The organism is Streptomyces sp. MS06, from assembly GCF_047200655.1.
Classification (GTDB): domain Bacteria; phylum Actinomycetota; class Actinomycetes; order Streptomycetales; family Streptomycetaceae; genus Streptomyces.
Window position 1 is genome coordinate 1 of record NZ_JBJZOJ010000058.1, and the last position, 48,631, is coordinate 48,631.

General features: G+C 74.5%; 45 protein-coding genes, 5 tRNA genes and 1 pseudogene. 31 read left to right on the plus strand and 20 right to left on the minus strand.

Annotated elements, in window-relative coordinates; all coding sequences use genetic code 11:
* The coding region (locus ACL02U_RS25865; RefSeq protein ID WP_412793344.1) for a 3-hydroxybutyryl-CoA dehydrogenase at window positions 1-862 on the minus strand (862 nt) is incomplete at its 3' end.
* A 189-nt stretch (window positions 863-1,051) separates the two neighbouring features.
* Between ACL02U_RS25865 and ACL02U_RS25870 the strand changes: the two genes are divergently transcribed.
* Window positions 1,052-2,350 carry a glycoside hydrolase family 10 protein gene (locus tag ACL02U_RS25870; protein ID WP_412793345.1) on the plus strand — a complete coding sequence of 433 codons (1,299 nt, stop codon included), beginning with the start codon at window positions 1,052-1,054 and terminating at the stop codon, window positions 2,348-2,350.
* Here ACL02U_RS25870 and ACL02U_RS25875 read toward each other — a convergent pair.
* The gene (locus ACL02U_RS25875; RefSeq protein ID WP_412793346.1) at window positions 2,316-2,519 is read right to left on the minus strand and encodes a DUF1918 domain-containing protein; all 204 of its coding nucleotides are present in this window, start codon (window positions 2,517-2,519) and stop codon (window positions 2,316-2,318) included. The two genes, ACL02U_RS25870 and ACL02U_RS25875, sit on opposite strands and share 35 nt — an antisense overlap.
* An 87-nt stretch (window positions 2,520-2,606) precedes the next feature.
* Window positions 2,607-3,524: a DMT family transporter gene (locus tag ACL02U_RS25880; RefSeq protein WP_412793347.1), complete on the minus strand. Its 918-nt coding sequence runs from the start codon at window positions 3,522-3,524 to the stop codon at window positions 2,607-2,609.
* Between ACL02U_RS25880 and ACL02U_RS25885 the strand changes: the two genes are divergently transcribed.
* From ACL02U_RS25885 to ACL02U_RS25895, 3 genes and pseudogenes are all read left to right on the plus strand, one after another.
* Window positions 3,523-4,953 (plus strand): PLP-dependent aminotransferase family protein, encoded by a 1,431-nt coding sequence (locus ACL02U_RS25885; RefSeq protein ID WP_412793348.1) that lies wholly within the window; start codon window positions 3,523-3,525, stop codon window positions 4,951-4,953. The genes ACL02U_RS25880 and ACL02U_RS25885 overlap by 2 nt on opposite strands.
* A 166-nt stretch (window positions 4,954-5,119) precedes the next feature.
* Window positions 5,120-5,251, plus strand: a pseudogene (locus ACL02U_RS25890) (GNAT family N-acetyltransferase); the annotation flags it as partial.
* Window positions 5,252-5,317: 66 nt separating this feature from the next.
* Window positions 5,318-5,911, plus strand: a complete 594-nt coding sequence (locus tag ACL02U_RS25895) for a histidine phosphatase family protein (protein WP_412793349.1) — start codon at window positions 5,318-5,320, stop codon at window positions 5,909-5,911.
* Here the strand turns inward: ACL02U_RS25895 and ACL02U_RS25900 are convergent.
* The gene (locus tag ACL02U_RS25900) at window positions 5,893-6,345 is read right to left on the minus strand and encodes a DUF6314 family protein (RefSeq protein ID WP_412793350.1); all 453 of its coding nucleotides are present in this window, start codon (window positions 6,343-6,345) and stop codon (window positions 5,893-5,895) included. The genes ACL02U_RS25895 and ACL02U_RS25900 overlap by 19 nt on opposite strands.
* A 293-nt stretch (window positions 6,346-6,638) precedes the next feature.
* Window positions 6,639-7,046, minus strand: a complete 408-nt coding sequence (locus ACL02U_RS25905) for a hypothetical protein (protein ID WP_412793351.1) — start codon at window positions 7,044-7,046, stop codon at window positions 6,639-6,641.
* A 167-nt stretch (window positions 7,047-7,213) separates the two neighbouring features.
* Here ACL02U_RS25905 and argC point away from each other — a divergent pair, with 167 nt between their 5' ends.
* The 5 genes from argC (at window position 7,214) to ACL02U_RS25930 (ending at window position 12,139) form a co-directional block, all read left to right on the plus strand.
* Entirely contained in the window at window positions 7,214-8,242 is a 1,029-nt protein-coding gene (gene argC, locus ACL02U_RS25910) for an N-acetyl-gamma-glutamyl-phosphate reductase (RefSeq protein ID WP_412793352.1), read from the plus strand.
* Between the two features lie 88 nt (window positions 8,243-8,330).
* The gene (gene argJ / locus ACL02U_RS25915) at window positions 8,331-9,482 is read left to right on the plus strand and encodes a bifunctional glutamate N-acetyltransferase/amino-acid acetyltransferase ArgJ (protein ID WP_412793353.1); all 1,152 of its coding nucleotides are present in this window, start codon (window positions 8,331-8,333) and stop codon (window positions 9,480-9,482) included.
* Window positions 9,479-10,384 (plus strand): acetylglutamate kinase, encoded by a 906-nt coding sequence (gene argB, locus ACL02U_RS25920; protein ID WP_412793354.1) that lies wholly within the window; start codon window positions 9,479-9,481, stop codon window positions 10,382-10,384. The genes argJ and argB overlap by 4 nt, the downstream gene beginning before the upstream one ends.
* Window positions 10,381-11,586, plus strand: coding sequence for an acetylornithine transaminase (locus tag ACL02U_RS25925; RefSeq protein WP_412793355.1), 1,206 nt, complete (start codon window positions 10,381-10,383; stop codon window positions 11,584-11,586). Before argB ends, ACL02U_RS25925 begins: the two co-directional genes overlap by 4 nt.
* Before the next feature lie 7 nt (window positions 11,587-11,593).
* A complete protein-coding gene (locus tag ACL02U_RS25930) occupies window positions 11,594-12,139 on the plus strand; it encodes an arginine repressor (RefSeq protein WP_412793356.1) in 546 nt (181 codons plus the stop codon).
* Window positions 12,140-12,274: 135 nt separating this feature from the next.
* On the opposite strand, the gene ACL02U_RS25935 is transcribed toward ACL02U_RS25930, so the two are convergent.
* The 5 genes from ACL02U_RS25935 to ACL02U_RS25955 are packed head-to-tail and all read right to left on the minus strand — an operon-like array spanning window position 12,275 to window position 16,964.
* Window positions 12,275-13,012, minus strand: a complete 738-nt coding sequence (locus ACL02U_RS25935; protein ID WP_412793386.1) for an FAD:protein FMN transferase — start codon at window positions 13,010-13,012, stop codon at window positions 12,275-12,277.
* Window positions 13,013-13,067: 55 nt separating this feature from the next.
* A complete protein-coding gene (locus ACL02U_RS25940; protein ID WP_412793357.1) occupies window positions 13,068-13,529 on the minus strand; it encodes an FMN-binding protein in 462 nt (153 codons plus the stop codon).
* Between the two features lie 36 nt (window positions 13,530-13,565).
* A complete protein-coding gene (locus tag ACL02U_RS25945; RefSeq protein ID WP_412793358.1) occupies window positions 13,566-14,948 on the minus strand; it encodes a ferric reductase-like transmembrane domain-containing protein in 1,383 nt (460 codons plus the stop codon).
* 59 nt (window positions 14,949-15,007) lie between these two features.
* Window positions 15,008-15,601: an FMN-binding protein gene (locus tag ACL02U_RS25950; protein WP_412793359.1), complete on the minus strand. Its 594-nt coding sequence runs from the start codon at window positions 15,599-15,601 to the stop codon at window positions 15,008-15,010.
* A 10-nt stretch (window positions 15,602-15,611) separates the two neighbouring features.
* Window positions 15,612-16,964 (minus strand): ferric reductase-like transmembrane domain-containing protein, encoded by a 1,353-nt coding sequence (locus ACL02U_RS25955; protein WP_412793360.1) that lies wholly within the window; start codon window positions 16,962-16,964, stop codon window positions 15,612-15,614.
* A 150-nt stretch (window positions 16,965-17,114) separates the two neighbouring features.
* On the opposite strand from ACL02U_RS25955, the gene ACL02U_RS25960 reads away from it, so the two are divergent.
* Complete coding sequence (locus ACL02U_RS25960; protein ID WP_412793361.1) at window positions 17,115-17,855, plus strand: response regulator transcription factor; 741 nt, start codon at window positions 17,115-17,117, stop codon at window positions 17,853-17,855.
* Entirely contained in the window at window positions 17,852-19,321 is a 1,470-nt protein-coding gene (locus ACL02U_RS25965) for a sensor histidine kinase (RefSeq protein WP_412793362.1), read from the plus strand. Before ACL02U_RS25960 ends, ACL02U_RS25965 begins: the two co-directional genes overlap by 4 nt.
* Before the next feature lie 126 nt (window positions 19,322-19,447).
* On the opposite strand, the gene ACL02U_RS25970 is transcribed toward ACL02U_RS25965, so the two are convergent.
* Window positions 19,448-20,041: a pyridoxamine 5'-phosphate oxidase family protein gene (locus ACL02U_RS25970; protein ID WP_412793363.1), complete on the minus strand. Its 594-nt coding sequence runs from the start codon at window positions 20,039-20,041 to the stop codon at window positions 19,448-19,450.
* Between the two features lie 136 nt (window positions 20,042-20,177).
* Here ACL02U_RS25970 and argH point away from each other — a divergent pair, with 136 nt between their 5' ends.
* The 4 genes from argH (at window position 20,178) to ACL02U_RS25990 (ending at window position 25,316) form a co-directional block, all read left to right on the plus strand.
* Window positions 20,178-21,608, plus strand: a complete 1,431-nt coding sequence (argH, locus tag ACL02U_RS25975; RefSeq protein WP_412793364.1) for an argininosuccinate lyase — start codon at window positions 20,178-20,180, stop codon at window positions 21,606-21,608.
* A 461-nt stretch (window positions 21,609-22,069) separates the two neighbouring features.
* Window positions 22,070-23,041, plus strand: a complete 972-nt coding sequence (locus ACL02U_RS25980; RefSeq protein WP_412793365.1) for an aldo/keto reductase — start codon at window positions 22,070-22,072, stop codon at window positions 23,039-23,041.
* A 188-nt stretch (window positions 23,042-23,229) separates the two neighbouring features.
* Window positions 23,230-23,796: a TetR/AcrR family transcriptional regulator gene (locus tag ACL02U_RS25985; protein WP_412793366.1), complete on the plus strand. Its 567-nt coding sequence runs from the start codon at window positions 23,230-23,232 to the stop codon at window positions 23,794-23,796.
* A complete protein-coding gene (locus ACL02U_RS25990) occupies window positions 23,793-25,316 on the plus strand; it encodes an MFS transporter (protein ID WP_412793367.1) in 1,524 nt (507 codons plus the stop codon). The genes ACL02U_RS25985 and ACL02U_RS25990 overlap by 4 nt, the downstream gene beginning before the upstream one ends.
* Window positions 25,317-25,429: 113 nt before the next feature.
* Here the strand turns inward: ACL02U_RS25990 and ACL02U_RS25995 are convergent, their stop codons facing one another.
* The gene (locus ACL02U_RS25995) at window positions 25,430-26,104 is read right to left on the minus strand and encodes a lysophospholipid acyltransferase family protein (protein ID WP_412793368.1); all 675 of its coding nucleotides are present in this window, start codon (window positions 26,102-26,104) and stop codon (window positions 25,430-25,432) included.
* A 366-nt stretch (window positions 26,105-26,470) separates the two neighbouring features.
* Between ACL02U_RS25995 and ACL02U_RS26000 the strand changes: the two genes are divergently transcribed.
* On the plus strand, window positions 26,471-26,977 hold the full coding sequence (locus ACL02U_RS26000; RefSeq protein WP_412793387.1) for a sigma-70 family RNA polymerase sigma factor: 507 nt from the start codon (window positions 26,471-26,473) through the stop codon (window positions 26,975-26,977).
* Window positions 26,978-27,022: 45 nt separating this feature from the next.
* On the plus strand, window positions 27,023-27,520 hold the full coding sequence (locus tag ACL02U_RS26005) for a GNAT family N-acetyltransferase (RefSeq protein ID WP_412793369.1): 498 nt from the start codon (window positions 27,023-27,025) through the stop codon (window positions 27,518-27,520).
* 32 nt (window positions 27,521-27,552) lie between these two features.
* Here ACL02U_RS26005 and ACL02U_RS26010 read toward each other — a convergent pair whose 3' ends face one another.
* Entirely contained in the window at window positions 27,553-27,996 is a 444-nt protein-coding gene (locus ACL02U_RS26010) for a hypothetical protein (RefSeq protein WP_412793370.1), read from the minus strand.
* Window positions 27,977-28,336, minus strand: a complete 360-nt coding sequence (locus ACL02U_RS26015; RefSeq protein ID WP_412793371.1) for a hypothetical protein — start codon at window positions 28,334-28,336, stop codon at window positions 27,977-27,979. The genes ACL02U_RS26010 and ACL02U_RS26015 overlap by 20 nt, the downstream gene beginning before the upstream one ends.
* 521 nt (window positions 28,337-28,857) lie before the next feature.
* Between ACL02U_RS26015 and ACL02U_RS26020 the strand changes: the two genes are divergently transcribed.
* The 8 genes from ACL02U_RS26020 to ACL02U_RS26055 all read left to right on the plus strand — a co-directional run bounded on the left by ACL02U_RS26020 (window position 28,858) and on the right by ACL02U_RS26055 (window position 41,002).
* Window positions 28,858-29,907, plus strand: coding sequence for a methionine ABC transporter ATP-binding protein (locus tag ACL02U_RS26020; protein ID WP_412793372.1), 1,050 nt, complete (start codon window positions 28,858-28,860; stop codon window positions 29,905-29,907).
* Window positions 29,904-30,629: a methionine ABC transporter permease gene (locus tag ACL02U_RS26025; protein WP_412793373.1), complete on the plus strand. Its 726-nt coding sequence runs from the start codon at window positions 29,904-29,906 to the stop codon at window positions 30,627-30,629. Before ACL02U_RS26020 ends, ACL02U_RS26025 begins: the two co-directional genes overlap by 4 nt.
* Window positions 30,630-30,827: 198 nt before the next feature.
* Entirely contained in the window at window positions 30,828-31,658 is an 831-nt protein-coding gene (locus ACL02U_RS26030) for a MetQ/NlpA family ABC transporter substrate-binding protein (RefSeq protein WP_412793374.1), read from the plus strand.
* A gap of 189 nt (window positions 31,659-31,847) precedes the next feature.
* Window positions 31,848-32,483 carry a GNAT family N-acetyltransferase gene (locus tag ACL02U_RS26035; RefSeq protein WP_412793375.1) on the plus strand — a complete coding sequence of 212 codons (636 nt, stop codon included), beginning with the start codon at window positions 31,848-31,850 and terminating at the stop codon, window positions 32,481-32,483.
* 127 nt (window positions 32,484-32,610) lie between these two features.
* Entirely contained in the window at window positions 32,611-33,837 is a 1,227-nt protein-coding gene (cbiE, locus tag ACL02U_RS26040; protein WP_412793376.1) for a precorrin-6y C5,15-methyltransferase (decarboxylating) subunit CbiE, read from the plus strand.
* Between the two features lie 397 nt (window positions 33,838-34,234).
* Window positions 34,235-38,707 carry a nicotinate-nucleotide--dimethylbenzimidazole phosphoribosyltransferase gene (cobT, locus tag ACL02U_RS26045; protein WP_412793377.1) on the plus strand — a complete coding sequence of 1,491 codons (4,473 nt, stop codon included), beginning with the start codon at window positions 34,235-34,237 and terminating at the stop codon, window positions 38,705-38,707.
* Window positions 38,708-38,859: 152 nt separating this feature from the next.
* Entirely contained in the window at window positions 38,860-40,092 is a 1,233-nt protein-coding gene (gene cobA / locus ACL02U_RS26050) for a uroporphyrinogen-III C-methyltransferase (protein WP_412793378.1), read from the plus strand.
* Between the two features lie 91 nt (window positions 40,093-40,183).
* Window positions 40,184-41,002 carry a TrmH family RNA methyltransferase gene (locus tag ACL02U_RS26055; protein ID WP_412793388.1) on the plus strand — a complete coding sequence of 273 codons (819 nt, stop codon included), beginning with the start codon at window positions 40,184-40,186 and terminating at the stop codon, window positions 41,000-41,002.
* Between the two features lie 311 nt (window positions 41,003-41,313).
* On the opposite strand, the gene ACL02U_RS26060 is transcribed toward ACL02U_RS26055, so the two are convergent.
* Entirely contained in the window at window positions 41,314-42,696 is a 1,383-nt protein-coding gene (locus tag ACL02U_RS26060) for a serine/threonine-protein kinase (protein ID WP_412793379.1), read from the minus strand.
* 599 nt (window positions 42,697-43,295) lie between these two features.
* Between ACL02U_RS26060 and ACL02U_RS26065 the strand changes: the two genes are divergently transcribed.
* The 3 genes from ACL02U_RS26065 to ACL02U_RS26075 all read left to right on the plus strand — a co-directional run bounded on the left by ACL02U_RS26065 (window position 43,296) and on the right by ACL02U_RS26075 (window position 45,107).
* A complete protein-coding gene (locus ACL02U_RS26065; RefSeq protein ID WP_412793380.1) occupies window positions 43,296-43,490 on the plus strand; it encodes a hypothetical protein in 195 nt (64 codons plus the stop codon).
* 300 nt (window positions 43,491-43,790) lie between these two features.
* The gene (locus ACL02U_RS26070; RefSeq protein ID WP_412793381.1) at window positions 43,791-44,732 is read left to right on the plus strand and encodes a phosphotransferase; all 942 of its coding nucleotides are present in this window, start codon (window positions 43,791-43,793) and stop codon (window positions 44,730-44,732) included.
* Window positions 44,733-44,813: 81 nt separating this feature from the next.
* Window positions 44,814-45,107: a zf-TFIIB domain-containing protein gene (locus tag ACL02U_RS26075; RefSeq protein WP_412793382.1), complete on the plus strand. Its 294-nt coding sequence runs from the start codon at window positions 44,814-44,816 to the stop codon at window positions 45,105-45,107.
* Between the two features lie 68 nt (window positions 45,108-45,175).
* Here the strand turns inward: ACL02U_RS26075 and ACL02U_RS26080 are convergent.
* From ACL02U_RS26080 to ACL02U_RS26100, 5 genes are all read right to left on the minus strand, one after another.
* Window positions 45,176-45,247 (minus strand) — tRNA-Val (locus ACL02U_RS26080).
* 43 nt (window positions 45,248-45,290) lie between these two features.
* Window positions 45,291-45,362: transfer RNA gene (locus tag ACL02U_RS26085), tRNA-Val, on the minus strand.
* Between the two features lie 24 nt (window positions 45,363-45,386).
* A tRNA-Val gene (locus tag ACL02U_RS26090) sits at window positions 45,387-45,458 on the minus strand.
* Between the two features lies 1 nt (window position 45,459).
* Window positions 45,460-45,533 (minus strand) — tRNA-Cys (locus ACL02U_RS26095).
* Window positions 45,534-45,572: 39 nt separating this feature from the next.
* Window positions 45,573-45,645, minus strand: a tRNA-Gly gene (locus ACL02U_RS26100).
* 199 nt (window positions 45,646-45,844) lie between these two features.
* Here ACL02U_RS26100 and ACL02U_RS26105 point away from each other — a divergent pair.
* From ACL02U_RS26105 to ACL02U_RS26115, 3 genes are all read left to right on the plus strand, one after another.
* Window positions 45,845-46,936, plus strand: coding sequence for a chorismate-binding protein (locus ACL02U_RS26105; RefSeq protein ID WP_412793383.1), 1,092 nt, complete (start codon window positions 45,845-45,847; stop codon window positions 46,934-46,936).
* Window positions 46,933-47,754, plus strand: a complete 822-nt coding sequence (locus ACL02U_RS26110; RefSeq protein WP_412793384.1) for an aminotransferase class IV — start codon at window positions 46,933-46,935, stop codon at window positions 47,752-47,754. Before ACL02U_RS26105 ends, ACL02U_RS26110 begins: the two co-directional genes overlap by 4 nt.
* 56 nt (window positions 47,755-47,810) lie before the next feature.
* Window positions 47,811-48,631 (plus strand): GNAT family N-acetyltransferase (locus tag ACL02U_RS26115; protein ID WP_412793385.1); only part of this gene is annotated, 821 nt, incomplete at its 3' end.

Below are 48,631 nucleotides of genomic sequence, written 5' to 3' on the forward strand. Positions count from 1 at the left end.
AGAACCCCGAGCCGGACTTCCGGCCCAGCCGGCCGGCGTCGACCATCCGCTGCAGCAGCGGGGGAGCGGCGTACAGCGGCTCCTTGTACTCCTCGTACATGCTCTGCGCGACCGACGCCACGGTGTCCAGGCCGATCAGGTCGGAGAGCTTCAGCGGACCCATCGGGTGCGCGCAGCCCATCTCCATGCCGTTGTCGATGTCCTCGCGGCTGGCGATGCCGGTCTCGAACATCCGGATGGCGGACAGCAGGTAGGGGATGAGCAGCGCGTTGACCACGAAGCCGGAGCGGTCCTGAGCCCGGATGGCGTGCTTGCCGAGCGCCTTCTCGGCGAACAGCTGGGCCCGGCTCAGCGTGCCCTCGGAAGTGGTCAGCGCCGGGATCAGCTCGACGAGCTGCTGCACCGGGGCGGGGTTGAAGAAGTGGATGCCCACGACCTGGTCCGGGCGGGAGGTGGCCACGGCCAGTTTCACCAGCGGGATGGACGAGGTGTTCGAGGCGAGGATCGCGTCGGGCCGGGTCACGACCTGGTCCAGGACCTGGAAGATCTCCGTCTTGACCTGCTCGTTCTCCACCACGGCCTCGATCACCAGATCGCGGTCCGCGAACTCGCCGAGGTCGGTCGTGAAGTGCAGGCGGCTCTGCGTCGCCTCCCGCTCCTCCTCGCTGATCTTGCCGCGGTCGGCGGCCTTGCCCAGGGAGTTGAACAGCCGGGTACGGCCGATCTCCAGGGCCTCGCCGGTGGTTTCGGCGACCTTGACGTCGAGCCCGGCGCGGGCGCAGACCTCGGCGATACCGGCGCCCATCTGGCCGCAGCCCACCACTCCGACGCGCGCGATGTCCACCGCTGGGAAGTCCGTCACATCGTCCCTTTCGGTTCCTGCGCGGTCCGCGCAGATCTTCGGCTGTCGCAGGGCTGCCGTGTTCCGGTGCCTGCTCCGATCGTGCACGTTACCGCGAAGTATCGATGATCGATCGTGCGGGTGCGGCATTCTTGGGCCCGAGGACGGTCCGTGACGGCACGGGCCCGCGGTGTGAAGGGAAGGCCGGGGATGGGGCGCTTGACGCGGCGGGCGTTCGCGGTGGCCGCGCTGTCGACGCTGTCGGCCGGTTCCTCCGCGGCCGTGCCGCGCACCGGTCGGCACCACCGGACGGACGGGGCCGGCGGCGGGGCCGCAGGCCCGTCCGGGGAGATGCGGGGGGTGTGGCTCGCCTGCGTGGAGAACCGGGACTGGCCCTCCCGCCCCGGGCTGACGGCGGGCGCCCAGCGCGCGGAGCTGACCGCCCACCTCGACGAGGCGGTACGGCGCCGGCTCAACACCGTGATCCTCCAGGTGCGGCCCACCGCCGACGCGCTGTGGCCCTCACCGTACGAGCCCTGGTCGCAGTACCTCACCGGCACCCAGGGCGGGGACCCCGGCTGGGATCCGCTGGGCACGGCGGTGGCGCAGGCGCACGCCCGCGGACTGCAACTGCACGCCTGGTTCAACCCCTACCGGATCGCGAACCACGCGGACCCCGCGAGGCTCGTCCCCTCCCATCCCGCCCGCCTCCACCCCGACTGGGTGGTGCCCTACGGCGGGCGGCTCTACTACAACCCCGGCCTGCCGCAGGTCCGCGCCTTCGTCCAGGAGGCGATCATGGACGCGGTGCGCCGCTACCCCGTGGACGCCGTCCACTTCGACGACTACTTCTACCCGTATCCGGTGGCCGGCCGGACCTTCGACGACACCGCGGCGTACGAACGCCACGGCGGCGCCTTCGCCGACCGGGCCGCCTGGCGCCGGGACAACGTGAACCGCCTGGTCCGCGAGACGGCGGCCCGGGTCGCGCAGGTCCGGCCAGGCACCCAGTTCGGGATCAGCCCCTTCGGGGTGTGGCGCAACGCGGACAGCGACCCCGGGGGTTCCCGCACGCAGGCGGGGGCGCAGTCCTACGACGACCTGCACGCCGACACCCGCACCTGGCTGCGCGAGGGGTGGATCGACTACCTCGCCCCCCAGGTCTACTGGAACATCGGCTTCACCGCCGCCGACTACGCCGTACTCGTGCCCTGGTGGGCCCGGGAGGCCCGGGGCAGCCGGACCCGGCTGTACATCGGCGAGGCGCTGTACAAGGCGGGCGATCCGGCGCAGCCCGCCGCCTGGCGGGACCCCGCCGAACTGTCCCGGCACCTTGCGCTCGCCGCGGACCACCCGGAGGTGCGCGGGCACGTGTACTTCGCCGCCCGTGAGGTGGCGGCGGACCGGGCCGGGGCGATGGCGCGAGTGGTCGCCGACCACTATCCGCGGTCGGCGACCGCCCCGCGCCGACCGGTCACTGCTGGGGCTGCCGGCCCGGCCGGTGCCTGATCTCGCAGTCCGGGCCCGGCGACATCACGGCCTCGTGGCCGTCCGGGAAGCGGACGCGGTAGGGCGGGTCGCCCTGCGCGCCCATCACCTCCACGACTTCGGAGATCTGGTCGTGCTGACCGACCACCCGTCCGTGCTGAACGAGCTGGTCGCCCACGGATGCATGCATCTGGGCCTCCTCACCAGGATGCGGAAGCGGTGGACCGCGGTGCCGCTCCCCGCCGCGACCGCGTACCCGTGCGAGCCGCCGCGCCGGTCAGCCACGCGCCCGCTGGGTGACGGCGATGCACACGAGCACGGCCGCGGCCGTCACGGGGGCGGCCACGGGCAGCCGCTCGCCGAGCAGCAGCACCGACCACACCAGTGTGAGCAGCGGCTGGGCCAACTGCAACTGGCTCGCCCGCGGGATGCCCACGGCCGCCATGCCCCGGTACCAGACGACCATGCCCCCGAACTGCGAGACGGCCGCGACCCACAGCAGCCCGGCCACACCGTGCACGGTGGGCCGTACCGGTTCGCAGGCCAGCGCGACGGCCGCCCCGGCCACCGCGAGCGGCAGGCACAGCACCAGCGCCCAGGCGATCACCTGCCAGCCCGGGATCACCCGCGCCAGCCGACCGCCCTCGGTGTAGCCGGCCGCGCACACCAGCAGGGCCGCGAACAGGTACAGGTCGGCACCGCTCAGCGCACCCCCGCTCTGCTGCACCGTGAACGCCGCCACCGCGACCGCGCCCGCCAGCGCCGCCAGCCAGAAGGTACGCGAGGGCCGGGCCCCGACGCGCAGCGCCGACAGCAGCGCGGTGGTCAGCGGCAGCAGCCCGACGACGACCGCGGCGTGCGCGGTGGTCGAGGTGCGCAGGGCGAGGGTGGTCAGCAGCGGGAAACCGATCACCACGCCACCCGCGACGACGGCGATACCCGGCCAGTGGCGGCGCGCGGGCGGCGGCACCCGCACCGCCAGCAGGCAGCCGCCCGCGATCAGCGCGGCCAGCAGGCTCCGCGCGGCCACCAGCGACCACGGACCGAAGCTCTGCAGGCCCCAGGCGGTGGCCGGGAAGGTCAGCGAGAAGGCGAGGACCCCGAGGGCGGCCTGGAGGAGCCCGGCCCAGGGCCGGACGGGAGCGGTGCCGACCGCTATCGGAACCGGGGCGATAGCGCTACTCTGTGTTCTCATGCATGAGCGTAGCAGTGTCGGAGAGCTGGCGAACCTGCTGAGAAATGAACTGAACCGCTACTCTCCAGGTGAGAAGCTCCCCTCCAGTCGGGCACTCGTGGACCGGTACCGGGTGAGCCCGGTCACCGTCTCCCGCGCCCTCGCCCGGCTCGCGGCCGACGGCCTGGTGGTGACCCGCCCCGGCGCCGGCGCTTTCCGGGCCCGGCCCCGCACACCCGCCGAACCGTCCGGCGACACCTCCTGGCAGGAGGTCGCCCTCAGCGCCGACGGCGCCGCCGTACCCCGCTCCGCGGACGCCTCCGGCGTGACCGCTTCGCTGGCCGCGCCGCCGCCCGGCGTGATCGAGTTCAACGGCGGCTATCTCCACCCCTCCCTCCAGCCGGAACGGGCGATGGCGGCGGCGCTGGCCCGGGCCGGCCGGCGCCCCGGCGCCTGGACGCGGCCGCCGCTGGACGGGCTGCCCGAGCTGCGGGACTGGTTCGCCCGAGGCATCGGCGGCGCGGTGACCGGCGCCGAGGTGCTCATCAGCGCCGGCGGCCAGGCGGCGCTCACCACCGCGCTGCGCGCCCTCGCCCCGCCGGGCGCGCCGGTGCTGGTCGAGTCGCCCACCTACCCCGGCATGCTTGCCGTCGCCCGCTCGGCCGGCCTCCGCCCGGTCCCCGTACCGGTCGACCCGGACGGCGTGCGCCCGGCCCTGCTCGCCGACGCGTTCCGCGCGACCGGCGCCCGCGTGTTCGTGTGCCAGCCGCTGTTCCAGAACCCGACCGGCGCCGTCCTCGCCCCCGAGCGGCGCGGGGAGGTGCTGCGCATCGCCCGCCGGGCCGGAGCCTTCGTCGTCGAGGACGACTTCGTCCGCCGGCTCGCGCACGAGGACGCCGGCCCGCTGCCCCGCCCGCTGGCCGCCGACGACCCCGACGGAGTCGTCGTCCACGTCGGCTCGCTGACCAAGGCCACCTCGCCGAGCCTGCGGGTCAGCGCGCTCGCCGCCCGAGGGCCGGTACTGGAACGGCTGCGGGCGATCCAGGTCGTCGACATGTTCTTCGTGCCGCGGCCGCTCCAGGAAGCCGCCCTGGAACTCGTCGGCTCGCCCGCCTGGCCCCGCCACCTGCGCACCCTCGCCGCCGAACTGAGGTCCCGGCGCGACGCCATGACCGCCGCGCTGCGGCTGAACCTGCCCGGGCTGTCGCTGCCGCACATCCCCTCCGGGGGCTACCACCTGTGGGTACGGCTGCCCGAGGGCGCCGACGAGACCGCCTGGACCGCCGCCGCGCTGCGCGCCGGGGTCGCCACGGCCCCGGGCCGCCCGTACTTCAGTGCCGAGCCCCCGGCAGCCCACACACGGCTCAGTTTCGCGGCGGTCGCGGGGGAGGGCGAGATCGCCGAGGGGGTGCGGCGGCTGCACCGGGCCTGCGAGGAGGTGCTCCGCTGACGGCGCGGCCCCCCGGCCCCGCCGGCCGTCGACCGCGATCCGGCCCGGCCGGGTCGCGGATATCGGTTCGACCGGGCCGCGGATATCGGTTCGACCGTGGCTCCCCGAGGCTGCGAGCATCCCGCCGTGATCGACACTCCGTTCCCCGTCGTCGGACACGAGATCTCAGCACCTGCGTCCGTTCGGGCTGCGGCGCGTCCTGCTCGCCACCACCCAGGACGCGCACGGCGTGTACGAGGAGGCCGGTTTCCGGCCGCTGGAGCACCCCGAGCGGTGGATGGCGCTGGGTTCCCGGTGAGCAACCCTCGGTAACTCCTGGTCGATACCTCTTGACCTGCACAGTGAGTCGGATCACCATCCACACATGTCTGTTCGGGTCACGTTCGTCGCGGCCGCGCGCAGCTCCGCGCCGTTCGCCGAGCGCTTCGAGGACGACCGGCCCCTGGATCAGGGCGGCTGGGAGGAAGTGCAGCGCGCGGTCGGCGGTCTGCTGCCGCTCGGCTCCGCGGAGCTGCGCTACTGCTCGCCCACGCCGTGCAGCCGTGCCACCGGCGACGCGCTCGGGTACGCCCCGCTGGTCCAGCTCGCCCTGCGGGACTGCGACATGGGCCGCTGGCGCGGGATGACACTCCGCGACGCGATGGCCCGCGAGCCGCAGGCGGTGAACGCCTGGCTCGCCGATCCGCGCTCCAGCCCGCACGGCGGGGAGTCGCTGCTCGCCTTCATCACCCGCGTCGGCGGCTGGCTCGACACCCGGCCGGTCGACGACGGCGGCCGGATCGTGGCGGTGGCCGAGCCGTCCGTGATCCGCGCCGCACTGGTCTACGCCCTCAAGGCGCCGCCCCCGGCGTACTGGAACATCGACGTGCGGCCGCTGTCGACGACCACGGTCACCGGCCACGGCGGCCGCTGGAACCTGCGCCTCGACGGCGCCTGGGCTCAGCCCACGCGGGCGTAGCCGGTCGTCAGTACGAGGTCCTTGGCGGGGCCCCGGACGCGCCACACCGCGCGCCAGTGATCCGCGTCCCGCACGGTGAACTCTCCCCGGTAGAGGTCCGCCGCGCAGGGGTGGTCGGCTACGTGGTGGCCGCGGGTCAGGTCCAGGTCGTGGAAGGGCCGTCCGTCCGCGAACCGCACCTCGGCGCGTCCGGGCGTGCCGCCCGGCAGGAAGTGCAGCGTGCGCCCGGCGGGCCGTGCGACGCCCCGCCAGCGGAAGGTGCCGGACTCCCGATGCACCAGCCCGCCTGCCGCCGTCCCGGTCCCCGGCTCGAAGTCGGCGGTGCCCGTGAACCGCCCCTCGTCCCCGGTCGCCAGGTCCAGCACCGTCCGCTCCACCCGCCACCGCCCGGCCAGATGTGCCAGCACGTCGGGCACCGGCCAGAAGTCGTCCACCGAGCCGCACTCCCTCGCCGTCGTCCGCCGCCCCCATTGTCGCCCGCCCCGCCGCCGACCCCGCAGGGGGCCGCGGGACGCCCCGCGGCGGTCGCGGACCAGGCGGGTCGGGTCCCGTCGCGGCCGGTGGTCTCCGGCGCTCGCGCGACGTCGCGTGAAACCCCGGGTCAGGCCCCGCCGGCGCTCCCCCGTCCTGCCGCTCAGTCCGGTGCCGAGCCGGCCGAGTCGGCGGTCCGCCGGTCTCCGTGAGGCGGCGGGCTGCCCGCGCTGGTCGTCGAGATGGCGGCGGGCGGTCAGGCGTCGGGGTCGACTTCGGGGTGCGTGAACCGCACGGGCCTGCCCAGCGAACGGGCGTAGGCGATTTCGGCCCGGGTGCTGTCTCCGACGTAGTCGCCGACTACGAGCACCTCGTCGGCGAGCCGGATCTTCGCCCGGTGCAGATCGCCGAGTCGCACCTTCAGCGCCTCGGCCTCGACGGGATCGGACCAGAGCTCGTGCGGGGACTTCATGTCACAGCCCGGTTTGACGACAATCTTTCCGGCTTCGGTCTCCCGCAGATCGGCCTCGTTCATCTCGGTCATGAAGCGGGTGGAGCCGCAGATCACGACGATACGAGGGAGGCCCAACAGCTTCTTCGCGTCGGCGAGCTTCTCCTCGGGGGTGAGCTTGTCCTCGGGGGTGAGCTGTTGCCGGTATGACACTGGTTCCTCCCGGTGGTGTGGTCCAAGGGGTGCCTGCGGAGGCTACTTCGGTGGCTGCTCGGACGCCCTCGTGGACCGGTCGCAGGTGGGCCGGCGCCCTCGGCTCGGGGAGATTGCATAAAAGTGCATGGAAACGTATAGTCATGCTGTCCCGGAGGAGGAGTGGCATGGCGGTACGTGCGGCAGTGGCCGGAGCGAGCGGATACGCGGGCGGGGAACTGCTGCGCCTGCTCCTCGCCCACCCCGAGGTCGAGATCGGAGCCCTGACCGGCAACTCCAACGCCGGACAGCGGCTCGGCGCGCTGCAGCCGCACCTGCTGCCGCTGGCCGACCGGGTCCTGGAGCCGACCACCGCGGACACCCTCGCCGGGCACGACGTCGTCTTCCTCGCGCTGCCGCACGGCCAGTCCGCCGCCGTCGCCGAACAGCTCGGCTCCGGCACCCTGGTCGTCGACATGGGCGCCGACTTCCGGCTGCGGGACGCGGCCGACTGGGAGGTCTTCTACGGCTCCCCGCACGCCGGTACCTGGCCCTACGGCCTCCCCGAACTTCCGGGCGCCCGCGCTGCGCTGGAGGGGTCCAAGCGCATCGCGGTGCCCGGTTGCTACCCGACCGCCGTCACGCTCGCGCTGTTCCCCGCGTACGCCGCCCAGCTCGCCGCACCGGAAGCCGTGATCGTCGCCTCCTCCGGCACCTCCGGCGCGGGCAAGGCCCCCAAGCCGCACCTGCTGGGCAGCGAGGTCATGGGCTCCATGACGCCCTACGGCGTGGGCGGCGGCCACCGGCACACCCCCGAGATGGTGCAGAACCTCAGCGCGGCGGCGGGCGAGCGGGTCTCCGTCTCCTTCACCCCGACCCTCGCGCCGATGCCCCGCGGCATCCTCGCCACCTGCAGCGCCGCGGCGAAGCCGGGTGTCACCGCGGACACCGTCCGCGCCGCCTACCGCAAGGCCTACGCCGACGAACCCTTCGTCCACCTGCTGCCCGAGGGGCAGTGGCCCGCCACCGCGTCGGTCCACGCCTCCAACGCCGCGCAGGTCCAGGTCGCCCACGACGAGGCCGCCGGCCGCATCATCGCCATCAGCGCCATCGACAACCTGACCAAGGGCACCGCGGGCGGCGCCGTGCAGAGCATGAACCTCGCCCTCGGCCTCGACGAGACCACCGGGCTCACGGCCGCCGGGATCGCGCCGTGAGCGGGACGCGCCCGGCCGCCGGGCCGCAGCGGACCAGGACGCCCGTACCGGTGCCGTGCCCGGGCGGAGCAGCGGACAAGGAGACACAGTGAGCGTGACGGCAGCACAGGGGTTCACGGCGGCGGGCATCGCCGCCGGGATCAAGGAGAGCGGTGATGCCGACCTGGCCCTCGTGGTCAACACCGGGCCGCGCCGCGCGGCCGCGGGCGTCTTCACCACCAACCGCGTGAAGGCCGCGCCGGTGCTGTGGTCCGAGCAGGTCCTCAGGAGCGGCGAACTGACCGCCGTCGTCCTCAACTCCGGCGGCGCCAACGCCTGCACCGGCCCCAAGGGCTTCCAGGACACCCACGCCACCGCGGAGAAGGCCGCCGACGTGCTCGGCATCGGTGCCGGGGAGGTGGCCGTCTGCTCCACCGGCCTCATCGGCGTCCTGCTGCCCATGGACAAGCTGCTGCCCGGGGTCGAGGAGGCCGCCGCGCGGCTGACCGAGCACGGCGGGGAGAAGGCCGCCCTCGCCATCAAGACCACCGACACCGTCCACAAGACCGCCGTCGTCACCGGCGACGGCTGGACCGTCGGCGGAATGGCGAAGGGCGCCGGCATGCTCGCCCCCGGCCTCGCCACCATGCTGGTCGTCCTCACCACCGACGCCGACCTCGGCAGTGCGGCCCTGGACCGGGCGCTGCGCGCCGCCACCCGGGCCACCTTCGAACGCGTCGACTCCGACGGCTGCATGTCCACCAACGACACCGTGCTGCTGCTCGCCTCCGGCGCCTCCGGCCGCACCCCGGGCGAGGACGAGTTCACCGAGGCCGTCCGCGCGGTCTGCGACGACCTCGCCCGGCAGCTCGTCGGGGACGCCGAGGGCGCCAGCAAGGACATCCGGATCGAGGTGGTGAACGCGGCCACCGAGGACGACGCCGTCGAGGTGGGCCGGTCGATCGCCCGCAACAACCTCCTCAAGTGCGCCCTGCACGGCGAGGACCCCAACTGGGGCCGCGTGCTGTCCGCGATCGGCACCACCTCCGCCGCCTTCGAACCGGACCGGCTGAACGTCGCCATCAACGGCGTGTGGGTGTGCAGGAACGGCTCCGTCGGCGAGGACCGGGACCGGGTCGACATGCGGTACCGCGAGATCCACATCGTCGCCGACCTCGCCGCCGGCCACGACACCGCCACCATCTGGACCAACGACCTGACCGCCGACTACGTCCACGAGAACAGCGCCTACGCCTCATGAGCACCCGCAAGCACACCGCCCTGCCCAAGGCCGAGACGCTCATCGAGGCGCTGCCCTGGCTGGTCCGCCACAACGGCAGGACCGTCGTCATCAAGTTCGGCGGCAACGCCATGGTCGACGAGGAGCTGAAGGCCGCGTTCGCACAGGACGTGGTCTTCCTCCACCACGCCGGCCTCAAGCCGGTCGTCGTGCACGGCGGCGGCCCCCAGATCAGCGCCGCCCTCGACCGGCACGGCATCGTCAGCGAGTTCCGGGCCGGACTGCGGGTCACCACCGAGGACGCCATGGACGTCGTGCGCATGGTGCTGGCCGGGCAGGTGCAGCGCGAGCTGGTCGGCCTGCTCAACCAGCACGGTCCGCTGGCCGTCGGCCTGACCGGCGAGGACGCGCACACCATCACCGCCACCCGGCACCGGCCCGAGATCGACGGCGAACCGGTCGACATCGGCCGGGTCGGCGAGATCACCCGCATCGACACCGGAGCGATCTCGGCGCTGCTGGCCGACGGACGCATCCCGGTCGTCTCCTCCGTCGCCCGCTCCCAGGACGACGGCCACGTCTACAACGTCAACGCCGACACGGCGGCGGCCGCCCTCGCGGCGGCGCTCGGCGCCGAGACCCTGATGGTCCTCACCGACGTCGAGGGCCTGTACGAGGACTGGCCGCACTCCGACGAGGTGATCAGCCGCCTCACCGCTTCCCAACTGGAGAAGCTGCTGCCGGACCTCAGCTCCGGCATGGTGCCGAAGATGCGGGGCTGCCTGCACGCCGTCCGCAACGGCGTGCGCACCGCCCGCGTCATCGACGGCCGGGTCCAGCACTCGATCCTGCTGGAGATCTTCACCGACGAGGGCATCGGCACCATGGTCGTGCCCGACGAGGACACCGAGGGGGAGTCGTGAGCGACGAGACCAACCAGGACCTGACGGAGCGGTGGCAGGCCGCCCTGATGAACAACTACGGCACTCCCCGGCTGCCCCTGGTGCGCGGCGAGGGCTCCCGGGTGTGGGACGCCGGCGGGCGGGCGTACCTCGACTACGTCGGCGGCATCGCGACCAACGCGCTCGGCCACGCCCACCCGGCGGTCGCCGAGGCCGTCAGCCGGCAGATCCGTTCCCTCGGCCACGTCTCCAACCTCTTCATGGCCGAACCGACCATCGCCCTCGCCGAACGGCTGCTGCAGCTGTTCGGCCGGGAGGGCCGCGTCTTCCTGTGCAACTCCGGTGCCGAAGCCAACGAAGCCGCCTTCAAGATCGGCCGGCTGACCGGGCGGACCCGCATGGTCGCCACCACGGGCGGCTTCCACGGCCGCACCATGGGCGCCCTCGCCCTCACCGGGCAGCCCGCCAAGCAGGCCCCCTTCCGGCCCCTGCCGGGCGACGTCACGCACGTGCCGTACGGTGACGCGCAGGCGCTGGCCGCCGCGGTGACGGACGAGACCGCCCTGGTGGTCATCGAACCGATCCAGGGCGAGAACGGGGTCGTGGTGCCCCCTCCCGGCTATCTGAAGGCGGCGCGTGCGATCACCGCGGCGACCGGGGCACTCCTCGTCCTCGACGAGGTGCAGACCGGTGTCGGCCGCACCGGCCACTGGTTCGCCTACCAGGCGCACGAAGGCGTCCTGCCGGACGTCGTCACCCTCGCCAAGCAGCTCGGCGGCGGACTGCCGCTCGGCGCGGCCGTCGCCTTCGGCCGGACCGCCGACCTGCTGCAGCCCGGCCAGCACGGCACCACCTTCGGCGGCAACCCGGTCGCCTGCGCAGCCGGCCTCGCCGTCCTCGACACCATCGCGGACGAGGGACTGCTGGAGAACACCAAGCGGCAGGGCGAGCGGATCCGGGAGGGAATCGCGTCGCTGGGCCACCCGTTGGTCGGGCACGTCCGGGGCGCCGGCCTGCTCCTCGGTATCGTGCTCACCGAGCCGCTCGCACCGCAGGTGCAGCAGGCGGCTCAGGAGGCCGGACTCCTGGTGAACGCGCCCGCCCCCGACGTCGTACGGCTGATGCCCGCGCTGAATCTCCGCGACGACGAGGTGGACGCCTTCCTCGGGTCACTGCCCGGCATCCTCGACGCATGTCACGGGGACGGACGATCCGGAGATTGAGACGACGATGAGCCAGTCGCAGGACCACGGGCAGCAGGAGGCCGCCGGGCCCGCCGTGCCGCAGACCCGCACCGCCCGCCACCGCCGGATCGTGGACATCCTCAACCGGCAACCCGTCCGCTCCCAGAGCCAGTTGGCGAAGCTGCTGGCCGACGACGGACTGAGCGTCACCCAGGCGACGCTCTCCCGGGACCTGGACGAGCTGAACGCGGTGAAGATCCGCAACACCGAGGGCGACCTCATCTACGCGGTGCCGAGCGAGGGCGGGTTCCGCACCCCGCGCGCGCCGCTGGGGGAGTCGGCCAAGGAGGAGCGGATGCGGCGCCTCTCGCAGGAGCTGCTGATCTCCGCGGAGGCGTCCGCGAACCTCGTGGTCCTGCGCACCCCGCCCGGGGCGGCGCAGTTCCTGGCGTCGGCGATCGACCAGGCCGAGCTGCACGACATCCTCGGCACCATCGCCGGCGACGACACCCTGCTGCTGATCAGCCGCAACCCCACCGGGGGCCAGGCGCTCGCCGACCACCTGCTGCGGCTGGCGCAGAACGGTCAGTGAGGAACCCGGGACCGGGCCGCGCGGGGAGCGGGTCCGGCCCGGACGCGCGGCCCGCCGTCCGGCCCGCCCCGCGGGCCCGCCGCGCGGGCGTCCGTCGCGCGGGCGTCCGTCGCGGTCCCCGCCGGGCCCGCCGCATCAGCCCAGCCGGGCGGCGAGACCGCCCGTGCACCGCACCTCGTCCCCCGCGGTGATCAGCAGCCCCTCCACCTCGGGCAGCGACTCCAACCAGGCCAGCCCGGCCCGCGACCCCATCGCGAACGCCGCCGTCGCCCAGCAGTCCACCCAGGTCAGCGACGGCCCCACCACGGTGACCGCCACCAGGTCCGTCACCGCGGAGCGGCCCGTGCGGGGGTCGACGATGTGCGCGCCGCGCTCCGCCGTACCGGAGGTGGCCACCGCCAGGCGGTCCACGCCCGCCGCCGAGATCACCGCGGCCAGTCCGCCCGGCCGCAGCGGGTCGGCGATCCCGACCCGCCAGGACCGCTGCGGGCCCGGTGCCCCGACCATCTGGACGTCCCCGCCCCCGTTGACGCTGACCCCGCGCACCCCGGCCTCCGCCAGCCGCCGGGCCGCCCGCTCGACCGCCCAGCCCTTGACCACCCCGGTGGGGTCCAGGCGACCGCGGTAGCGCGTGCTGAACCAGCCGTCGCTGACCCGTTCCGCCTCCGCGCCCAGCTCCAGCACCTCGGCGACCTCGGGGTCGCACGCCGCCAGGTCCAGTTCCCCGCCCGCAAGCCGGGAGACCTGGCTGTCCTGCCGGTAGGTGCTGAACACCTCGTCGACCCGGTGCAGTTCCGCCACCGCCTCGTCGAGCGCGGCACGCACCGCCTCGTGATCCCCGCCGCGGGCGTCGAAGGAGAAGACCGTCCCCATGACCTCCTCCGCCCGGCGCACCGCGGCGGGAGCCTCCGCGGATCCCGGCACCGGCTCAGCCACCGGCCCGGTCCAGCGCCGACTGCAGCGACCGCCGGTAGCCGTCGCTGGTGTACGTGGCCCCCGACACCGCGTCGATGCCGGCGCCCTGGGCGGCCACCACCTCCTGGTTGAGCCGCGGCACCGCCATGGCGGTGACCTCGTCGCTGTGCCCGCCGCTCGGCGCCCGCACCGCCTGCGCCCGGACGATCCGGTCGCCGCTCATCGTCAGCCGGACCTGCACGGCTCCGTACTGGGTCCGCACCGCGTCGCCGGTGACGGTGGTGCCGCCGGCCGCCTGAGCACCGCCGCCGGCCGGTGCGGAGGCCGCCGCGGTCGGCGGCGGTGCCGCGCCGCCGGCCGCCTGGGCGGCGGGCTGCGGCCCGGAGGTCGGTTTCAACGACAGCAGCAGTACGACCCCGGACACGGTGGCCGCGGTCGTCAGCACGATCCGCCGCAGGGGATGGTTGTTCCTCATCGCTGTGACAGCTCCCGTGATCCTCGTGTCCGTCGCTCACATCGCGAACGACTCGTGATGGATGCGGCGGGCGGGGACTCCCGCGCCGCGCAGTGCCTCGTACACGGACTGCGCGAAGCCGGGCGGCCCGCACAGGAAGACATCATGCTCGCCGATGTCCGGCACCTTGTCCCGCAGCCGTTCCGCGGAGATGTCCGGGCGCGCCCCGTCCGGGCCGTTGATCGCGTACATCAGCCGCGCCCCGCGCTCGTCGGCGATCCGGGCCAGCTCGTCCCAGAGCGCCAGGTCCTGAGTGGTGGTGGCCCGGTACAGCAGCGTCAGGTCCCCGGCGGCGGCCGGCAGCGTCTCGAACAGCGCCCGCATCGGGGTGATGCCGACCCCGCCGGCCACCAGCAGCACCTTGCCGCGGCTGCGGCGCTGCGCGGTCAGCGCACCGTAGGGGCCCTCCGCCCACACCTTCGTGCCGGGCTCCAGATCCCGCAGGCGGCCGCTGTGGTCGCCGATCGCCTTCACGGTGATCCGCAGCAGGTCCGGGCGGGGCGCCGCGGACAGCGAGTACGGGTGGGAGCTGAACCGCATCCCCGGCGCCAGGAAGCGCCAGCGGAAGAACTGTCCGGCCTGGGCGCCCATCCGGTGCAGCCGCCGCCCGCCGATCAGCACCGACACGATGCCGGGCGTCTCCTCCACGACCGCCTCCACCCGCATGCGGTGGCGCAGGTTCAGGCGGACCGGGGTCAGCACGCGGTACCAGAGCACCAGCGCGGTGACGGTTCCGTAGAGCGCGTACCAGAAGGTCCTCGCCACGGGCTCGACGGCGAAGTCGTTGCCGGTGCTGAGCTGGTGCCAGAAGGTCAGGAACACCGCCGCGTAGGTCAGCAGGTGCACGTGGTACCAGGCGTCGTAGGGGATCCGGCGGCGCACCGCGCCGACCGAGACCAGCCCGACGAGCAGCAGCAGCCCGGTGCCCGCGGCGGCCTTGCCCAGGTCCGGCAGTCCGTTCACGGAGTCGATCGTCTGCTGCACGATGCCGGCGAGGGACCGTCCGGACTGGCGCGCGTAGCCCCACATGGTGAGCACGACGTGGGCGAGTACCAGGCAGAGGGTGTAGCGGCCGCTCATCGCGTGCCAGCGGGCCACCCGGTCGGAGCCCACCCGGCGCTCCAGCGCGGGCACCCGGGCCATCTGGAGGACGACCAGCGCCATCAGGTAGCCGGCGAGCAGGCCGGTGATGCGCCCGGCGTTCAGGATCCGGCCGGTGTCGTCCGTGACGGTCGGAGTGTCGTGCCACCACAGCCAGAGCACCGCGGCCGCGCCCGCGAGGACGGCGGCCTGCAGCGGGACGGCGGGGGAGCGGCGCGGCCGGATGCGGCGCATCGTCTGGCGGCGGGCGGCACGGCCGCCGGCGAGCGTGGTGGTCACGGTTCCTCCGTGGGGACGGGACCCTTGGCCCCCTCATACGGCCGCCGCCGGCCGAGCGTTCAGAGCCCCGCCGAGTCCAGGGCCGACTGCAGTGACCGACGGTAACCGTCACTCGTGTAGCTCGCCCCCGACACGGTGTCGATGTCCGCGCTCTGCGCGGCCAGCGCCTCCCTGCGCAGCTGGGGGATCGCGTAGCTGCTGATCTCCTGGTCGCGCCGGTTCCCCGTCGGGTAGACGACCGCGCTGACGTCGGTCAGCTTGCCGTCCTGCACCGTGACGCGCACCTGCACGGGGCCCCACCGGGTGTCGGCGGTCTCGCCGGTCACGGTCTTCGTGCCGGTCGTCTTCCCGGAGCCCCCCGTGTCACCGGACATGCCGGAGTCTCCCGAGGTACCGGAACCTCCCGAGGTGCCGGAGTCTCCCGAGGTGCCGGAGTCTCCCGAGGTGCCGGAGTCTCCCGAGGTGCCGGTGGATCCGGTGCCGTCGGTGCCGGTTCCGGCGCTGCTGCTGGTGCTGGTCGGCGCGGGGGCCGCGACGGCCGGGCCGGGGGTGGTGTGCGGTTTCATCGACAGCAGCAGCACCACACCCGAGACGGTGGCGGCGCTCGCCAGCACGATGCGGCGCAGCGGACGGGTCTTCCTCAAAGCGTGCACGTCACAGGCCTCACAGCTCGAACGACTCGTGGTGGATGCGGCGGTCCGGCACCCCGGCGGCGCGCAGCTGCGCGTACACCTCCTGGGCGAAGCCGTGCGGACCGCACAGGTAGACGTCGTGCCCGGCGAGATCGGGCACCCGGGAGCGCAGGGCGGCGGCGCTCAGATCGGGGCGGGCGCCGTGCGGGCCGTTGAGCGCGTACAGCACCCGCGCGCCGCGCCAGCGCGCGACGGCCTCCAGCTCCCCGCCCAGTGCGAGGTCCTGCCTGTTCCGCGCCCGGTACAGCAGGGTCACCTCACCGGGCAGCGTCTCGAACAGCGCCCGCATCGGTGTGATGCCGACCCCGCCGGCGATCAGCAGGGCCTTGCGCGCGGTGCGCCGGTCGGCGGTGAGGGCACCGTAGGGGCCCTCCGCCCACACCGGGGTGCCCGGCCGCAGCCGCGCCACGGCCGCACTGTGGCCGCCGAGGGACTTGACGGTGATCCGCATCCGGTCGGGCCGCGGCGGCGCCGACAGGGAGTACGGCGTGGACGTCCAGCCCAACCCGGCACCGAGGAAGCGCCAGCGGAAGAACTGACCCGGCCGGGCGTCGAGCTCGTCGAGGCGCCGTCCCACCATGACGACCGAGTAGACGCCGGGCGCCTCCAGGTGCACGGACTCCACCCGCAGCCGGTGCCGCAGGTTCAGCCGCACCGGCACCAGGACGCGGAACCACACCGCCAGCGCCGCCACACCGAGGTACAGCGCGTACCAGGCGGCGGTGGCCGCCGCGTTGCCTACGAAGTCGTTGCCCAGCGCGAGCTGGTGGCCGAAGGCGAGGAAGACGGCGGCGTAGGTGAGGAGGTGGACGTAGTACCAGAACTCGTATCCGGTGCGGCGGCGCACGGCCCGCGCCGAGATGATGCCGACCGTGAGGAGGATCAGCGTGCCGGCGGTGGCCTTGAGCATCTCCGGGTAGTCCAGGACGACGGTGACCGTCTCGTGCCAGAGCGACTGCCGGTCCTGCGCCGCGTAGCCCGCCAGGATCAGCACCACGTGCGCCACCAGCAGGGAGATCGTGTAGCGGCCGGCCATGGCGTGCCAGCGGGCGACCCGGTCCGAGCCGATCCGCCGCTCCAGCAGCGGCACCCGGGCCATCAGGCCCACGAGCACCGCGCAGGAGTAGCCGCTGAGCAGTCCGGTGATCCGGCCCGCGCCCGTGAGCCAGCCCGCCGCGCCGACCACGGAGCCGGTGCCGGACCACCACAGGGCGATCACGGCCGCGGCGCCGGCCCACAGCAGGGCCAGCAGGGGGGCGGCGTGGGTGGGACGGGCGGCCGGGGCCGCCCGGGACGCCGTCCGCTGCTCGTACACGGTGGTCATCGCGTGTGTCCTTTCGCCGTCACGGACGCCACTGTGCGGGCCGAACCTCTCAGAGACCTCTGAGAAGGCGGCTCCGGCACGGACTCAGAGGAAACTCTGAGTGTTCTCAGAGTCGTTTCACCCTGCGGAGGGTGGATGCTGGGAACTGCCATGAACACCACTCGCTCCGGCCGCCCCGCCCTCACCCGGCCCGACGGCACCCCGCTGCGCGTCCTCGTCGTCGACGACGACCCCGATCTCGCCGAGGTGCTGTCCGGCGCGCTGCGCTACGAGGGCTGGGAGGTGCGCACGGCCGGCGACGGGGCCGAAGCCGTCGCCACGGCCGACGAACTCCGGCCGGACGCGGTCGTGCTGGACGTGATGCTCCCCGACACCGACGGCTTCGCCGTGCTGCGCGCCCTGCACGAGGTGACGCCGGACGTGTGCGTGCTGTTCCTCACCGCGCGCGACGCGGTCGAGGACCGCATCGCGGGTATCACCGCGGGCGGCGACGACTACGTCACCAAACCGTTCAGCCTGGAGGAGGTGGTGGCCCGGCTGCGCGGACTGCTGCGCCGCGCCGGCATGGCCCGCCAGCAGGAGGAGGGGCCCCGGCTCATCGTCGGCGACCTGGTCATGGACGAGGAGGCCCGGGAGGTGTCCCGGGGCGGCGAGCTGATCGAGCTGTCGCCCACCGAGTTCGAACTGCTCCGCTTCCTGATGCGCAACCCGCGCCGGGTGCTCAGCAAGGCGCAGATACTCGACCGGGTCTGGTCCTACGACTTCGGCGGCCGGGCCCACGTCGTCGAGCTGTACATCTCCTACCTGCGCAAGAAGGTCGACGCCGGCCGGGAGCCGATGATCCACACCGTGCGCGGCGCCGGGTACGTCCTCAAGCCGGTGGCCCGGTGAAGCGGTTCGCGGTGCGGCTGCCGCGGGTGCGCAGCCTGCGCGCCCGGCTCACCGCCGGCCTGGTGGTACTCCTGGCGGTGAGCTGCGCCGCCGTCGGCCTGGCCGCCGTGTTCGAGTTGAACGGCTTCCTCACCCGCCGCCTGGACGAGCAGCTCGCCCAGGTGGGGACCCGGTTCCCGGCGAGTCTGGAGCACCGCGGGTCGGTGCCCGACGACCACGACGGGGACGAGCACCTGGACACCCGGCGGCAGGCCACGGGCACCTTCGGCGCGCGGCTGGTCGGCGGCGCGGTCACCGACGCGGCGGTGGTGCGCTCCGGGGACGCGACCGCGGACCTCGTCGTCACGCTGACGCCCCGCGACCGGCGGCTGCTCGCCGCGGTCCCGGTCGACGGCCGGGGACACAGCGTGGAACTGTCCTCCCTGGACAGCTACCGGGTGCTGGCCAGCCGCGGGCTGGACGGCGACGTGCTGATCACCGGGCTGCCGCTGGAGCCCGTGGAGGCCGCGGTGCACCGGCTGGAGCTGGTGTCCGGGGTCGTCTTCGGGATCGCGCTCGTCGCGACCGGTGTGGCCGGGGCGTTGTGGGTGCGCTGGTCGCTGCGCCCGCTGAGCCGGGTCGCCGCGACCGCCACCCGGGTGAGCGAGCTGCCGCTGGCCAGCGGGGAGGTCGCGCTGCCGCCGCGGGCGCCGGAGGCCGATCCGCGCAGTGAGGTGGGCAGGGTGGCCGCCGCCTTCAACCGGATGCTCGGCCATGTCGAGAACGCGCTCACCAAGCGGCACGCCAGCGAGGAGCGGCTGCGCAGCTTCGCCGCCGACGCCAGCCACGAGCTGCGCACCCCGGTGGCCTCGGTGCGCGGGCACGCGGAGCTGGCGCTGCTGCACCCGGGGCCGGTGCCGCCGGAGGTCACCCGGGCGCTGGAGCGGATCGAGGCGGAGTCGTCCCGGATGGGCGAGATGGTCGACGAGATGCTGCTGCTGGCCCGGCTGGACGCGGGCCGGCCGCTGGAGCGCGGGCCGGTGGACCTGACCCGGCTGGTCCTGGACGCCGTCGCGGACGCGCGCGCGGCCGGCCCCGGGCACCGCTGGACGCTGGAGCTGCCGGAGGACCCGGTCATCGTGCCCGGCGACGCCCACCGGCTGACGCAGGTGCTGGCCAACCTGCTGGCCAACGCCCGGTTGCACACGCCCGCGGGCACCGAGGTGACGGTCGCCCTGGAGACCGGGGCCGGTGCGGCGGTGCTGCGCGTCCACGACGACGGCCCCGGCATCCCGGCCGATGTCCAGCCCGGCGTGTTCGAGCGCTTCACCCGGGCCGAGCACCGCCGTCGCAGCGAGGCCGGCGGCGGTGGCGCCGGGCTGGGCCTGGCCATCGTCGCGGCCGTGGCGGAGGCGCACGGCGGCACCGTGGCGCTGGACAGCCGTCCCGGGTCGACGACGTTCACCGTCCGGCTGAGCACCGGGTGAACGGTGCGGTGCCGCCGGGCCGCGGGCCCTCCTGCCCCGTGGTGCCCGTGGTCCCGTGCGGCGGCGTGCGGTGCCGAGCAGTTGCGTGCGGTTCCGGGGCGCCGTCCGGCGGCCGGCTGCGGCGCGCTACCCGGCCGGCGGGGTCGGGGGCAGCGGGAGGGGCAGTCCGGGCAGCCCGTCGATGCTCGTCGCGATGTGCTCCTTGCCCTCGAAGTAGCGGCTGAGCGAGGTGTCGTCCTCCCGGGCGAACCGCCTGGCGTGCAGATCGCGGTCCTCGTCGTAGGTCATGAAGGGCACGGCGTAGCCGCAGGTGTCGCGGATCAGCTCGGCGCGCACCACGATGACCGCGCGCAGGCCGTGCTGCGCCGGGTCGATGTCGGGGAAGCGGGCCAGCAGCCCGGGGAAGCGCGGGTCGTCCCGCAGGACCGGTTCCCCGCGGCCGTGCACGCGCACGATGTTCGGCGGACCCTGGAAGGCGCACCACATCAGGGTGATCCGGCCGTTCTCCCGCAGGTGGGAGATGGTCTCGGCGTTGGATCCGGCGAAGTCCAGGTAGGCCACCGTGAGGTCGTCGAGCACCGCCAGGCAGCCCTTGAGCCCCTTGGGCGAGAGGTTGACGGTGCCGTCGCCGGCGAGCGGCGCGGTCGCCGTGAAGAAGAGGGGCTGCTCCTCGATGAAGGTGCGGAGCCTGCCGTCTATGCGCGCGTGCGTTTTTCCCACGGAGGGGAGTATCCGGGAGAATGCTTCGCCTGTCTAACCAATTCGAGTGCCGGGCTCCGGAAGGTGAGATTGACGAATCATGCAAGCTTCCGCATACTCATGCAAGATAGTGGAGACGGCGTGAGGAGCGGCGCAAGTGAGCAGCAGCAGTGGTGACGTACGGCTCTGGGGCGGCCGGTTCGCCGACGGTCCCGCCGAGGCCCTGGCCAAGCTGTCCGCGTCCGTCCACTTCGACTGGCGCCTCGCCCCCTACGACATCGCGGGTTCCCGGGCCCACGCACGCGTGCTGCACCGGGCGGGCCTCCTCACCGAGGACGAGCTGCACCGCATGATCGCCGGACTGGACCGGCTGGAGGCGGACGTCGCCGACGGCTCCTTCACCGGCACGATCGCAGACGAGGACGTGCACACCGCACTGGAGCGCGGCCTGCTGGAGCGTCTCGGCCCCGACCTCGGCGGCAAGCTGCGCGCCGGGCGCTCCAGGAACGACCAGGTCGCCACGCTGTTCCGGATGTACCTGCGGGACCACGCGAGGATCATCGGCGGCCTGCTCACCGACCTGCAGGAGGCGCTGGTCGGTCTCGCCGAGGCGCACCCGGACGTGGCGATGCCCGGCCGCACGCACCTCCAGCACGCCCAGCCGGTGCTCTTCGCCCACCATGTCCTCGCGCACGTGCAGTCGCTGTCCCGGGACGCCGAACGCCTGCGCCAGTGGGACGCGCGCACGGCCGTCTCGCCGTACGGCTCCGGCGCGCTCGCCGGGTCCTCCCTCGGACTGGACCCCGAGGCGGTGGCACGGGACCTCGGCTTCGAGCACGGCAGCGCGGCCAACTCCATCGACGGCACGGCATCCCGTGACTTCGTCGCCGAGTTCGCCTTCGTCACCGCCATGATCGGCGTCAACCTCTCCCGGATCGCCGAGGAGGTCATCATCTGGAACACGAAGGAGTTCTCCTTCGTGACCCTGCACGACGCCTTCTCCACCGGTTCCTCGATCATGCCGCAGAAGAAGAACCCGGACATCGCGGAGCTGGCCCGCGGCAAGTCCGGCCGCCTGATCGGCAACCTCACCGGCCTGCTGGCCACCCTCAAGGCCCTGCCGCTCGCGTACAACCGCGACCTGCAGGAGGACAAGGAGCCGGTCTTCGACTCCTGCGACCAGCTGGAGGTCCTGCTCCCGGCCTTCACCGGCATGATGGCCACCCTCACCGTCCACCGCGAGCGCATGGCGGAGCTGGCCCCGGCGGGCTTCTCGCTCGCCACCGACATCGCCGAGTGGCTGGTGAGGCGCGGGGTGCCGTTCCGCGTCGCGCACGAGGTGGCCGGCGCATGCGTCAAGGAGGCCGAGGCCGAGGGCAAGGAGCTGGACGGCCTGACGGACGAGCAGTTCGCCGCGATCTCGCCGCACCTCACCCCCGAGGTGCGCTCGGTACTCAACGTCCCCGGCGCCCTGGCCTCCCGCGACGGCCGCGGCGGCACGGCGCCCGCCGCGGTCGCCGTCCAGCTCGCCGAGGTGAAGGAGGACCTCGCGGCGCAGCGCCGGTGGGCCTCCGCCGAACGGGGCTGAGCCGGTCCCGTCTCATGGGCCCGGGGGGCGCCCGACGGTCCCGTGGGTCCCGCGGTCCCCGCCCGCCGACGGCCCGTGTGCCGGCCCGCGTGTCGCCCCGCGTCCCGGCGCCCGTGTGCCGACGCGCGTCCGCGAGGAACCGGGGGCCGTTCCGCCCCCCGGGGTCCCCTCCTCGGGGTCCCGATCCTCGGGGTCCCCTCCCCGGGGTCCCCTCCCCGGGGTCCCCTCCCCGGGGTCCCGATCCTCGGGGTCCCCTCCCCGGGGTCCCGATCCTCCAGTCGGGCCCGCCGGGCTCCGCCACCCCCGGGCCGGGGTCCGCCGCCCCGCGGCCTCCGGGCTGCGCCACCCCCGGGTCGGGGTCGGCCACCCGGGGCCCGCCGGGCTGCGCCGCCCCGGGCCGGGCGGCCCGGCCGTCGGTAGATTGAGGCCGGTCCGATGCCCCGACCGTGCAGGGAGCCGCCATGCCGTTCAGTCGACTGGCCACCGCCACCACGCCCACCGCGCACCTCGGACTCGGTCTCGCCGCCGTCGGCCGCCCGGGCTACATCAACCTCGGCCGGCAGGCGGACCTCCCGGCCGAGCGCACCGTCGACGCCCTGCGGGCACGCACGCACGCACTGCTGGACGCCGCCTACGCGCAGGGCGTGCGCTACGTCGACACGGCCCGCTCCTACGGCCGTGCCGAGGAGTTCCTGGCCGACTGGCTGAACGCCCGCCCCGACGTCGACGACCTCGTCGTCGGCAGCAAATGGGGCTACACCTACACCGCGGACTGGTCGACCGACGCCGAGCAGCACGAGGTCAAGGACCACACGGCCGCCACCTACGAGCGGCAGCGCGCGGAGACCGCCGCCCTGCTCGGCGACCGGCTGGACCTCTACCAGATCCACTCGGTGACACCGGACAGCCCGGCCCTCACCGACAGGTCGCTCCACGCGAAGCTGGCCGAGGCGGCCGAACAGGGCCTCACCGTCGGCTTCTCCACCAGCGGTCCCGCCCAGGCCGACGCCATCCGTGCCGCGCTCGCCGTCACGGTCGGCGGTGAGCCGCTGTTCCGCACCGTCCAGTCCACCTACAACGCCCTGGAGACCTCGGCGGGCCCCGCCCTCGCCGAGGCGCACGAGGCCGGCCTCACCGTGATCGTCAAGGAGGGCATGGCGAACGGCCGACTGGCGGGCCCGCACGCGCCGGAGGCCCTGCGGGCCGTCGCCGCGGAGGTGTCCCTCGGCTGCGACGCGGTCGCCCTCGCCCTGATCCTGCGCCGGCCCTGGGCCGGGGTGGTGCTCTCCGGCGCGGCGACCACCTCCCAGCTGGCCTCCAACCTGCACGCCGCGGCCGTCGACCTGGACGACGGCCGGCTGGCCCGGCTGGAGAAGCTCGCCGAGGAACCGCAGGCCTACTGGAAGCAGCGCGCGCGGCTCCCCTGGCACTGACCCTCCCCCGCTCGCCTCCCTCCTCCCCCCGGCGCCGCTGCCTCCTCCCGGCAGCGGCGCCTCCGGCGTTCGGGCCCCTCGGTGGGCGCGGACGCAACCCCGCGCCGACGGCGGGCCGGCCGGTCGAGTCGTGAGAGCCTCACGTTCCATGTGAGACATTCATGTCTCATGTGGGCTATCCTTGTCTCATGGCTGTCGATCGTGATCACGTGCTGCGCACCGCCGCGACCCTGCTGACCCGCAAGTCCACCGCCACCATGGACGAGGTCGCCAGGGCCGCCGGCATCAGCCGGGCCACCCTCCACCGCCACTTCGCCGGACGCGACGCTCTGGTGCGCGCCCTGGAGGAGCTCGGCATCGCCGAGTGCGAGACCGCGCTGGACGCCGCCCGTCCGGAGGACGGCCCCGCCGGCGAGGCGGTGCGCCGCCTCGTGGCCGCCATCGAGCCCGCGGCCGGGCTCCTCGCCTTCCTCTACACCGAGAACCAGCTCTTCGAGGGCGAAGCGCAGAACGAGGGCTGGGCGCGCATCGACGACCGGGTGGCCGCGCTCTTCCGGCGCGGCCAGGCCGACGGCGAGTTCCGCATCGACCTCACTCCAGCCTGGCTGACGGAGGCCCTCTACGGACTGCTGGCCTCCGGAGCCTGGGTCGTGGCGGAAGGCCGGGTGGCCCCGAAGGACTTCACCCACATGATCGTCGAGCTGCTGCTCGGCGGCGCACGGCGCACCGACATACCCCGAAGAGAGGAATCATGACCAGCATCCTGCAGCCGGCGGCGACGGCGGAGGCGGTGCGGCGGCCCGGCCGCTGGCTCGCGCTCTGCGTGCTCGTGCTCGCCGTGCTGCTGGTGGCCGTGGACGCGACCGTCCTGGGCCTGGCCACCCCGTACATCAGCGAGGACCTGAAGCCGTCCGGCACCCAACTGCTCTGGATCGGAGACATCTACTCCTTCGTCATCGCCGGGCTGCTCGTCTCCATGGGCAGCCTCGGCGACCGCATCGGCCGCAAGCGCATCCTGCTCGTCGGCGCGACGGCGTTCGGCGCGATGTCCGTCCTCAACGCGTACGCCACCAGCCCCGAGATGATGATCACGGCCCGGGCGCTGCTCGGTGTCGCCGGCGCGACCCTGATGCCGGCCACGCTCGCGCTGATCCGCAACCTCTTCCACGACCCCCGCGAACGCAGTCTCGCCGTCGGGGTCTGGGGCGCCGCCGCCTCCGCCGGCACGGCCGTCGGGCCGATCGCGGGCGGGTTCCTGCTGGAGCACTTCTGGTGGGGCTCGGTCTTCCTGATCAACCTGCCCGTGATGGCGGTGCTCGTACTCGTCGGCATCCGGCTGCTGCCCGAGTCCCGCAACCCCGACCCCGGCCCCTGGGACACCGTCAGCGTCCTGGCGTCGCTGGTCGGCATGGTCGGCGTCGTGTACGCGGTGAAGGAGGCCGCGGCACACGGGTTCACCTGGCCCGTCGCCGCCACCGGCCTGCTCGGCGCGGCCGCACTGTACGGCTTCGTGCGCCGCCAGCTCACGATGCCCGCACCGCTGCTCGACATGCGGCTGTTCCGCGACCGCGGCTTCAGCGGCGCCGTCCTGGCCGACCTGCTGACCGTGCTCGGCCTCTCCGGTCTGGTGTTCTTCCTCTCCCAGTACCTGCAACTCGTGCAGGGGCGGAGCCCTTTCGAGGCGGGCCTGGCCGAACTGCCCGCCGCGGTGGGCGCGGTGGCGGCCGGTCTGGTCGCCGGCCGGGCGGCCCGGCGCTTCTCGGTGCGGGCGATGGTCGCCGGCGGTCTGGCGGCGGTGGGCCTGGCGCTGGCCGCCCTGGCCACGATCGACGCCACGACCGGCTACCCGCTCCTGGGCACCGCCCTGCTGGTGGTCGGCGCCGGCGCCGGTCTCTCCTTCACCGTCACCGCCGACGTCATCCTCTCCTCCGTGCCGAAGGAGCAGGCGGGTGCCGCCTCGGCGGTGTCGGAGACCGCCTACGAACTGGGCGCCGCCCTGGGCATCGCCCTGCTCGGCTCGATCGTCACCGGTGTCTACCGGGGCTTCGCCGCCCCGCCCGGCGTCCCGGCCGGGGCGCAGGAGTCGCTGGGCGGGGCCGTGGAGGCGGCGAGGACACTGCCCGCGGAGACCGCGCAGACGCTGCTGTCCGCGGCCCGCGGCGCCTTCGTGCACGGCCTGACCCTCGCCTCGGGTGTGGGCGCCGCGGTGCTGCTGGCGACGGCGGCCGCGGCCTGGCGCATGCTTGCCGGCCGCCGGCTGGACGAGGCCGGCTGAGGCGCCCGCGGCGCCGCCCGCGGCCGCCCGGTCCCTGGGCGCTGCGAGGGCGGCGCCCCGTCGTCTTCTTCACTCAAGCAGCTCGCGCCGTCCGGTGGAGCCGCTGCCTCCAGCTAGGCGGCTTCCTTCGCCTTGCTCGCGTAGACGTCCACGTACTCCTGACCGGACAGCCGCATCACCTCTGTCATCACCGAGTCGGTGACGGCGCGCAGCACGTACCGGTCGCGGTCCATTCCGTCGTACCGGGAGAACTCCATCGCCTCGCCGAAGCGGACCCTGACCCGGTGCGGCCGGGGCATTCCCGAGCCGCCCGGCTGGATCCGGTCGGTGCCGATCATGGCGAACGGCACCACCGGCGCGCCCGTCATCAGCGTGAGCCGGGCGATGCCGGTGCGTCCCCGGTACAGCCGGCCGTCGGGGGAGCGGGTGCCCTCCGGGTAGATGCCGAAGACCCTGCCCTCGTCCAGTACCCGGCGTCCGGTCATCAAGGCCGCCACACCGCCGCGGCCGCCGTCGCGGTCCACCGGGATCATGCCGACGCCGGTGAAGAACCAGGCCATGAGCCTGCCCTTGAGGCCCTTGCCGGTGACGTACTCGTCCTTGCCGATGAAGAAGACCTGACGGTCGCAGACCAGGGGAAGGATCATCGAGTCGATGAAGGTGACGTGGTTGCCGGCCAGGATGACCGGACCGTCCCCCGGGATGTGCTCCGCGCCCTCCACCTGGGGGCGGAACATCAGGCGCATGACCGGGCCGAGCACTGCCTTGATGATCGCGAAGCGGGACAACGGGCCCTCCGGTGTCAAGGGAAGCGGTATGACTCTGTGCAGGTGAGGACGATACTCGCGGTCGCCCTCGCCACGCACATCGGGTGCGTCCCGCAACCCGTCGAGTCGAGCGGCATTCAGCGCCCCGACCTGGTCCTCGACGGTCCGCCGGCCGTGCCGCATCCGAGCGCCGGCAGCCGCCCCCGGGGCGTTTGCCGCACGTAGTTCGCGACCGGCGTCGACGGCGTCCTCACCGGCGAACGCGGATGCCCCGCTCCCCGTTCGCCGGTGAGGACCCCGTCAACGGGTGTACGCACTCGCCCCTTGATGGAGTGACAGCCGTCCGCCCGGGCAACCGGCCGCCCGGGCGGACGCGTCGTGGCGCACATGAACCACGACCTGGTCGCCGCCCTGCGGCCGCTCCTGACCGCCGAGGCGTCGGCGGAGGCCCACGCCCTCGGCGCCGACCCCGGAGATCTGGAGCAGGCCGTCTGGCTACGTCTCCTGGAGCGCCTCGCCGCCGGCGCCCCGCCGCCCGACCCGCACGGCTGGCTCCGCCGAGCGGTGCGCTGCGAGGTCCGCCGTGCCCGCCGCGCCGCGAGCCGCGAACACGCCTACGGGACCGAGCCGGCCGACGGCGAGGCGCGCGGCCCCGAGCACCTCGTCCTGGCCGCCGCCCGGCGGCACGCCCTGCGGGAAGCGGTGCGCCGCCTGCCCGGTCGCTGCCCCCGGCTGCTGGAGGCGCTGCTCTCCCCGCGGGACCTCACCTACCGGGAGATCGCGGGCGAGTTGGGTATCTCACAGGGCTCACTCGGGCCGGAACGTTCCAGATGTCTGGCATGTCTGCGTCGTTTGCTCGCACCGGAGGTTGCGGTCGGTGGACTGCGGGGATAGGAGTGAGGGACGTCAGGCGATCAAGTGAGCGGGAGGCGTGCACACATGGGCATGAGTGTGACCATTTCGGCGGCGACCGAGCGGGACGTCGAACAGATCTTCCGTCTGCAGTACCTCTGCTTCCAGAGCGAGGCCGCGCTGTACGGCAACTACCGCATCGACCCGCTCGTGCAGACCCTCGACTCGGTCCGCGAGGAGGTCGCCGCCGACTGCGTCTTCGTGGCCCGGCTGGGGGAGGAGGTCGTCGGCTCGGTCCGCGGCCGGCTCACCGAGGACGGTGCCGCCGCCATCGGCAAGCTGTGCGTGCACCCCCGCCTGCAGGGCCACGGCATCGGGGCCCGGCTGCTGAGCGCGGCCGAGTCCGCCCTCGTCAGGGAGCGCGGCGCCACCCGCTTCCGCCTGCACACCGGCCACCGCAGCGAGAGCGGCCTGCGCCTCTACCGCCGTGTGGGCTACGAGACGGTCGGCACCGAGCAGGGCGCCGACGGAGTCCCGATGATCGTCCTGGAGAAGCCCGCCGGAACGTACGCGGCCACGGCCTGAGGCCGGACCGCGGACACCGCGCGGCCCCTGCCTCAGCCGGCGTCCTGCTGCCGGGCGCTCTTCCGCAGCCAGTACAGCGCGGAGACCGGCAGCAGCACCGGGATGAACAGGTAGCCCATGCCGTAGTCCGACCACACCGTCGCGTCCGGGAAGGCCGACGGCTCGACCAGGGTCCAGGTGCCCACGGCCAGCACCCCCGCCAACTCGGCGGCACAGCACACCCGCGCCGCCCTGCGCGCCGTCTCGCCGCCGCGGACCAGCGAGTACGTGATGAAGCCGTAGACCACGCCGGCCACCGCCGACAGCGAGTAGGCCAGCGGTGCCCGGTCGAAGTCGGTCGCGATCTGGTACACCGACCGCGACACCGCGCCGACCACCATCACGCCGTACAGCCAGACCAGCAGCAGGCCCGGCCCGCTGATCAGCCGGGCCGGCTTCGGCTGCGCGCCCGTCACCTCAGCCTCCCCAGATGTCATAGAGCCGCACCTCCAGCACGGCCAGCACCACACCGCCGGCGGCGACCGTCACCGAGCCCCAGCGGGTGCGCTCGGCCAGCGACATGAAAGCCGTCGCCGGGACGCACGCGAAGGCGCCCAGCAGATACGCCACGAAGATCGCCGTGCCCTGCTCCGGCTTCTCGCCGCGCGCGAGCTGCACGACTCCGACCACCAACTGGGCCAGGGCGAGCAGCGTGACGACGGCCATCCCGACGAAGTGCCGGTCCTTCGTCGGCTGGTCGCGGTAGGCCGCCCACCCGGTCCAGGCGGCGAGCAGCAACGCGGCGACGCCGGTCGCCAGCGTCAGGGCATCAAGCATGCCGAGACCCTATTACGGCGGTCCGGCACCTCCGCACGGCGCCCCCGCCCGCCGCACCGGACCCCCGCGCCACGCTCCGTGCATCCACGCCCCCGCATCGCCCGCGGTTACGGTCGCGGTGTCGCCGCGGACCGCCGACGGTGTCCACTATCCGGACAGCGGTGACCGGTCAGCACCATACGTCTGCTTTACTCGTCGCATGAGCACGACGAGCACCCGCACCCTTGCGACCGAGGCGATCAGGACGCCCGGTGCTCGCTGCATGTGTTCTCGCATGTGCCGAATGCGCGCCTGCTAGAGGGCCCCTGCACCCACCGCCTCGCGCCCCGAAGCGAGAGCCCGCTCACGTCCGCCGCCGCGCCCCCGCGCGCGCCGGACCGACCCGCCCCGCGCACACGCCCCGACGACGCCGTTTCCACGGCACCCGTCGGCCCCGTGGCGCGCCCGGCGGCCCCCACCACGAAGTGCCCCGTGCCCGGCGCCCGTTGCGCGCCGCGCACTCGACAGTGACGGAAACCCACGTGATCACCACCTCGGGCCTGACGAAGATCTATCGTTCCCCCCGCTCACCCGGCCGTGCGGTCACCGCCCTCGACGGCGTCGACCTGCACGTCCGCGAAGGCGAGGTGTACGGCGTCATCGGCCAGTCCGGCGCCGGCAAGTCCTCGCTGATCCGCTGCGTCAACCTCCTCGAACGCCCCACCTCCGGAACGGTCACCGTCGCCGGGCGGGACCTCACCGCTCTCGCCGGCCGCGGCCCGCGCGCCGGCCGGGAACTGCGGCGGGCGCGCAGCCGCATCGGCATGGTCTTCCAGCACTTCAACCTGCTGTCCTCCCGCACAGTGCAGGAGAACGTCGAGCTCCCACTTGAGATACTCGGCCGGTCCGGCCGGGACCGCTCCCGCAGAGCGCTCGAACTGCTCGACCTGGTGGGCATCGCCGACAAGGCCGGGTCCTACCCCGGCCGGCTGTCCGGTGGCCAGAAGCAGCGCGTCGGCATCGCCCGCGCCCTGGCCGGCGACCCCGATGTGCTCCTCTCCGACGAGGCCACCAGCGCGCTCGACCCGGAGACCACCCGGTCCGTCCTCGCGCTGCTCCGCGACCTGAACCGGCAGCTCGGCCTGACCGTTCTGCTCATCACGCACGAGATGGACGTGGTCAAGAGCGTCTGCGACTCGGCCGCGCTGATGGAGAGGGGACGCATCGTCGAGTCCGGCACGCTGGGCGAGCTGCTGGCCGCCCCCGGCTCCCGGCTGGCCGCCGCGCTGTTCCCGGTGAGCGGCGACACCGCGGACCCCGACCGCACCGTCGTCGACGTCACCTTCCGCGGCGACTCCACCGCCCGGCCCGTCGTCTCGCAGCTCTCACGCACCTACAACATCGACATATCGATCCTCGGTGCCGCCGTCGACACCGTCGGCGGGCTCCAGGTCGGACGCATGCGCATCGCACTGCCCGGCAGCTACGAGGACAACGTCGTCCCCATCGGCCTCCTGCGCGAGCAGGGCCTGCAGATCGACGTCCAGGGCCGGGAACCCGCGCCCGCACCGGTGCAGGGGGGTGCGAAGTGACCTGGACCGAGATGCGGCCGCTGCTCTCCCAGGCCTGCTGGGACACCCTCTGGATGGTCGGTTGGTCCACCCTGCTCGCCGTCGCCGGCGGGCTCCCGCTCGGCCTCCTGCTCGTGCTCACCGACCGGGACGGGCTGCTGCGCAACACCGTCGCCAACAAGGTCGTCGGGCAACTGGTGAACGTCGCCCGGTCGATGCCGTTCATCATCCTCATGGTGGCGCTGATGTCCTTCACGCGCCTGGTCACCGGCACCACCATCGGGCGGGAGGCCGCCATCGTGCCGCTGGCCGTCGGGGCGATCCCGTTCTTCGCCCGGCTCGTCGAGACCGCGGTCCGCGAGGTGGACGGCGGACTCGTCGAGGCCGTGCAGGCGATGGGCGGCACCAGCTGGACCGTCGTCCGCAAGGTCCTCGTCCCCGAGTCGCTGCCCTCGCTCGTCTCGTCCACCACCACCACGATCGTCGCCCTCATCGGCTACTCCGCCATGGCCGGCACGGTCGGCGCCGGCGGCCTCGGGGACATCGCCATCCGCTACGGCTACCAGCGGTTCGAGACCCAGCTGATGTGGATCACCGTGGCGGTCCTCGCCGCGGCCATCTCCCTCATCCAGCTCGCGGGCGACTCGGCCGCGCGTGCCCTGCACCGGCGCGGCGGTCGGTCCGGGCCGGTGCCCCGGCTCCGGCTGCTGAAGGCCTCCGCCACGACTCGCCGGACCGTCTGAGTCGGCGCCCTCCCCCAGGACCGGAACCCGTACCCCGCGCTCCCCGCTGCTCGCCGGCGCCCCGGGGCACCCCCGGAACACCGCTGCCCTGCTCCACGCGCCCACCGGCGCGCCCTCCGACCACCACCCCGAACGGCGCCCCCTGCCGACACCTCTCGACCCGAGGGGCGCACCATCCCTGAAGGAAAGGCACTTTTCGTGCGCAACACCGCCAAGATCACCACGGCCGTCCTCGCCGCCGGAGCCCTCACCCTCGGGCTCACCGCCTGCGGCACGGACCGGGCCCCGGACGCCGCCGACCCGGACGCCCCGCTCGTCGTCGCCGCCAGCCCCGTGCCGCACGCCGAGATCCTCGACTACGTCAAGGACCACCTGGCGAAGAAGGCGGGTCTCGACCTGGAGGTCAGGGAGTTCACCGACTACGTCACCCCGAACACGGCCACGGAGGACGGCTCCGTGGACGCCAACTACTTCCAGAACCAGCCGTACCTCGACGACTTCAACAAGAAGAACGGCACCCACATCGTGCCCGTCGTCACGGTGCACCTGGAACCGCTCGGCCTGTACTCGCACCGGGTGGGGAAGATCGACGAACTCGGCAGCGGAGCCACCGTCGCCGTCCCCAACGACACCGTCAACGAGGCCCGCGCCCTCGAACTCCTCGCCGCGCACGGGCTCATCACACTCGAGGACGGCGCCGGAACCGGCGCGACCCCCTCGGACATCACCCGCAACCCCAGGCACCTGAAGTTCAGGGAACTGGAGGCGGCGCAGACACCGCGCTCCCTCGACGACGTCGACGCCGCGGTCGTCAACGGCAACTACGCCATCGCGTCCGGCCTGAAGCCCGCCGAGGACGCCCTCCTGCTGGAGTCGCCGAAGAACAACCCGTACGGCAACTTCCTCGCCGTGAAGAAGGGCCGCGAGAACGACCCCCGGGTCAGGACCCTCGCCGAACTGCTCACCTCCCCCGAGGTGAAGTCCTTCATCGAGGACAGGTACGCCGGTTCGGTCCTCGCCTCCTTCTGACCCGCCGCATCCGCCGCGGGGGTTCCGCACCGTACCGTGCGGAACCCCCGTTCCGTCCGGCGCGCGGGGCGACCCCGTGGTGCGGTTCGGTGCTTTCATGCTGCATGCTGGGCAGTTCAGCGGACCCCGGACACCGGGCCGCTGACGCCTGACGGCTGTAGAGGTTTCCCGAAGTTAACGGAGTGGCGCATGACCGGCACCTTCCCCAACGTCTCCATCAGCACGGAGCGGTTGGTCCTGCGCCCCCTCGAGGACTCCGACGCCCAGGCCTTCGCCGAGATGATGAACGACGAACTCGTCACCGCCTGGACCACCGTCCCGCAGCCCTACGGCGAGGCCGACGCCCTCGCCTGGATCACCGAACTCGCCCCGGCCGAACGGACCGAGGGCCGGGGCATCGTGTTCGCCCTCACCGAGTTCCTCACCCAGCGCCTGGTCGGCACCGTCCGGCTGCGGCGCACCGACTGGCGGGTCCGCTCCACCGAGATCGCCTACGTCGTCGCGCCCTGGGCCCGCGGTGAGGGCTACGCCAGCGAGGCCGCCCTCGCCACCGCCCACTGGCTCTTCCACGACCAGGGGTTCGAACGTCTGGAGCTGCGCACCGCGGCCGACAACACCGCCTCCCAGCAGGTCGCCCAGAAGATCGGCTGCGTCAGCGAGGGCGTGCTGCGCGGCGCCTGGATAGCGCGCAGCAGGAGCGAGGACGGCGCCTGGACGAGCGTGCGCACCGACCTCATCGTGTGGAGCCTGCTGCCCGAGGACCTGGAGGGCCTCGGCGAGCAACTGGCCGACACCGGTTTCACCTCGTACGGAGACTGGAACTGAAACCCCCGGGGAGACGACCCGCAGGCGCCACCCCCTCCACCGCACCGGGTACGCTCACGGAACCCGCCCACGGGCTGTCCCACCCCACGACCGACGCACCCGCGCACACCTCTGGAGACTGACGACGATGGCCGACCGGGTCACGGTGATCGGCTGGGACGGTTCGCCGCTGACCGCCGCGGCGCGCTCCGCCCTGGGCGCCGCAACGCTGGTGGCGGGCGCCGCACACCACCTGGAACTGCCCGAACTGCCGGCCGGCGCCGAGCGCATCCGGCTGGGCAGCCTCGCCCTCGCGGCCCGGCGGATCGCCGCCCACCGCGGTACCGCCGTCGTGCTGGCCGACGGCGACCCCGGCTTCTTCGGTGTGGTCCGGACCCTGCGCGCGCCCGAGTTCGGTCTGGAGGTCGAGGTGGTCCCCGCGGTCTCCGCCGTCGCCGCCGCCTTCGCCCGCGCCGGCATGCCCTGGGACGACGCACAGGTGGTCGCCGCCCACCCGCGCACCCTGCGCCGCGCGGTGAACGTGTGCCGAGCCCACACCAAGGTCGCGGTGCTCACCGCACCCGGAGCCGGACCCGCCGAACTCGGCCTCCTCCTCGACGGCGTCCACCGCACCTTCGTCATCTGCGAGGAACTGGGCACCGGGCACGAGCAGGTCACCGTCGTCACCTCCGACAAGGCCGCCGACCACACCTGGCGCGACCCGAACGTGGTCATCGTCGTCGGCGGCACCACCGGCCTGGGTGCGGCGCCCGACCGGCCCGGCTGGATCGCCGGCCGCGACCCCGCGGCCGGGCCGCGCGGCTGGACCCTGCCCTCCGACGCCTACGACGGCGAACTCGGCGAGGGCGAGGCGCAGCCGCTGCGCGCCGCGCAACTGGCCCGGCTCGGCCCCCGGGTCGGCGATCTGGTGTGGGACATCGGCTGCGGTGCCGGAGCCTTCGCCACGGAGGCCGCCCGGGCCGGTGCCGCCGTCATCGCCCTCGACCGGGACCCGGACGCCTGCGCCCGCACGGAGGCCGCCGCCCGCCGCGGCGGTATCCAGCTCCAGGTGGTCCAGGGCACCGCCCCGCACGCCCTGGAGACCCTTCCCGAGCCCGACGTGGTCCGGGTCGGCGGCGGGGGAGCGGCCGTCGTCTCCGCGGTCGCCGACCGCCGCCCCCAGCGCATCGTCAGCCACGCGGCCACTCGCGACGAGGCCGAACTCGTCGGCCGCGACCTGAGCGAGCACGGCTACCGGGTGACGTGCGCCCTGCTTCAGTCCGTCGAACTCGACACTCGGGTCTGGACCGAGACGGAGCGCAGCGTGGTGTTCCTGCTCACCGGGGAACTGCCCGCGCGCACGGACCCCCGCTGAGCGGCCCGGCGGCGCCCGCCGGGCGGTGGCCGGCGGACAGCGCCCCGTGATCCTCCGAACGCGTAGCGCGGGGTAGGCTGGCCGATCGTCGTACCGCATCCGGTCGTCCGGCACTTCGTCGGCCAATGTCGGGAAAACGCGCCTCTTTTGGGGAGCGTGCGGTACTTCGAAAACCGTGGGCGCGCAACGTGGCGCAGTCCACAGCCGGCTGTCGCGGATCAAGCTGTCGCGGCGGCCGAACGGCCGCGACAATGCCACTCAATGGCTTTGTCGCCTTTTCCGGGCGGGTCGTTCGTGCCGATGGGCGCGCACGCTCGTTCTTCACTGCGGGGCGGTCGGCGCGCCGTTCCGGGCGAGCAGGTCGTAGAGGCACCAACCGATGTGGCGAGGGGTACGCATGACCGACACCGGCCAGGTCCCGGGCGAGGGGCTGCCGGAGAACGCAGGCACGGTGGAGCAGCCGGGCGAGCCCGGGGCGTACACCTACCTCTCCGAGACCACCGCCGAGGACGAGGACCTGCTGCTGCCCGGCTCCGGTGGCGCCTGGGGTCACGAGGTGGCGCCCCCCGCGCCCGAGCCGGTCCTCGAGACCCTGCACGAGCCCGGCCCGCACGAGCTGTCCGGCCGCGACAGCGGCTCGGTCGACCTCGGCGGTGTCCGCCTGCCGAACCAGGCGCCGCCCGCGGCCCCGGTCCCGCCCGCGGCCCCACGGCGGCCGCTGCACCTCGGCCCGCCGACCCCCGACACCTCCTCCAGCCCGGTCCGGTCCCTCGCCGACCGGGGCCCCGCCGGGGCTCCGGTGCGCCAGCCGGCCCCGCAGGCCGCCGGCCCCGAGTACCTGGACGTGCCGACGGTCCACGAGGCGACCCCGCAGCCCGGAGTGCCCTGGGGGGCACCGGGCGCACCGGCCGCCGCACCGGCCGCGGAAGCGGTCGCTCCGGTCCCGCCGCTCCCGGCCGCCCCGCAGGCGGAGCCCGCGGGCGCGGCCCAGGCCGCGGTGGCCCGCCTCACCACCGAGGCCGCCGCGGCGGCCGGTCGGCCCGCGACCGGGACCGCCGCCGGCCACCCGGCCCCGGTCCCCGGGACGGCGGCCGGGACGGCGGCCGGGCAGGACTTCGCAGCCGATTCGGACCCCGCCGCCGGTGCCCCCGGTGCGGCATCGCAGGGACCGGCCACCGGGGAGGCGCGGACCGCCCCGGTCGGCGAGGACCCGCCTGCCGACGGCGTCCGGCAGGCACCGGAGGCGGCCGCGGAGGCCGGCATTCCGGAGCCCGGCAGCGGCCCCGGCACCGGCGACCCCCGGCCCGCCGCGCCGGCGCCCGCCGCACCCGGCGGCACCGTGACCGGGAACACGCCGGCCGGTGGAGGGGACGCGCCCGAGCCGGCGGCGGCCGCCACCGGACCGGTCCCGCAGGACGCCGCTCCCAGCGCACCCGAGGCCGCCCCCGAGGCCGGGGCGGCGGCGGAGCAGACGGTGGACGCGGCGCCCGATGCCACCCCCGAGGCGTCCGCCGAGCCTGTGCCGGCGCAGGCCCCGCCGACGGTCGGCGGCACCGCGGAAGCCCCCGCGGCCGAGGCCTCCGCCCCCCGGGAACCGTCGCCCGCCACCCCGGTGGACCAGCAGCCGGAGGCGGGAACCGCCGGGCAGAACCCGCCGCACCCCGCTCCGGGGCCCGCCCCGGCCGGGGCGGACGCGTCCGATACCGCGCCCGGTGCCGGACCGGCACCGGAGCCCGGTGCCGAGGCCGCACCGCGGGCCCGGCACGCCGCGGCAGCCGCCCCCGGGCCCGGGACGGCGGTGCCCGGCGCCGAGCCCGTACCCGGCACAGCCGACCCGGCCCCGGCCGAGGACGCCCCCGGGTCCGCACCCGCAGCGGCGGAGTCCGCGGAGGCGCCGTCGCCACAGCAGCCGGTCCCCGTCGCCGCCCCGGAGGCCGCCGCCCCCGCACCGTCGGTGCCGGCCCCGGCCGACGCGGTCGCGGAAGCCGCCGCGGCGGCCGGCCCCGAGACGTCCCTGCCGGGCGCGCCTCCCGCCGACGACCCCGCCGCACACCCCGCACCGGAGGCTCAGACCTCCCCGGGCGCCGCGGAAGCACCCGTCGCGGCAACCGACACGGAGACCCGGCCGGCGGAGCAGCCCGCCGCCGGGGAGACCGGGCAGCCGGGAACGCCCGCCGTCCCGGACGCCGTTGCCTCGGCGGTGTCCGAGCCGGAGCCGGAGGCCGCCCTCGCTGCGGCGGCACCCGAGGCGCCCGGCCCCGAGGCCGCGGGAGAGCACCGGGCAGACCCCGCCCCGTCCGCCGGCACGCCGTCCGGGACCGCCGCCGCGGCCCCGTACCCGCCGGGCACCGAGCCGGGAGCGGAAGCCGCGCAGACCGGCCTCCCCGCCGGGCCCCACGCGCCGGCCGCCGAGGCGGAGCCCGCGCACGCCGCCGTCCATCCCGGCGCCGACGCTGCCGCGGCCGGCACGTCCACCGAGGCCTCCGGCGCGGAGTCCGCGCACCCGCCGGTCACCGCCTCGCAGCAGCCCGCGCAGAGCACCGGGCAGCCGCCCGCCGACGCGCGGCCGGTGCCGACCGGGGCCCCCGCCGGGTCGGCGGATCCGGTCGCGGCCCAGGCTCCCGCCCCGGACGCCCAGCCGCCCGCCGGCGGGCCCGTGACGGAGCCTCCTGCCCCGCAGATGCCCGCTCCCGGGGTGCAGGACCCGCAACCGACCGGCCCGGAATCCACCGGCCCGCAACCGACCGGCGCGCAACCCACCGGCGCGCAACCCACCGGCGCGCAACCCACCGGCCCGGAATCCACCGGCCCGCAAGCCACCGCCCCGCAACCCACCGGCCCGGAGCTGCAGGACCAGTCGGCCCCGGCGCCCGCACCCGCCCCGGAACCGGAGACCGTGTCCGGACCGCAGGCGGCGGCTCCGGCCGGCGCCGCCGTGCCCGCACCCCGCGAAGCCGCGCCCGCTGCCGTGCACAACGGGGCGGACGTGCCGACCACGGCCGCCGACCAGGAGGACCGCGCGGACCGCGCGGACCGTGCGGAGGGGCCGGCGCAGGAGGGCCGGGACGGAAGCGAAGCGGAGGACGCGGCGGCCGCCGGGGACGCGCCGGAGTCCGCGCAGGTTCCGGTGCCGGCCGGTCCGGCCGCTCCCGGCTACGACGCCGCCGAGCGCGAGGCCGTGCTGAAGGTCATGCGCGAGCGCCGCGACATCCGCAACGGCTTCCGCAAGGACCCCATCCCGCACGAGGTGCTGCTGCGCGTCCTGGAGGCGGCCCACACCGCTCCCTCCGTGGGCCACTCCCAGCCCTGGGACTTCGTGGTGATCCGCTCCGCGGAGACCCGGCGCGCGATGCACGAGCTGGCAGTACGGCAGCGCGAGGCGTACGCCAAGTCCCTCCCCAAGGGGCGGGCCAAGCAGTTCAAGGAACTGAAGATCGAGGCGATCCTCGACACCCCGGTCAACATCGTGGTCACCGCCGACCCGACCCGGGGCGGCCGGCACACCCTGGGCCGCCACACCCAGCCCCAGATGGCGCCCTACTCGGCCGCGCTCGCCGTGGAGAACCTCTGGCTGGCCGCCCGCGCCGAGGGCCTGGGCGTCGGCTGGGTCAGCTTCTTCGACGAGCGCGAGATGGTCCGCGCGCTCGGACTGCCCGAGCACCTGGAGGTCATCGCCTACCTGTGCGTCGGTTACGTGAACGAATTCCCGGACGAGCCCGAGCTGATGCAGGCCGGCTGGTCCAAGCGCCGCCCGCTGTCGTGGGTCGTGCACGAGGAGACGTACGGCCGCCGCGCGCTGCCGGGTGAGGAGCCGCACGATTTGCTCGCCGAGACCGTGGCACAGATCCGCCCGCTGGACGCCAAGGCGCTCGGCGAGGCCTGGGAGCGGCAGAAGCGCATGACCAAGCCGGCCGGCGCGCTGGGCATGCTGGAGATCATCTCCGCGCAGTTGTCCGGCCTGTCCCGGCAGTGCCCGCCGCCCGTCCCGGAGCCCGCGGCGGTCGCCATCTTCGCGGGTGACCACGGAGTCCACGCGCAGGGCGTCACCCCGTGGCCCCAGGAGGTCACCGCCCAGATGGTGGCGAACTTCCTGGGCGGGGGAGCGGTCTGCAACGCCTTCGCCGGACAGGTCGGTGCCGAGGTGTGCATCGTCGACGTCGGCGTGGCCGCCGACCTGCCGGCCACCCCGGGTCTGCTGCCCCGCAAGATCCGTGCGGGCACCTCCGACATGACCGCCGGCCCCGCGATGACCCGCGAGGAGGCCAAGCAGGCCGTCGAGGTGGGCATCGAAACCGCCCGCGACCTGGTGGCGGCGGGCAACAGGGCGCTCCTCACCGGCGAGATGGGCATCGCGAACACCACCGCCTCCGCCGCGCTGATCTCCGTCTTCACCGGAGCCGACCCGGCCGAGGTGACCGGCCGCGGCACCGGCATCAACGACGAGACGCTCGCCCGCAAGACCGAGGTCGTGCGCCGCGCCCTTGAAGTGCACCGGCCGGACCCGGCCGACCCGCTCGGCGCCCTCGCGGCCGTCGGGGGCTTCGAGCACGCGGCCATGGTCGGCCTGCTGCTGGGCGGTGCCTCGCTGCGCACGCCGGTCATCCTGGACGGCGTCAGCGCCGGCGCCGCGGCCCTGGTGGCCCGGGCGATCGCCCCGGAGGTGCTGGCCGCCTGCATCGCCGGCCACCGCAGCGCCGAGCCCGGCCACGTCGCCGCGCTGAACAAGCTGGGCCTGCGCCCGCTGGTCGACCTCGACCTCCGGCTGGGCGAGGGCACCGGTGCGCTGCTGGCGCTGCCGCTGGTGCAGAGCACGGCCCGCGCCATGCACGAGGTGGCGACCTTCGACTCGGCGGGCGTCACCGAGAAATGAGCCGGATGCCGGGGCCCCGGGCGGAGCGTACCGCCCGGGGCCCCGCGCCCGAGCTGTGCCGAACCGCCGTTCCCGACTAAAATCCGCACGTCAGGGCTGCTCCAGTGCCGCAGCGCCCATCCGCAGTCGCCAGGACGAGGAGCCGCACCCGCATGGCCGAACACCCTGCCTACCCCGTAGGCCTCCGCCTCACCGGCCGCCGGGTCGTCGTCCTCGGCGGCGGCCAGGTCGCCCAGCGCCGCCTGCCGGCCCTGGTCGCGGCGGGCGCGGACATCGTCCTGGTGTCCCCGGAGGCCACGCCCTCCGTCGAGGCGATGGCGGACGCCGGGGAGATCGCCTGGGAGCGCCGCCGGTACACCGAGGGCGACCTCGCCGACGCCTGGTACGCCCTGATCGCGACCGACGACCTGCCGGCCAACGTCCGTGCCTCCGCGGAGGGGGAGCGGCACCGCGTCTGGTGCGTGCGCGCGGACGACGCCGACGCCGCCACGGCGTGGACCCCGGCGACCGGCCGCAGCGAGGGCGTCACGGTCGCCGTCCTGACCACCGACGCCCGCGGACGCGACCCCCGGCACACCGCCGCCGTCCGGGACGCCGTCGTCGAAGGCCTCCGCGACGGCACCCTGGTCGCCCCGCACCACCGCACCCGCACCCCCGGTGTCGCCCTGGTCGGCGGCGGACCGGGCGACCCCGACCTGATCACGGTGCGCGGCCGGCGGCTCCTCGCGGAGGCGGACGTGGTCATCGCCGACCGGCTCGGCCCCCGCGATCTGCTCGACGAACTCCCGCCGCACGTCGAGGTGATCGACGCGGCGAAGATCCCGTACGGCCGCTTCATGGCCCAGGAGGCCATCAACAACGCGCTGATCGAGCACGCCGAGCAGGGCAAGTCGGTGGTCCGGCTCAAGGGCGGCGACCCGTACGTCTTCGGCCGCGGCATGGAGGAGGTGCAGGCGCTCGCCGAGGCCGGCATCCCCTGCACCGTCGTCCCCGGCATCTCCAGTTCGGTCTCCGTCCCCGGTGCGGCCGGAATCCCGGTCACCCACCGCGGGGTCGCCCACGAGTTCACCGTGGTCAGCGGTCATGTGGCCCCCGACGACGAGCGCTCCCTGGTGGACTGGGCCTCCCTCGCCCGGCTGACCGGGACCCTCGTCATCCTCATGGGGGTCGACAAGATAGGCCGGATCGCCGAGACGCTGGTCGCGCACGGCAAGGCGCCGCACACCCCGGTCGCCCTCGTCCAGGAGGGAACCACCGCCGCGCAGCGCCGCGTCGACGCCACCCTCGAAACGGTCGCCGAGACCGTCGTCGCCGAACAGGTCAAGGCCCCGGCGGTGATCGTCGTCGGCGAAGTGGTGCGGGTGGGCCCGCAGGCCTCCGAGTGACCCGGGCACCCGGCACCGCCCGGCCGACCGGGCGGGTCCGGCCCGCCCCCGTCGTCGCAGCCATCGCATCGAGGACAAGGCAGTGAACCCCGTGGCCGATCCCGTCACCGTCGACGATCCCGACGACCCGCGCCTGCGCGACTACACCGACCTGACCGACGTCGAACTGCGCCGCCGGCGGGAACCCGACGAGGGGCTGTTCATCGCCGAGGGCCAGAAGGTCATCCGCCGGGCCCTGGCCGCCGGCTACGCGATGCGCTCGATGCTGCTGTCGGAGAAATGGCTCGACGCCATGCGCGACGTCGTCGACGAGACGGCGGCGCCGGTCTACGTGACCGACCCGCACCTCGCCGAGCAGGTCACCGGCTACCACGTGCACCGCGGCGCGCTGGCCTCCATGCAGCGCAAGCCGCTTCCGGCGGCCACCGGTCTGCTGCGCACCGCCCGCCGGGTCGCGGTCATGGAGTCGGTCAACGACCACACCAACATCGGCGCCATCTTCCGTTCGGCGGCCGCCCTCGGGATGGACGCGGTACTGCTCTCACCGGACTGCGCGGACCCGCTCTACCGGCGGAGCGTGAAGGTCTCCATGGGCGCGGTGTTCTCGGTGCCGTACGCCCGTCTCGAAGGCTGGCCCACCAGCCTGGAGACGGTCCGCGAGGCGGGGTTCACGGTGCTCGCCCTCACTCCGGACGAGCGGGCCGACCCGCTCGACGCCGCCGCCCCCCACCTCATGGACCGGGTCGCGCTCCTGCTCGGCGCCGAAGGCGGGGGACTGTCCCGGCGCGCCCTGGGCGCCGCCGACAGGTGGGTGCGCATCCCGATGGCCCACGGCGTGGACTCCCTCAACGTGGGCGCGGCCGCCGCGGTGGCCTTCTACGCGGTGGCGACCGGACGACCGGGCGCCTGAGCCGCGTCCCGCGGTCCGGGCCGCAAAGGCGGCACGCGACCACCGTCCCGCGCCGCCCGGGCGTCCGTTCGGACGGTGGCACGGCCGGGCCGGGGCCGCCGGTCCGGTTTCCCGGCGGACCGCCTCCGCAACGGGGGCTCCCGGACCCTCGCCCCCTCTCGGCCGGGCGGGCGGGCGGGGAGGTCACGGATCGCGGAAGCAGGCCGCGGAGGAGGTCACGGATCGCGGAGGCCGACCGCGGGGGAGCTCAGGGACCGCGGAGTCCGGCCGCGGGGGAGCTCAGGGACCGCGGAGGCCGGCCGCGGGGGAGCTCAGGGACCGCGGAGCCCGGCCGCCGGGGGCGCGGAGGCCCCGGAGTCCGCCGGTGCCTGCCGCCTGCCGCCGCCGGACCCGTGGTCCGCGCCCTGGCAACCCTGCACCAGGGCGATACCGAGCGCCACCAGCAGCGTCACCACGACGAACACGAACAGCCGCTGCCGCAGCAGCCGGGGATTGGCCGGCCGCAGCCCGGCTACCGTCGACCGGGACGCGGTGCCGCCGGAGCGGCCTCCCCGCCCGGGACGGCTGCCGCCGGAGCGCGAGGTGTGCCGCGAAGCCGGTGTGGGGCGTGCCGCGCCGGACCGTGACGACGGTCCGCCGCCGTGCGAGGGCCCCGTCCCGCCCCGGAGGGAGCCGCTGCCGCCGCGCGACGGGGTGCCGCCCCGGCCGGCGCCGGAGCCGCGCGGGGCCGGGGTGACCGGCCCCCCGGGCTGGGCCTGCGTGCGGTGGGAGGTCCGTTCCGGGTAGCCGCCGGTGTCGGCCGGCCGGCTCGCGGGCCGCCCGGTCTCCGGTGCGCGTGGCGCGGGCGGCCGCCCCTCGCCGAGCCCCTGGGCCTCGCGGGTCGCGATCTCCTTCAGGCGCAGGGAGAGCTCGAGGGTGCTGGGCCGGTCGTCGGGGTCCTTCGCCAGGCATGTCCGCACCAGCGGGGCCAGCGCGTCGGGCACACCGTGCAGCTGCGGTTCCTCGTGCACCACGCGGTACAGCATCACCTCCGAACTGCCGTGTCCGAAGGGTGAGTCGGCCATCGCCGCGTAGGCGAGCGTGGCGCCGAGCGAGAAGACGTCGGTGGCCGGGGTGACCGCCGCGCCCCGTACCTGCTCCGGGGCGAGGAAGCCGGGGGAGCCGACGGCGGTCCCGACGTGCGTCAGCGTCGAGGCGCCCGTCGCCCAGGCGATCCCGAAGTCGATGATCCGCGGCCCCTTGGGAGAGAGCAGGATGTTGGACGGTTTCACGTCCCGGTGGACGACACCCGCTTCGTGGACGGCGACCAGCCCCTCCGACAGCGCAGCCCCGACGGAGGCGACGTCCGCCGCGCCGAGCGGTCCCTCGTCGACGACCTTGTCGTGCAGGGAGGGCCCGGGGACGTACTGGGTGGCGAACCACGGCCGGTCCGCCTCCAGGTCCGCCGCGACCAGCCGCGCCGTGCAGCCGCCCCTGATCCGCCGGGCGGCCGACACCTCGCGCGCGAAGCGGGAACGGAACTCCTGGTCCTCGGCGAGGTCGGGACGGATCACCTTCAGGGCGACCCGTTGGCCCTTCCGGTCGGAACCCAGGTAGACGACGCCCATCCCGCCCGCGCCGAGCCGCCGGTGAAGCCTGAACGAGCCGACGACACGCGGGTCCTCGCGCCTGAGGCGCATCATCGCCATGTTCATCCCCGCTGCCCGGTCCGTGTGACGTGGCACAGCTTACGAGCCCCGGGCTGTTCGCGCGCAGAGGCCGCGCCCTCCGGCCCCGATCGGTTTGCCCTGCCCGGTGGGAGGATTGAGGCCGGGTCAGCGAATCGGAGGGCCGCCCCGCCCGCTCCGGCCCGCCGGGGCAACCTCCCTTCGCGCCACGGGCATTGGGCTCGCCGGCAGTCGCCGGGCGGCGATCCCGCCCGATCCCGCGAACGGGCGTGCGTGCGGCGGCGCGGCCACCCGGGCGGCGGGCCGTCAGCGGCGGCGAGGGCCGGACGTGACGTCGGGGAGTGAGCGAAGTCACCCGGCGGGCCCGAGCGGCACCCCCGCACCCTCCCTCCATGGGGCGGCCCCTCCGGGAAGACCCCGACTCCCTGACCCCGTTCTCCACCCAGGGGAGTAGTCCGCGACCGGCGGCTCCTCCTCCGGGAGGCCCGGAAGTCGGTACGAGGGCATGACGTCCGGAGCCCGCCGCCGCCCTAGATTTGAGGTCAAGCGGCGGGTGCAGCACTCGTCCCCCGAGGCCAGGCACTCGCCGCTGCTCAGGACAACGGAGAACGGTCGGGAGAGGGACCATGGCCGGGACGGCACCGCGGACACCGCTCCGCACGAGGGCAGGCAGCACGCGCCCCCGCCGCACCGGACGCCGCCACCCCCTGGTGGCGACCGCGATGGTCCTTCCCCTGGCGACCCTGCTCGCGTACGCCTTCGGCGGACTGGAGGCAGTGGTCACACAGGCGTCGTCCGTGGGTGCGGTGCTGGGGCGCTGAACGCGACCCCAGGCCCGGAAGAGCGGTCCGGGCGGGGACATCCACCCATGAAACCCCGTGGGGACGGGGGTACGCCGGACGGCACAGATGCCGGCGCAGCTGGGGAGCTGCGCCGGCATTGCTCTCCCGCCGGACGCCGCCCACGCCCGCCGGACGCCGCCATGCGCCCGCCGCCATGCGCAGGCCGGAAGCGCACCGGGCGTGCCGTGAGGCGGATCCGGGCGTTGCGGGCGCGCTGGGAGGCGGACGGCCGGGACCCGTACGCTCAACGGCAGACCCGTCCGCATCCAGGGGGACCCCATGCCCGCGAACCTGCTCGCCGTCCTCGCCGCGAGGGCCGAGGCGCAGGCGCATCCCGGCGGCGCCCCCTGCACGACCTGCCCGGCGCCCGCGACCCTCGCCGACCGCCCGGACGCCACCGTGGTCCGGCATGCCGCAGCCGTCGCCAAGGCCCACGCGCCCGGTACGGGGCAAGCGGAACTCACCGCCCGCCTGGCCGCGGCCGCCGCCCTGCCCGACATCTTCCTGGTCCCGCTCGGGCCGGCCCCCGCGGTGCTGCACGGGCGGCTGGTGACGTGCTGGCCGTACGGCGTGCCGGTCGACCCGGACGATCCGGACGCGGCCCCGTGGGAGTCGGCCGCCGTGCTGCTCGCACGGCTGCACCGGGCTTCCGTGCCGGTGGCGCTGCCCCCGATGCGGGGGCCCGCGAAGGCGGCCCGTGCCATCGCCCGGCTGCGGGCCGGCGCGTTCGGGCATCCGGCCGCCCGCTCCGTGCTGCGGGCCTGGTCGGCGCTGCCGGCCTGGGTGCGGGGCGAGGCGCCGGCGCCCGGCCGGGCGGCGCTCTGCCACGGCGACCTGCACCTCGGTCAGCTCGTCCGCCATCCGGCGCCCGACGGCCCGTGGCGGCTCATCGACGTCGACGACCTCGGCGTCGGCGTGCCGGCGTGGGACCTGGCCCGCCCGGCGGCCTGGTACGCCTGCGGGCTGCTCCCGCCCCAGGAGTGGGCCCGCTTCCTCGGCGCGTACCGGGCGGCGGGTGGTCCGGCAGTGCCCGCGGACGGCGACCCCTGGCCCGCGCTCGACCTGCCGGCCCGCGCCCTGACCGTGCAGGGTGCGGCACGGGCGCTGGTCCGGGCCGGGTCCGAGGGCCGCGGCGTCGACGAGGTGGAGCAGGCCCTGGTGGACTCGTGCGAGCGGATGGCCGAGATCCCGCCGCCGCCGGGCGGGCCCGGCGCGAAGTAGGGTGCAACCGACCGCCGTCCGGGCAGTGTCTGTCCTGGCGAGTCGCGAAACATGACCGACAGGCGAGGAGTTGAGCCGACGATGCAGTGTCCGAAGTGCCATGCGCCGATGCACACGTACAACCGCAGCGGTGTCCAGATCGAGCAGTGCAGCGGATGCCGCGGGATCTTCCTGGACTACGGCGAGCTGGAGGCACTGACCCGGGTGGAGTCGCAGTGGGCGCAGCCGGCGCCTCCGCCTCCGCCCGCGCCGCAGGCCTACCCGGCTCCGCCCGCGCCCGCCTGGGGCGCCCCGCACGGCGGCCACGGCGGTCATCACGGCCACTACGGCCGTCGCCGCCACAAGAGCTTCGGTCACATGCTCTTCTCCAGCTGACCGCTTCGCGGCGGTCCGGCGGCGGAGCACGAGGAAGCCCCCGGTCGTGGACCGGGGGCTTCGGTGCGTGGACGATACTGGGATTGAACCAGTGACCTCTTCCGTGTCAGGGAAGCGCTCTCCCGCTGAGCTAATCGTCCTCGGGGCCGTGAGCACAGCATGGAGCGGATCACGGACAGTGCGTGCGCGATACTGGGATTGAACCAGTGACCTCTTCCGTGTCAGGGAAGCGCTCTCCCGCTGAGCTAATCGCGCGGGTCGAAGCCGGTGGGGCTTCCGTGGACGATACTGGGATTGAACCAGTGACCTCTTCCGTGTCAGGGAAGCGCTCTCCCGCTGAGCTAATCGTCCTTGGAGGTGGAGACGGGATTTGAACCCGTGTAGACGGCTTTGCAGGCCGTTGCCTCGCCTCTCGGCCACTCCACCAGCGGTGCAAGGGAACGGGAAGATCCCTTGCGTCCTCCGAGCGGACGACGAGGCTCGAACTCGCGACCTCAACCTTGGCAAGGTTGCGCTCTACCAACTGAGCTACGTCCGCCTGTCGTTTCGGTCCGCTTGCGCGTCCCGGCGACGAAGTGAACTCTAGCGGATTCCTGGGCCAGCACAAAAACGCGTTTGTGCAGCGTGCTGCGCTGCGCCCCGCGGAGGACCCGCTAAGGACCCGCTCAGTACCCGCTCAGGTCCCGTTCAGGACACGCCGGGGCGACCCGGCCGGCGCCCGACCTACACTCGGCACCGTGCACGACCTCCCCGCCCTGGCCCGCTTCGGTGACCGCGTGGCCACCGGTCTCCTCGACGTCACCAGCGATCCGGCCGCGCTGGACTCCACCGGTTTCTGGGCCGTCGCCGCCGACTACGAGGGCCGCCTGACCTGCGCCCGCTTCCGTGACGTGCGGGCCGAACCGGTGCCCGCACCGGTCCCCGGCCGCTGGCGGGGGCCCGCGGTCGGCGACTGGGCCTCGTCCCTCGACCGGGAGGCGTACACGCGGGGCGTGCGCCGCATCCGCGCGCACATCGCCACCGGCGAGGTCTACCAGGTCAACCTCTGCCGCGTGCTGTCCGCGCCCGCCGCCGCGGACGCGGACGTGGACGCCCTGACGTCCCTTCTGGCGCGAGGGAACCCGGCACCCTATGCAGGAACGATTCGCCTTCCCCGGCACGGAGTCGAGATCGCCACCGCCTCCCCCGAACTGTTCCTGCGCCGCGACGGCCGGGTGGTCGAGTCGGGACCCATCAAGGGCACCGCTCCCACCGAGCCGGAACTGCTCACCAAGGACCACGCCGAGAACGTGATGATCGTCGACCTGGTCCGCAACGACCTCGGGCGCGTCTGCACCACCGGATCCGTCTCCGTCCCCGACCTGTGCGCCGTGGAGAAGCACCCCGGCCTGGTCCACCTGGTCTCCACGGTGCGCGGCGAACTCCGCCCGGACGCCGGCTGGCCAGAGCTGCTCGCCGCCGCCTTCCCCGCCGGGTCCATCACCGGCGCCCCCAAGTCGAGCGCCGTGCGGATCATCCGCGAACTGGAGACCGCACCGCGCGGCCCCTACTGCGGAGGCATCGGCTGGGTCGACGCCGACCGGGGCACCGCGGCGCTGGCCGTCGGCATCCGCACCTTCTGGATCGACCGCACCGCCGACGGCCCGCCCGCACTGCGGTTCGGCGCCGGAGCCGGCATCACCTGGGACTCCGACCCGGAGGGCGAGTGGCGGGAGACCGGGCTGAAGGCGGCCCGGCTGCTCGCGGTAGCGTCGGGAGGGTTCGACGCGGCCGGGACGTACGACACGGCCGGGACGTACCGGGTGAGCGGAGAGGGACCGACGACGTGAAGATCTGGCTCGACGGCGGGCTGACGGACATCGACTCCGCCCGCGTCTCCGTCCTCGACCACGGCCTGACCGTGGGCGACGGCATCTTCGAGACGGTGAAGGCGCAGCAGGGACGCCCGTTCGCGCTCACCCGCCACCTGGACCGGCTGACCCGCTCCGCCCGCGGCCTCGGCCTGCCCGATCCCGACCTCGACGAGGTCCGCCGCGCCTGTGCCGCCGTACTGGAGGCCAACCCGGTACCCCTCGGCCGGCTGCGCATCACCTACACCGGCGGACACGGCCCGCTCGGCTCCGACCGCGGCGCGCACCCCGCGACCCTGATCGTCGCCATCGGTGAGACCACCCGCCGCCCCGACTCGACCGCCGTGCTCACGGTGCCCTGGACCCGCAACGAGCGGGGCGCCCTCACCGGACTGAAGACCACCTCCTACGCCGAGAACGTCGTCGCCCTGGCCCGTGCGCGCGAAGCGGGCGCCTCCGAGGCGCTGTTCGGCAACACCGCCGGGAACCTCTGCGAGGGCACCGGGTCGAACGTCTTCGTCGTCCTCGACGGCGAGATCCACACCCCGCCGCTCGCCTCCGGCTGTCTCGCGGGCATCACCCGCGCCCTGGTGGCCGAGTGGACCGGTGCGCGGGAGACCGACCTCCCGCTGGAGGTACTCGCCCGCGCCGACGAGATCTTCCTCACCTCCACCCTGCGCGACGTCCAGGCCGTCCACCGCGCCGACGGGCGGGACCTGCCCGGCGCGCCCGGCCCGGTGACCGCCAAGGCCATGCGGGTCTTCGCCGAGCGGTCCGCGGACGACCTGGACCCGTGAGCGGCACGGGGCGGTCCGGGTGATCCGGCGCCGGGAGAGCGGGTAGGAGACCGTCCATGACCACGACCCTGCGGCCCACCGAGCCGCTCCAGCGTGCCACCGACGGCACCCGCTCCCGCCGCTACCAGGTGTGCGTGAACAGCCGCCCGGTCGGCGTGGTCCGCCTCGCCACCTCGCCCGCCTTCGGGGACGGTGTGGCCCACGTCGCCGATCTGCGCATCGAGGAACCGGACCGCCGCCGCGGCCGCGGCACGGTGGCGGCGCTCGCCGCGGAGGAGGTGGCCCGCGGCTGGGGCTGCAGAAGGATCGAGGTGGACGTCCCCGCCGACGCCCCGGCCGCCCTCCGCCTCTTCGAGGCCCTCGGCTACGTCCTGCGCAACCGCGGGATGGACAAGCAGCTCGCCGACACCCCGCCCGCGCTACCCGAGGGCAGCAGGGTCCGGCCCATGACCGAGGCCGACTTCTCGGTGTGGCACGCGCACGAGTCCGAGCAGTACGCCCGGGCCTGGATCGAGCGGGGCGTTCCGGAGGCCGAGGCGTACGCCAAGGCCCGCCGCGACCACGAGACGCTGCTGCCGCACGGACTCGCCACCGAGAACATGCTGTTCAGCGTGGTGGAGCAGGCGGGCGCCCGGGTCGGCACCCTGTGGCTGGCGCTCCAGGACGAGCAGGCCTACGTGTACGACGTCGAGGTGGACGCGGGCCACCGCGGCCGGGGACACGGCCGCACCCTGATGCTGCTGGCGGAGGCGCAGTCCGTCACCGCCGGACGGCGGGTCCTCGGCCTCAACGTCTTCGCCGGCAACACCGCCGCCGAGCGGCTCTACGAGGCGCTCGGCTACCGCACGACGCGGCGCGTGCTCCACAAACCCCTGCT

Coding starts and splice junctions, on each gene's coding strand:
- ACL02U_RS25870 (WP_412793345.1), top strand. CDS start 1,052: ATGGGGCGCTTGACGCGGCGGGCGTTCGCGGTGGCCGCGCTGTCGACG.
- ACL02U_RS25875 (WP_412793346.1), bottom strand. CDS start 2,519: ATGCATGCATCCGTGGGCGACCAGCTCGTTCAGCACGGACGGGTGGTC.
- ACL02U_RS25885 (WP_412793348.1), top strand. CDS start 3,523: ATGCATGAGCGTAGCAGTGTCGGAGAGCTGGCGAACCTGCTGAGAAAT.
- ACL02U_RS25880 (WP_412793347.1), bottom strand. CDS start 3,524: ATGAGAACACAGAGTAGCGCTATCGCCCCGGTTCCGATAGCGGTCGGC.
- ACL02U_RS25895 (WP_412793349.1), top strand. CDS start 5,318: ATGTCTGTTCGGGTCACGTTCGTCGCGGCCGCGCGCAGCTCCGCGCCG.
- argC (WP_412793352.1), top strand. CDS start 7,214: ATGGCGGTACGTGCGGCAGTGGCCGGAGCGAGCGGATACGCGGGCGGG.
- argB (WP_412793354.1), top strand. CDS start 9,479: ATGAGCACCCGCAAGCACACCGCCCTGCCCAAGGCCGAGACGCTCATC.
- ACL02U_RS25930 (WP_412793356.1), top strand. CDS start 11,594: ATGAGCCAGTCGCAGGACCACGGGCAGCAGGAGGCCGCCGGGCCCGCC.
- ACL02U_RS25935 (WP_412793386.1), bottom strand. CDS start 13,012: ATGGGGACGGTCTTCTCCTTCGACGCCCGCGGCGGGGATCACGAGGCG.
- ACL02U_RS25940 (WP_412793357.1), bottom strand. CDS start 13,529: ATGAGGAACAACCATCCCCTGCGGCGGATCGTGCTGACGACCGCGGCC.
- ACL02U_RS25955 (WP_412793360.1), bottom strand. CDS start 16,964: ATGACCACCGTGTACGAGCAGCGGACGGCGTCCCGGGCGGCCCCGGCC.
- ACL02U_RS25960 (WP_412793361.1), top strand. CDS start 17,115: ATGAACACCACTCGCTCCGGCCGCCCCGCCCTCACCCGGCCCGACGGC.
- ACL02U_RS25980 (WP_412793365.1), top strand. CDS start 22,070: ATGCCGTTCAGTCGACTGGCCACCGCCACCACGCCCACCGCGCACCTC.
- ACL02U_RS25985 (WP_412793366.1), top strand. CDS start 23,230: ATGGCTGTCGATCGTGATCACGTGCTGCGCACCGCCGCGACCCTGCTG.
- ACL02U_RS25990 (WP_412793367.1), top strand. CDS start 23,793: ATGACCAGCATCCTGCAGCCGGCGGCGACGGCGGAGGCGGTGCGGCGG.
- ACL02U_RS26000 (WP_412793387.1), top strand. CDS start 26,471: ATGAACCACGACCTGGTCGCCGCCCTGCGGCCGCTCCTGACCGCCGAG.
- ACL02U_RS26005 (WP_412793369.1), top strand. CDS start 27,023: ATGGGCATGAGTGTGACCATTTCGGCGGCGACCGAGCGGGACGTCGAA.
- ACL02U_RS26010 (WP_412793370.1), bottom strand. CDS start 27,996: ATGACATCTGGGGAGGCTGAGGTGACGGGCGCGCAGCCGAAGCCGGCC.
- ACL02U_RS26015 (WP_412793371.1), bottom strand. CDS start 28,336: ATGCTTGATGCCCTGACGCTGGCGACCGGCGTCGCCGCGTTGCTGCTC.
- ACL02U_RS26035 (WP_412793375.1), top strand. CDS start 31,848: ATGACCGGCACCTTCCCCAACGTCTCCATCAGCACGGAGCGGTTGGTC.
- cbiE (WP_412793376.1), top strand. CDS start 32,611: ATGGCCGACCGGGTCACGGTGATCGGCTGGGACGGTTCGCCGCTGACC.
- cobT (WP_412793377.1), top strand. CDS start 34,235: ATGACCGACACCGGCCAGGTCCCGGGCGAGGGGCTGCCGGAGAACGCA.
- cobA (WP_412793378.1), top strand. CDS start 38,860: ATGGCCGAACACCCTGCCTACCCCGTAGGCCTCCGCCTCACCGGCCGC.
- ACL02U_RS26060 (WP_412793379.1), bottom strand. CDS start 42,696: ATGAACATGGCGATGATGCGCCTCAGGCGCGAGGACCCGCGTGTCGTC.
- ACL02U_RS26065 (WP_412793380.1), top strand. CDS start 43,296: ATGGCCGGGACGGCACCGCGGACACCGCTCCGCACGAGGGCAGGCAGC.
- ACL02U_RS26070 (WP_412793381.1), top strand. CDS start 43,791: ATGCCCGCGAACCTGCTCGCCGTCCTCGCCGCGAGGGCCGAGGCGCAG.
- ACL02U_RS26075 (WP_412793382.1), top strand. CDS start 44,814: ATGCAGTGTCCGAAGTGCCATGCGCCGATGCACACGTACAACCGCAGC.